General features: G+C 73.8%; 55 protein-coding genes (1 of these 55 cut by a window edge). 28 read left to right on the top strand and 27 right to left on the bottom strand.

Annotated features, from left to right (window positions below):
- Nucleotides 1-90 precede the first annotated feature (90 nt).
- On the bottom strand, nt 91-537 hold the full coding sequence (locus ABZ573_RS07685) for a DUF1772 domain-containing protein (RefSeq protein WP_151454546.1): 447 nt from the start codon (nt 535-537) through the stop codon (nt 91-93).
- A 90-nt stretch (nt 538-627) separates the two neighbouring features.
- On the opposite strand from ABZ573_RS07685, the gene ABZ573_RS07680 reads away from it, so the two are divergent.
- Complete coding sequence (locus ABZ573_RS07680) at nt 628-1,206, top strand: TetR/AcrR family transcriptional regulator (RefSeq protein ID WP_151454545.1); 579 nt, start codon at nt 628-630, stop codon at nt 1,204-1,206.
- A 273-nt stretch (nt 1,207-1,479) separates the two neighbouring features.
- Here the strand turns inward: ABZ573_RS07680 and proC are convergent, their stop codons facing one another.
- From proC to ABZ573_RS07660, 4 genes are all read right to left on the bottom strand, one after another.
- On the bottom strand, nt 1,480-2,298 hold the full coding sequence (proC, locus tag ABZ573_RS07675) for a pyrroline-5-carboxylate reductase (protein WP_358087561.1): 819 nt from the start codon (nt 2,296-2,298) through the stop codon (nt 1,480-1,482).
- Nucleotides 2,299-2,370: 72 nt separating this feature from the next.
- Nucleotides 2,371-3,399 (bottom strand): 6-phosphofructokinase, encoded by a 1,029-nt coding sequence (locus ABZ573_RS07670; protein ID WP_132236203.1) that lies wholly within the window; start codon nt 3,397-3,399, stop codon nt 2,371-2,373.
- A gap of 178 nt (nt 3,400-3,577) precedes the next feature.
- Complete coding sequence (locus ABZ573_RS07665; RefSeq protein ID WP_358116561.1) at nt 3,578-4,081, bottom strand: pyridoxamine 5'-phosphate oxidase family protein; 504 nt, start codon at nt 4,079-4,081, stop codon at nt 3,578-3,580.
- A 61-nt stretch (nt 4,082-4,142) separates the two neighbouring features.
- Nucleotides 4,143-4,640 (bottom strand): polyadenylate-specific 3'-exoribonuclease AS, encoded by a 498-nt coding sequence (locus ABZ573_RS07660; RefSeq protein ID WP_089003323.1) that lies wholly within the window; start codon nt 4,638-4,640, stop codon nt 4,143-4,145.
- Between the two features lie 251 nt (nt 4,641-4,891).
- On the opposite strand from ABZ573_RS07660, the gene ABZ573_RS07655 reads away from it, so the two are divergent.
- Complete coding sequence (locus ABZ573_RS07655; RefSeq protein WP_121400498.1) at nt 4,892-5,584, top strand: Crp/Fnr family transcriptional regulator; 693 nt, start codon at nt 4,892-4,894, stop codon at nt 5,582-5,584.
- A gap of 53 nt (nt 5,585-5,637) precedes the next feature.
- Here the strand turns inward: ABZ573_RS07655 and ABZ573_RS07650 are convergent, their stop codons facing one another.
- Nucleotides 5,638-5,847, bottom strand: a complete 210-nt coding sequence (locus tag ABZ573_RS07650; RefSeq protein WP_091629607.1) for a hypothetical protein — start codon at nt 5,845-5,847, stop codon at nt 5,638-5,640.
- A gap of 163 nt (nt 5,848-6,010) precedes the next feature.
- Between ABZ573_RS07650 and ABZ573_RS07645 the strand changes: the two genes are divergently transcribed.
- A complete protein-coding gene (locus ABZ573_RS07645) occupies nt 6,011-9,574 on the top strand; it encodes an adenylate/guanylate cyclase domain-containing protein (protein WP_358116558.1) in 3,564 nt (1,187 codons plus the stop codon).
- A 25-nt stretch (nt 9,575-9,599) separates the two neighbouring features.
- Here the strand turns inward: ABZ573_RS07645 and ABZ573_RS07640 are convergent, their stop codons facing one another.
- Nucleotides 9,600-10,307: a lysophospholipid acyltransferase family protein gene (locus ABZ573_RS07640; RefSeq protein WP_327029162.1), complete on the bottom strand. Its 708-nt coding sequence runs from the start codon at nt 10,305-10,307 to the stop codon at nt 9,600-9,602.
- A 277-nt stretch (nt 10,308-10,584) separates the two neighbouring features.
- Here ABZ573_RS07640 and ABZ573_RS07635 point away from each other — a divergent pair, with 277 nt between their 5' ends.
- The 4 genes from ABZ573_RS07635 to ABZ573_RS07620 all read left to right on the top strand — a co-directional run bounded on the left by ABZ573_RS07635 (nt 10,585) and on the right by ABZ573_RS07620 (nt 15,151).
- Nucleotides 10,585-11,769, top strand: a complete 1,185-nt coding sequence (locus ABZ573_RS07635) for a histidine kinase (RefSeq protein ID WP_225852180.1) — start codon at nt 10,585-10,587, stop codon at nt 11,767-11,769.
- Nucleotides 11,766-12,437, top strand: a complete 672-nt coding sequence (locus tag ABZ573_RS07630; RefSeq protein WP_151454539.1) for a response regulator transcription factor — start codon at nt 11,766-11,768, stop codon at nt 12,435-12,437. Before ABZ573_RS07635 ends, ABZ573_RS07630 begins: the two co-directional genes overlap by 4 nt.
- 262 nt (nt 12,438-12,699) lie before the next feature.
- Complete coding sequence (locus ABZ573_RS07625; protein WP_151454538.1) at nt 12,700-13,551, top strand: DUF308 domain-containing protein; 852 nt, start codon at nt 12,700-12,702, stop codon at nt 13,549-13,551.
- A 181-nt stretch (nt 13,552-13,732) separates the two neighbouring features.
- Entirely contained in the window at nt 13,733-15,151 is a 1,419-nt protein-coding gene (locus tag ABZ573_RS07620; RefSeq protein ID WP_358116553.1) for a trehalose-6-phosphate synthase, read from the top strand.
- A 70-nt stretch (nt 15,152-15,221) separates the two neighbouring features.
- Here the strand turns inward: ABZ573_RS07620 and ABZ573_RS07615 are convergent, their stop codons facing one another.
- The 6 genes from ABZ573_RS07615 to ABZ573_RS07590 form a co-directional block, all read right to left on the bottom strand.
- A complete protein-coding gene (locus ABZ573_RS07615; RefSeq protein ID WP_358116773.1) occupies nt 15,222-16,025 on the bottom strand; it encodes an alpha/beta fold hydrolase in 804 nt (267 codons plus the stop codon).
- Nucleotides 16,026-16,098: 73 nt separating this feature from the next.
- The gene (locus tag ABZ573_RS07610; protein WP_327029164.1) at nt 16,099-17,508 is read right to left on the bottom strand and encodes an NAD(P)-binding domain-containing protein; all 1,410 of its coding nucleotides are present in this window, start codon (nt 17,506-17,508) and stop codon (nt 16,099-16,101) included.
- Nucleotides 17,509-17,599: 91 nt separating this feature from the next.
- Nucleotides 17,600-18,307, bottom strand: a complete 708-nt coding sequence (locus ABZ573_RS07605; RefSeq protein WP_358116550.1) for an endonuclease/exonuclease/phosphatase family protein — start codon at nt 18,305-18,307, stop codon at nt 17,600-17,602.
- A 10-nt stretch (nt 18,308-18,317) separates the two neighbouring features.
- A complete protein-coding gene (locus ABZ573_RS07600) occupies nt 18,318-19,265 on the bottom strand; it encodes an ROK family glucokinase (protein WP_151454534.1) in 948 nt (315 codons plus the stop codon).
- Nucleotides 19,266-19,341: 76 nt separating this feature from the next.
- Nucleotides 19,342-19,986, bottom strand: coding sequence for a hypothetical protein (locus tag ABZ573_RS07595; RefSeq protein ID WP_358116547.1), 645 nt, complete (start codon nt 19,984-19,986; stop codon nt 19,342-19,344).
- Nucleotides 19,987-20,017: 31 nt separating this feature from the next.
- The gene (locus ABZ573_RS07590) at nt 20,018-20,473 is read right to left on the bottom strand and encodes an SRPBCC family protein (RefSeq protein WP_151454532.1); all 456 of its coding nucleotides are present in this window, start codon (nt 20,471-20,473) and stop codon (nt 20,018-20,020) included.
- 194 nt (nt 20,474-20,667) lie between these two features.
- Between ABZ573_RS07590 and ABZ573_RS07585 the strand changes: the two genes are divergently transcribed.
- The 5 genes from ABZ573_RS07585 to ABZ573_RS07565 all read left to right on the top strand — a co-directional run bounded on the left by ABZ573_RS07585 (nt 20,668) and on the right by ABZ573_RS07565 (nt 27,630).
- The gene (locus tag ABZ573_RS07585) at nt 20,668-22,470 is read left to right on the top strand and encodes an AMP-dependent synthetase/ligase (protein ID WP_358116544.1); all 1,803 of its coding nucleotides are present in this window, start codon (nt 20,668-20,670) and stop codon (nt 22,468-22,470) included.
- 14 nt (nt 22,471-22,484) lie between these two features.
- A complete protein-coding gene (locus tag ABZ573_RS07580; RefSeq protein WP_327029166.1) occupies nt 22,485-24,179 on the top strand; it encodes a GAF domain-containing sensor histidine kinase in 1,695 nt (564 codons plus the stop codon).
- Nucleotides 24,180-24,186: 7 nt separating this feature from the next.
- On the top strand, nt 24,187-24,855 hold the full coding sequence (locus tag ABZ573_RS07575; RefSeq protein ID WP_007072219.1) for a response regulator transcription factor: 669 nt from the start codon (nt 24,187-24,189) through the stop codon (nt 24,853-24,855).
- 194 nt (nt 24,856-25,049) lie between these two features.
- Entirely contained in the window at nt 25,050-25,859 is an 810-nt protein-coding gene (locus tag ABZ573_RS07570; protein ID WP_151454480.1) for an SAM-dependent methyltransferase, read from the top strand.
- 115 nt (nt 25,860-25,974) lie between these two features.
- Nucleotides 25,975-27,630, top strand: coding sequence for a bifunctional diguanylate cyclase/phosphodiesterase (locus ABZ573_RS07565; protein WP_151454499.1), 1,656 nt, complete (start codon nt 25,975-25,977; stop codon nt 27,628-27,630).
- 13 nt (nt 27,631-27,643) lie between these two features.
- Here ABZ573_RS07565 and ABZ573_RS07560 read toward each other — a convergent pair whose 3' ends face one another.
- Nucleotides 27,644-28,768, bottom strand: coding sequence for a glycosyltransferase family 4 protein (locus ABZ573_RS07560; RefSeq protein WP_132236171.1), 1,125 nt, complete (start codon nt 28,766-28,768; stop codon nt 27,644-27,646).
- Entirely contained in the window at nt 28,765-30,024 is a 1,260-nt protein-coding gene (locus tag ABZ573_RS07555; protein ID WP_151454481.1) for a M48 family metallopeptidase, read from the bottom strand. The genes ABZ573_RS07560 and ABZ573_RS07555 overlap by 4 nt, the downstream gene beginning before the upstream one ends.
- 235 nt (nt 30,025-30,259) lie before the next feature.
- On the opposite strand from ABZ573_RS07555, the gene ABZ573_RS07550 reads away from it, so the two are divergent.
- From ABZ573_RS07550 to ABZ573_RS07535, 4 genes are all read left to right on the top strand, one after another.
- Entirely contained in the window at nt 30,260-30,775 is a 516-nt protein-coding gene (locus ABZ573_RS07550; RefSeq protein WP_358116539.1) for a hypothetical protein, read from the top strand.
- 77 nt (nt 30,776-30,852) lie between these two features.
- Complete coding sequence (locus ABZ573_RS07545; RefSeq protein WP_358116536.1) at nt 30,853-31,698, top strand: DUF4097 family beta strand repeat-containing protein; 846 nt, start codon at nt 30,853-30,855, stop codon at nt 31,696-31,698.
- 79 nt (nt 31,699-31,777) lie between these two features.
- Nucleotides 31,778-32,734 carry an ATP-binding cassette domain-containing protein gene (locus tag ABZ573_RS07540; protein WP_151454484.1) on the top strand — a complete coding sequence of 319 codons (957 nt, stop codon included), beginning with the start codon at nt 31,778-31,780 and terminating at the stop codon, nt 32,732-32,734.
- Nucleotides 32,731-33,522 carry an ABC transporter permease gene (locus tag ABZ573_RS07535; protein ID WP_358116532.1) on the top strand — a complete coding sequence of 264 codons (792 nt, stop codon included), beginning with the start codon at nt 32,731-32,733 and terminating at the stop codon, nt 33,520-33,522. Before ABZ573_RS07540 ends, ABZ573_RS07535 begins: the two co-directional genes overlap by 4 nt.
- Before the next feature lie 75 nt (nt 33,523-33,597).
- Here the strand turns inward: ABZ573_RS07535 and ABZ573_RS07530 are convergent, their stop codons facing one another.
- Together ABZ573_RS07530 and ABZ573_RS07525 are read right to left on the bottom strand one after the other, a co-directional pair.
- Entirely contained in the window at nt 33,598-33,810 is a 213-nt protein-coding gene (locus ABZ573_RS07530) for a hypothetical protein (protein ID WP_151454486.1), read from the bottom strand.
- Nucleotides 33,811-33,954: 144 nt separating this feature from the next.
- Nucleotides 33,955-35,574, bottom strand: coding sequence for an NYN domain-containing protein (locus tag ABZ573_RS07525; RefSeq protein WP_358116529.1), 1,620 nt, complete (start codon nt 35,572-35,574; stop codon nt 33,955-33,957).
- A gap of 127 nt (nt 35,575-35,701) precedes the next feature.
- Here ABZ573_RS07525 and ABZ573_RS07520 point away from each other — a divergent pair, with 127 nt between their 5' ends.
- The 5 genes from ABZ573_RS07520 (at nt 35,702) to ABZ573_RS07500 (ending at nt 41,285) form a co-directional block, all read left to right on the top strand.
- Nucleotides 35,702-37,456: a DEDD exonuclease domain-containing protein gene (locus tag ABZ573_RS07520; RefSeq protein WP_151454488.1), complete on the top strand. Its 1,755-nt coding sequence runs from the start codon at nt 35,702-35,704 to the stop codon at nt 37,454-37,456.
- A 129-nt stretch (nt 37,457-37,585) separates the two neighbouring features.
- Nucleotides 37,586-39,373: an HD domain-containing protein gene (locus tag ABZ573_RS07515; RefSeq protein ID WP_151454500.1), complete on the top strand. Its 1,788-nt coding sequence runs from the start codon at nt 37,586-37,588 to the stop codon at nt 39,371-39,373.
- A 53-nt stretch (nt 39,374-39,426) separates the two neighbouring features.
- Nucleotides 39,427-39,969 (top strand): NUDIX domain-containing protein, encoded by a 543-nt coding sequence (locus ABZ573_RS07510; RefSeq protein WP_132236153.1) that lies wholly within the window; start codon nt 39,427-39,429, stop codon nt 39,967-39,969.
- A gap of 143 nt (nt 39,970-40,112) precedes the next feature.
- Nucleotides 40,113-40,961: a sugar phosphate nucleotidyltransferase gene (locus tag ABZ573_RS07505; RefSeq protein ID WP_151454501.1), complete on the top strand. Its 849-nt coding sequence runs from the start codon at nt 40,113-40,115 to the stop codon at nt 40,959-40,961.
- 36 nt (nt 40,962-40,997) lie between these two features.
- Nucleotides 40,998-41,285, top strand: coding sequence for an Lrp/AsnC ligand binding domain-containing protein (locus ABZ573_RS07500; protein ID WP_088999172.1), 288 nt, complete (start codon nt 40,998-41,000; stop codon nt 41,283-41,285).
- A 108-nt stretch (nt 41,286-41,393) separates the two neighbouring features.
- Here ABZ573_RS07500 and ABZ573_RS07495 read toward each other — a convergent pair whose 3' ends face one another.
- The 5 genes from ABZ573_RS07495 to ABZ573_RS07475 all read right to left on the bottom strand — a co-directional run bounded on the left by ABZ573_RS07495 (nt 41,394) and on the right by ABZ573_RS07475 (nt 46,535).
- Nucleotides 41,394-42,068, bottom strand: coding sequence for a DUF4142 domain-containing protein (locus ABZ573_RS07495; protein WP_151454489.1), 675 nt, complete (start codon nt 42,066-42,068; stop codon nt 41,394-41,396).
- A 177-nt stretch (nt 42,069-42,245) separates the two neighbouring features.
- Entirely contained in the window at nt 42,246-43,877 is a 1,632-nt protein-coding gene (locus tag ABZ573_RS07490) for a cytochrome bc complex cytochrome b subunit (protein WP_151454490.1), read from the bottom strand.
- Nucleotides 43,874-44,962 carry a Rieske 2Fe-2S domain-containing protein gene (locus tag ABZ573_RS07485; protein WP_151454491.1) on the bottom strand — a complete coding sequence of 363 codons (1,089 nt, stop codon included), beginning with the start codon at nt 44,960-44,962 and terminating at the stop codon, nt 43,874-43,876. Before ABZ573_RS07485 ends, ABZ573_RS07490 begins: the two co-directional genes overlap by 4 nt.
- A 67-nt stretch (nt 44,963-45,029) precedes the next feature.
- On the bottom strand, nt 45,030-45,863 hold the full coding sequence (locus ABZ573_RS07480) for a cytochrome c (protein WP_132236145.1): 834 nt from the start codon (nt 45,861-45,863) through the stop codon (nt 45,030-45,032).
- A 72-nt stretch (nt 45,864-45,935) separates the two neighbouring features.
- Complete coding sequence (locus ABZ573_RS07475; protein ID WP_151454492.1) at nt 45,936-46,535, bottom strand: heme-copper oxidase subunit III; 600 nt, start codon at nt 46,533-46,535, stop codon at nt 45,936-45,938.
- Nucleotides 46,536-46,643: 108 nt separating this feature from the next.
- Between ABZ573_RS07475 and ABZ573_RS07470 the strand changes: the two genes are divergently transcribed.
- From ABZ573_RS07470 to ABZ573_RS07455, 4 genes are all read left to right on the top strand, one after another.
- Nucleotides 46,644-47,588: a cytochrome c oxidase assembly protein gene (locus tag ABZ573_RS07470; protein WP_327029172.1), complete on the top strand. Its 945-nt coding sequence runs from the start codon at nt 46,644-46,646 to the stop codon at nt 47,586-47,588.
- A 185-nt stretch (nt 47,589-47,773) separates the two neighbouring features.
- On the top strand, nt 47,774-48,169 hold the full coding sequence (locus tag ABZ573_RS07465) for a hypothetical protein (RefSeq protein WP_132236139.1): 396 nt from the start codon (nt 47,774-47,776) through the stop codon (nt 48,167-48,169).
- A gap of 86 nt (nt 48,170-48,255) precedes the next feature.
- Nucleotides 48,256-49,302 carry an anthranilate phosphoribosyltransferase gene (gene trpD, locus ABZ573_RS07460; RefSeq protein WP_358116522.1) on the top strand — a complete coding sequence of 349 codons (1,047 nt, stop codon included), beginning with the start codon at nt 48,256-48,258 and terminating at the stop codon, nt 49,300-49,302.
- A gap of 146 nt (nt 49,303-49,448) precedes the next feature.
- Complete coding sequence (locus tag ABZ573_RS07455) at nt 49,449-49,652, top strand: hypothetical protein (RefSeq protein ID WP_151454495.1); 204 nt, start codon at nt 49,449-49,451, stop codon at nt 49,650-49,652.
- A gap of 153 nt (nt 49,653-49,805) precedes the next feature.
- On the opposite strand, the gene ABZ573_RS07450 is transcribed toward ABZ573_RS07455, so the two are convergent.
- Nucleotides 49,806-50,234 (bottom strand): cytochrome c oxidase subunit 4, encoded by a 429-nt coding sequence (locus ABZ573_RS07450; protein ID WP_357578187.1) that lies wholly within the window; start codon nt 50,232-50,234, stop codon nt 49,806-49,808.
- 10 nt (nt 50,235-50,244) lie between these two features.
- Entirely contained in the window at nt 50,245-51,216 is a 972-nt protein-coding gene (gene coxB / locus ABZ573_RS07445; protein ID WP_132236131.1) for a cytochrome c oxidase subunit II, read from the bottom strand.
- Nucleotides 51,217-51,405: 189 nt separating this feature from the next.
- On the opposite strand from coxB, the gene ABZ573_RS07440 reads away from it, so the two are divergent.
- Together ABZ573_RS07440 and ABZ573_RS07435 are read left to right on the top strand one after the other, a co-directional pair.
- On the top strand, nt 51,406-52,557 hold the full coding sequence (locus ABZ573_RS07440; protein ID WP_358116519.1) for an aminotransferase class V-fold PLP-dependent enzyme: 1,152 nt from the start codon (nt 51,406-51,408) through the stop codon (nt 52,555-52,557).
- The gene (locus ABZ573_RS07435) at nt 52,554-52,787 is read left to right on the top strand and encodes a sulfurtransferase TusA family protein (RefSeq protein WP_151456658.1); all 234 of its coding nucleotides are present in this window, start codon (nt 52,554-52,556) and stop codon (nt 52,785-52,787) included. The genes ABZ573_RS07440 and ABZ573_RS07435 overlap by 4 nt, the downstream gene beginning before the upstream one ends.
- A gap of 121 nt (nt 52,788-52,908) precedes the next feature.
- On the opposite strand, the gene ABZ573_RS07430 is transcribed toward ABZ573_RS07435, so the two are convergent.
- From ABZ573_RS07430 to ABZ573_RS07420, 3 genes are all read right to left on the bottom strand, one after another.
- Entirely contained in the window at nt 52,909-53,886 is a 978-nt protein-coding gene (locus ABZ573_RS07430; RefSeq protein WP_151456659.1) for a carbohydrate kinase family protein, read from the bottom strand.
- A gap of 170 nt (nt 53,887-54,056) precedes the next feature.
- Nucleotides 54,057-54,425: an iron-sulfur cluster insertion protein ErpA gene (gene erpA / locus ABZ573_RS07425; protein ID WP_091104634.1), complete on the bottom strand. Its 369-nt coding sequence runs from the start codon at nt 54,423-54,425 to the stop codon at nt 54,057-54,059.
- A gap of 163 nt (nt 54,426-54,588) precedes the next feature.
- Nucleotides 54,589-55,728, bottom strand: coding sequence for a glycerate kinase (locus ABZ573_RS07420; RefSeq protein WP_151456664.1), 1,140 nt, complete (start codon nt 55,726-55,728; stop codon nt 54,589-54,591).
- A 68-nt stretch (nt 55,729-55,796) separates the two neighbouring features.
- On the opposite strand from ABZ573_RS07420, the gene nadA reads away from it, so the two are divergent.
- Nucleotides 55,797-56,330, top strand: partial view of a quinolinate synthase NadA gene (gene nadA, locus ABZ573_RS07415; RefSeq protein WP_358116514.1) — the 5' portion only. 666 nt of this gene lie beyond the right edge of the window; only the first 534 of its 1,200 coding nucleotides appear in the window; it begins with the start codon at nt 55,797-55,799; its stop codon lies off the right edge, out of view.

The raw sequence follows: 56,330 nt of genomic DNA, 5'->3' as shown, positions 1-56,330 counted from the left end.
GCCGGTGGAGAGGTGGTTGCCGACCCTGGTCGAGAACGCCTGCCACTGGGCGAGGCCCTGCGCCAGCTCCGGCGGTGTCGGCCTGCGGGCTCAGGTGAGGGCGGCCACCAGCAGGGCGAAGGCGGCGATGATGACGGCGACGCGGACGTAGTGGAGGCGGTCCCAGCGGTTCATCTGCTGCTTCCAGTCTGCGGGCCGGTTGTCAGGGGTCCACGTCTTGCCCCGGTTGTTGATCGGGACGAGCAGCAGGATCGACATGATCACGCTGAGGATCAGCAGCGCGCCGGCGGTGACGACGAGGCCGTTGCCGTAGGAGCGCCATCCGGCGATGGCACAGACCGCGACGAGGACGAGCGAGGTGATGTACCAGACCGGCATCACGGCGCCGAGCATCCGGCCCCCGTGGGAGCGGCCGAGTTGGCCGCTGTCACCGGGAAGTGCGTTGAGGATCGGGTTGATGACGAAGGCGACGGAGAACTCCACCCCCACCATCAGGCCGACGACCACGATGGCGAAGACCTCGAGTGCGTTGAGCATGATGACCCTTCTGAGATCTAGTGCTGCTAGCTGATGAGTCAACGCTAGCACTGCTGTCGCTTGATTATCTAGCGATGCTAGGATCGAATCATGTCGGTACAGGAACGCAAGGAGCGCGAACGGGCGGCGCGCGAGCGCCTCATCGTGGCGACTGCCCGCGAACTCGCCGAGCAGCAGGGCTGGGACGCGGTCACGACCCGCCGGCTCGCCGAGCGCATCGAATACAGCCAGCCCGTCCTCTACAGCCACTTCCGCGGCAAACGCGAGATCATCGGCGCCGTCGCCCTCGACGGCGCCGCCGAGATGGCTGCGGCGCTGCGGGCCTCGACCTCCGCCGCGGACGGCCCGCGCGCCCGGGTCACCGCCCTCGCCCGCGCCTACCTCGACTTCGCCGCACGCAACCCGGCGGTCTACGACGCCATGTTCGAGCTCGACGGCGGCCTGGCCTTCGCGAGCGAGGACACCCCACTACCTCTTAAGGACGCCTTCGCCGCCCTGCTGGAAAGCCTCGGCGAGGTCGCCGGGGACGGCGTCCACCCGGCACTGTTCACAGAGGTGTTCTGGGCGGCCCTGCACGGGCTGGCCACCCTGACCCGAGCGGGACGGCTGCCGCCGGAGGACACCGAGCCGAGGGTGGAGCTGCTGGTGGACCGGCTCGCCGTGGTCTGACACACCATCCCGGCGGGCATTCAGCCGGGGCCCTCGGGCCCCCGCCGCTGCATGCCCACCGCATCGCTTCCGGTCACTCGCGCCCACACGGGCGCAGCCGCAGATCGCCGGGCCCACGCCTAGACGGGCACCCGCCCCGGAAGCTGCGATGCCCATTGATGACGACCCGATACGCGCCCTAACCGGGCCGGTCCGCTCCGCCCAGAATCGGCACCACGGGCCGGCTGCGCCACGGGCTCGGAGAGCCCCCGGAGGCGGCCGACGCCGAAGAAGTCAGTCGGCCTGGGCGGCCAGTTCGCGGGCTCGGTCGCGGGCCGCTTCCAGGGCGGCGAGCAGCGCCGCGCGTACGCCGTGCTTCTCCAGCTCGCGCACGGCGGAGATGGTGGTGCCGGCCGGCGAGGTGACCGCCTCACGCAGCTTCACCGGGTGCTCGCCGGAGTCGCGCAGCATCACGGCCGAGCCGATGGCGGTCTGCACGATCAGCTCGTGCGCGACCTGCCGGGGCAGGCCGAGCAGGATGCCGGCGTCGATCATCGCCTCGACCAGCAGGTAGAAGTACGCCGGCCCGGAGCCGGAGAGCGCGGTCACCGCGTCCTGCTGGGACTCGGGCACCCGGACGGTCGACCCCAGCGGCTTGAACATCTCCTCGGCCAGCGCCAGGTGCGTGCCGGTGGCGTGGGCGCCGGCGGAGATCGCCGTCATCGCCTGGTCGACCAGGGCCGGGGTGTTGGTCATCACCCGCACCACGGGCGTGCCCTCGGGCAGGCGGCGGTTGAAGAAGCTGGTCGGCAGGCCGGCGCAGAGGGAGATGACCAGCTTGTCGGCGGGCACCTTCGGCCCGATCTCCTCCAGCAGCGTCGCCGCGTCCTGCGGCTTGACCGAGACGGCGAGCACCTCCGCCTCGGCCACGGCGGTGAGGTTGTCGACCACCCGTACCCCGTAGCGGGCGGTCAGCTCCTCGGCGCGGGCGGGGCGGCGGGCGGTGGCGAGCAGCCGGTCCACCGGCCAGCCCGAGCGCAGCAGCCCGGAGAGCATCAGCTCGCCGATCTTGCCGGCCCCGATCACCGCGACCGTGTGCACCGAACCCGCCATCGCCGTCGTACCCCCTCGCCGTGAGCCGGCGTCGCGACGGGCCGGACGGCCCGCCGCGACGCCGGGGATGGATCAGCTGCCGAAGAAGACCTCGGCCTCGGCGTACCGCTCCAGCGGCACGGTCTTCAGCTCGCGGGTGGCCTCGGCCAGCGGAACGCGGACGATGTCCGTGCTCTGCATGGCGACCATCTTGCCCCAGTCGCCCTCGTGGACCGCGTCGATCGCCTGGAGGCCGAGCCGGGTGGCGAGCACCCGATCGAAGGCGCTCGGGGTGCCGCCGCGCTGGATGTGCCCGAGCACGACGGTGCGGGCCTCCTTGCCGGTCTTGGCCTCCAGCTGCTCGGCGAGCCACTGGCCGATGCCGCCGAGGCGGACGTGGCCGAACGCGTCGAGCTCCTGGTTGTGCAGGACCATCTGGCCGTCCAGCGGCTGGGCGCCCTCGGCGACCACGACGATCGGGGCGTACTGGTGCTGGAAACGCTTCTCGACGTAGCCGGCGACCTGCTCGACGTCGAACTGCCGCTCCGGCAGCAGGATCACGTTGGCGCCACCGGCCAGGCCGGCGTGCAGGGCGATCCAGCCGGCGTGCCGGCCCATCACCTCGACCACCAGGGTGCGGTGGTGGCTCTCGGCGGTGGTGTGCAGCCGGTCGATCGCCTCCATCGCGATGTTGACGGCGGTGTCGAAGCCGAAGGTGTAGTCGGTGGCGCCGAGGTCGTTGTCGATCGTCTTCGGCACGCCGATCACGTGGACCCCGAGCTCGTGCAGCTTGGTGGCCACGCCGAGGGTGTCCTCGCCGCCGATCGCGATGAGCGCGTCCACGCCCTGCGCGGCGAGGTTCTCCTTGATCCGCTCGACGCCGTTCTCGATCTTGAAGGGGTTCGTCCGGGACGAGCCGAGGATGGTGCCGCCGCGCGGCAGGATGCCGCGGACCTCCGCGATGCCCAGGGGGCGGGACAGGCCCTCCAACGGGCCCTTCCAGCCGTCCCGGAAACCCACGAACTCGTGGCCGTAGCTGGCGACGCCCTTGCGGACCACCGCCCGGATGACCGCGTTGAGACCTGGGCAGTCGCCGCCGCCGGTGAGCACGCCGATACGCATGATCGCTCATCCTCCTGGGAGCATCAGGTGAAGCCCGATTTGCCCCAGGATATGTGTCGAATCAAGACCATCGGCGCCGTTGCCGGCCCGGGGCGGGCCGTCAGTGCGCACTGTAGTCGCCGCAGGCGTACGCCGACACCGCGCCCCGGGCCGATCCCACCGGCGGGCGGCCTACCGGTCAGTAGCTGACCTCGTGGTTCTCCCCCACCTCCGGCGGCTTGCCGGTCACCGCCGCCTTCGCGTAACCGAACAGGTTCACCACCGTGCTCGACGGAGAGTCCCAGTACTCCGCGGATCCGGCGTGCACCTTGAGCAGGGTGAGTCCGGGGGTCGCCAGCCCGTCCGGGAACCAGGCCTTGAGCACCGGGTTCCACAGCTCCTCGGCCTTCGCCCGGTCGTACTCCTCCCGGGCCGTGCCCGCGACCGACACCCAGGAGTTGCGCCGGGAGTCGGAGAAGGAGACGTTGACCTCGGGGTTCACGCGGATCTGCCGGACCTTGGCGGAGTCGGCGTACGCGAAGAACCACAGATCGCCGTCGAACTCCGCCTCCTGCAACCCCATCGGGCGGCTCACCATCCGGCCGTCCACGGCGATCGTGGTCAGCATGCAGATGCGGGCCTCGCGGACCAGCTCGGTCACCCGGCGCCGGGCCTCGGCGGCGTTGGTCGGTTCGTTGGTCATTGGGACTCTCCCTCACATCGGCTCGACGTCGCACCGGTGCCCGGGACAGAACCGACCAAACCTACGAACCGGTCATCGCCCGCCACCGGGCCAGGTTGTGCCGGGCATCGACCAGCGCGTCGTGCCGTGCCGCGTCGGCGTCCGGCAGCGGCGGCCGGCCCCGGTCGTCCCAGAGCTGGCGCAGGTCCTTGGTGAACCGGGGGATCTCCCGGGGCAGCGCCGGCATGGCGCCCCACAGCTGGGCCAGGGCGACGTGGTCGTACGCGGCGTACCAGGCCCACAGCTCCAGTTGCTCGCCCGGGCGGTCGCGGACCGGCTCGACGAGGAAGTCGTACAGCTCGTCGCGGATGCGTTCGCGGGAACGCCAGGCGCGGTTCGCCGGGGAGGGCAGCTTGTCGAGCACGTTGCGGCGCACCCAGGGCACGGCCCGCGAGTCGTCGAACTCGGTCGAGACGGCGTAGAACTCGCGGCCGTACTCGTCGACGACGCCGATCGACACGAGGTCGACGAGCCGGCCGTCCTCGATGAACTCGCAGTCGTAGAAATAGCGGTAGACCATCGCCCGTCATCCTCGCCCACGCCCTCGGCGTCCCGACGACCGGGGCGGTCGGAACGCCCCCCACCACGCCGGTCGTCGCAGCTCGGGAGTGTCACGGAAGTGCTTCGAGGGGTGTACAGCAAGCGACCGGACCGTCATGATCTGATGTGTACCGCTACCGGACGCCGAACCGGTGTCAGTTCACCTCGTCGAGGGCCTTCAGGTTCACCCGGTGAGCGAGTTGTGGTCCTTGACCGGGGAGGGGTTGGACCGTGGAGATGCGCCTGCCGGAGCCTGGTGACGCGCTCACGGGTGTGGAGATGTTCGCCGGGCTGGAGCCGGAGGTCCGGCAGCGGGTGATCGCCGCGGCGGTCCCCCGCACATACCGCAAGGGCCAACTGCTCTTCGTCGAGAACGACCCCGGCGAGTCCCTCATCGTCCTGCGTCGGGGCGCGGTCGCGGTCTTCCGCACCGCGCCGACCGGCGAACGCGCCGTGCTGTCGGTCATCCGTCCGCCGGACGTGCTGGGCGAGGTCTCCCTGCTCGACGCCTCCACCCGCTCCGCCTCGGCCGAGGCGATCGAGGACTGCGCCGCGCTCGCGCTGTCCCGGGGCGCGTTCATGGAGCTGGTGCACTCCAACCCGCGCATCCTCGACGCGGTGATGCGCTCGCTCGGCGGGCTGATCCGCCGGCTGACCGAGCAGAACGCCGACCACGTCTTCCTGGACCTGCCCGGCCGGGTGGCCAAGACCCTGGTCCGGCTGGCCGGCGAGAGTCAGGCCCCGATGATCACCATCGAGCTCAACCAGAGCCAGCTCGCGGAGATGGCCGGTGGCTCGCGGCAGAGCGTCAACCAGGCGATCGGGTCGTTCGCCAACCGGGGTTGGCTGCGCACCGAGGGCCGGCGGATCGTGGTCACCGACGTCGCGGCGCTGCGCCGCCGTGCCGGCATGAGCGAGCGCTGAGGCGTACGCGAAAAAGGGCCGGAGCAGCCGCTCCGGCCCTTTCGTGCGGGGTGTCAGGGAGTGTTGCTGCCCGGCCCGACCCAGTTGGTGCTGCCCGGCCCGACCCACTCCGTGCCGTCCTTGCCGCCACCGGACTGCTCGCTGACGATCCCCTGCGCCTGGAGCGCGGCCAGCGTGGCGGCGTCCACGTCGACGGAGTCGCCCGCGAGGTGGCTGACCCCGCTGCCGTCGGTCCAGTCGCTCTGCAACATCACGTACACCATCGGGAATCCCCCTGTGGTCAATGGTCGACATTCAGCCGCCTGACTGTAACCGTAGGGCCGCCCGGTGGACTGTCCACAAGCCAACAGCCCGGTACCCGACAGCTGGGCGGACGGCGATACTGACACCGGAACGGTGCCGATCACGGCGCCGGCGGGATCGCGAGTGGAGGGCGTCATCGCCACGCAGTGTGACCGCTGTGGACGCACGGCTGCCGCGGGCGACCGCTTCTGCGGCGGCTGCGGCAACGAGCTGGGCGCGGTCTGTCCGCACTGCCTGCGCCCGCTCGCCCAGGACGTGGCGTTCTGCACCTCCTGCGGCGCCGCCCGGCCGGGCAGCGAGCGACAGCCGGCCCCGCAGGAGGACCGCCGCCGGGTCAGCGTGCTCTTCGTCGACCTGATCGACTTCACCCCGTACGTCGAGCGGGCCGACCCGGAGCTGGTCCGCGGCATGCAGACCGGGTTCTTCTCGGCCGCCCGTCGCGTCGTGGGGCAGTACGGCGGGGTGGTCGAGAAGTACATCGGCGACGCGGTGATGGCCCTGTTCGGCGCGCCCGTGGCGACCGAGACCGACGCGCTGCGCTGCGTGCGGGCCGGGCTGGAGCTGCAACGGGTGCTGACCCGCTTCGCCCCCACCGGCGCCGACGCGCTGCGCTTCCGGGTCGGGGTGGCCACCGGCGAGGCGCTGGTCGACGTCGCCGCCGCCCGCGACGGCGGCCAGGCGATCGTGGCCGGCGACGTGGTCAACACGGCCTCCCGGATGCAGTCGGTCGCGCCGCCGGGCGGGGTGCTGGTCTGCGGCGTGACGCACGCCCTCACCCGGGACGCGATCCGCTACTCGGAGCAGCCGCCGGTCACCCTGCGCGGGCGCTCCACGACGACCGAGGTGTGGCTGGCCCTGTCCCCGGTCCGCCGGCAGCCGACGGACCGGCAGCCGGACGTCACGCCGCTGATCGACCGCGAACACGAGCTGGGGATGCTGGTCAACGCCCTGCACCGGTCGCTGCGCGACCGCCGCCCGCAGGTGGTGACCGTCTTCGGCCGGGCCGGGCTGGGCAAGAGCCGGCTGGTCCGGGAGCTGTACCGGCATGTGGACCAGCTGGTCGACGAGCCGCTGACCTGGCGGATCGGGCGGTGCCCGCCGTTCGGCGAGAACGTGACGTTCGCGGCGCTGGCCGACATCGTCAAGTCCGAGGCCGGCATCCTGGACACCGACCCGGCGTCGAGCGCCGCCCAGCGGCTCGCCTCGGCCGTCGGCGAGCTGGTCGGCCCGGGCGAGCGGCAGCGCCTCGTCGACGCCCTGCGGCCCCTCGTCGGGCTGCCGGGGACCGCGCTGCCGGCCGAGGAGACCGGGTCGGCGTGGCGGCGTTTCCTGCTCGCCCTGGCCGCCCGACGGCCGACCGTGCTGGTCTTCGAGGACCTGCACTGGGCCGACGACGCGATGCTGCGCTTCGTGGAGCTGCTCGGCACCGCCGCCCGGGACGTCCCGCTGCTGCTGCTCTGCACCGCCCGGCCGGAACTCGTCGACCGGGACCCGAGCTGGGCGGGGACGATCACCGGCTCGGTGACCATCACCCTGCCCCCGCTGCGGGACACGGGCATCGCCGCGCTCTACGCCCACATGTTCGGCCGGGCGGCCTTCTCCGCCGACATGCTCAGCCCGCTGATCGAGGTGGCCGGCGGCAACCCGCTCTACGCCCACGAGTACGTCCGGATGCTGATCGAGCAGGGCGCGCTGCGCCAGTCCGTGCGGGGCTGGTCGATGGAGAAGCACCTCGACCTGCCGATGCCGGAGAGCGTGCACGCCGTCATCGCCAACCGCATCGACCTGCTCGACGCCAAGGAGCGCACGGTGCTGCTGGCCGCCGCCGTGGTCGGCGTGCAGTTCTGGCCGGGGGCCGTGGCCGCCGCGCTCGGGCAGCCCGTCGAGTCGGTGGAGCGCGCGCTGCGCCGGCTGGAGCAGCGGGACTTCGTGCACGAGCAGGCCGCCTCCACGATGGCCGGGCAGCCCGAGTACCGGTTCCGGCACGTGCTGGTGCGCGACGTCTGCTACCAGCGGCTGCCCCGCACCGAGCGGGTGGCGCGGCACGAGCGGACGGCGCAGTGGCTGGACATGCTCTCGCAGAGCCGGGACACCGACCTGGCGGAGGTGCTGGCCCACCACCGGTGGGCGGCCCACGAGATCGCCCGGTCGCTGGGCATGGAGATGGCCCGGTTCGCCGGCCCCGCCCGGGCCGCGCTGCACCGGGCGGCCCGCCGGGCGTACGCGCTGCACAGTCTCGACGTCGCGGCGAGCCACGCGGGCCGGGCGCTCGGGCTGGCCGACGACTCCGACCCGCTCGACCGGCTCCAGCTCGAGCTGCTCAGCACCGAGATCTCCTTCTACCGCGACGGCAACGTCTTCCTCTCCGGCGGCGGGCCCGAGCAGGTGCAGGCGCTCGCCGACCGGCTGCTGGCGCACGACGACGACGCCTGCGCGGCGCGCGCCTGGACGCTGCTCGGTCAGGCCGCGTGGCTGCGCGCCGACCGGGCCGCCGCGCTCGCCTGCCTGGACCGGGCCGTCGAGCTCTTCGACCCGCTGCCGGACAGCCCGCAGAAGGCGGACGCCTACGCCGAACTGGGCCGGCTGCACATGCTCAACTATGAGCGTGATCCGGCGGTCGCCGCAGCCGACCGGGCGGCGGAGATCGGTGAGCGGCTGAGGCTGACCGAGACCCGCACCAACGCCCGGATCACCTCGGCAATCGCCCGCTACCAGGCGGGTGACCGGTCCGGCCTGGACGACCTGCACGCGATCGTCGAGCTCAGCCGCGCCAACCAGCTGATCGCCCTGCCCCGGGCCATGCAGAACCTCGCCTACGCCGTCTGCGAGGAGGGCGACTGGCTGCGCTCGGACGCCCTGCTCTCCTCGTCGCCGACCCGCAAGGCCAGCGGGCAGACGCTGACCACGAGCTACTCGGCCGAGGCGATGCGCGCCTGGTTCGAGGGCGACTTCGACCGGCTGCTGGCCGCCGCCGAGGCCTTCGTGGACACCCCGACCGGCAGCTGGGACATGCAGGTCCGCGGCCTGCGTTCCTGCCTGCTGGTACTGCGCGGCGAGCGGGTGCCGCAGGCGCGCTCCCACTCGGACGACGACGCCGCCGCCACGTTCAGCGACGACGTGGCGGCTGCGATCGACGCCGCCCGGCGCAGCGGTTTCCACCGGCCGCACTGGACGATGCTGGGGATGGGCGCGCTCTGCCGGGCCCTGCAGGGACGCCGGCAGGAGGCGACGGCGCTGATCGACGAGCTGGCCGACTCCTGGTCGGTGGTGCCCGCCATCGCCAGCGGCGAGTGGATCCCGGCGGCCGGGTACGCGGCCAGCCTCGCCGGGCGGGAAGCGGCGGCACGGGTACGCGCGATGCTGGACCGGGTGGGTCACCGCACACCCTGGTCCGAGGCGGCGCGCCGGACGGTGGCCGGTGCGCTGGCCGCCGCTGACGGCGACCACCGGCGGGCCGCCGAGCTGCACCTGGCCGGCGCCGAGATCTACGCCGGCATCCCGGACGTGACGGACCGGATGCTGGCGTTGACCTTCGCGACGGTGGAGCTGGAGCGGGCCGGCGAGTCGACGGCGGGCCGCCCGGAGCTGGCCGAGCTGCGCGCCTTCGCGCTGCGCAACCACGCCCCCGTCCTGCTGGACCTGGCCCGCCCCCCGACGACCGCCGCCGACACCGCCCTGGCCTGCTGACCGGGCGAAGCGGGCGGGCGGCCCGTCAGGCGGGGACCGGCTCGCGGGGGACCGGGCCGGCGGGCGGGCTCTTGGCCTTCTGGGCGTACATGTCGACGTACTCGCGGCCGGAGAGCTCCATCAGCTCGTACATGATCTCGTCGGTCACCGCGCGCTCGACGTACCGGTCACCGGCCATCCTGGCGTAGCGCGAGAAGTCCAGCGGCGGGCCGAACCGGATCCGCACCCGGGCGATCTTGGGGATCAGCTTGCCGGGCGGCTGGATCTCGTCGGCGTTGAGCATCGCCGTCGGGATGACCAGGGCGCCGCTCTCCAGGGCCAGCCGGGCCACGCCGGTCTTGCCCCGGTAGAGCCGGCCGTCCGGCGAGCGGGTGCCCTCGGGATAGATGCCGGCGATGCCACCGGCGCGCAGTACCCGCAGCTGGGTGTCCAGGGCCGCCCTGGCCGCCCGGCCGCCCGAGCGGTCGACCGGGATGGTGCCGGAGCCGACGAAGAACATCTTCGTCAGCCAGCCCTTGACGCCCTTGCCGGTGAAGTACTCGGCCTTGGCGATGAACGTCACCCGCCGCTTCACGACCAGCGGCGTGAAGATCGAGTCGGAGAACGACAGGTGGTTGCTGGCGAGGATCACCGGCCCGGTGTCGGGCACGTGGTGCAGCCCCTCGACCTGCGGGCGGAAGACCAGCCTCAGCAGCGGGCCGAGGAGCACGTACTTCATCAGCCAGTACAGCACCGGCGTCCTTTCCAGAGGTGGTCGCGAGGCCGCCGCGTCGCCACGGGTCGTCGTGGGCATGAGCCTACGAACCCGATGCGTGCCGCCACAACGTGATCCGGCCCGCGTGGCGCGGAGCGTCCATTCCGGACAGCCGCAGCCGGGCGGCGGGCAGCCGGCGGGCGGGCGGTGTCGCCTGTCGACGTACCGCCGCCCGTCGCGGATACGGCGCGGGGCGACGGTCGGTCGGGACACCCGTCGGCCCCGCGCGAAGGCCTGCGGCACCTACGCTCGTGGTGTGCGGGTGGCCGGGGTGCGGCGGGGAGCGGGCAGGCTGGTCCGGCTGCCCCGGGCCGCCGTGCTGGACCTGCTCATCGGCGTCGCCGTCTCGGCCGTCGTGGCGGCGGCGATCACCGCGAACCTGGGCGGCGACCGGGGCCGCGACGTCCCCGCCTACCTGTTCGCCGTCGGGCTCGGCGCGCTCGTGCTCCTGCGCCGCCGCGCGCCGACCACCGTGCTGGTGGTGAGCGCCGCCGGCCTGGTCGCCTACTACGTGGCCGGCTACCCGCCGGTCGGGCTGGCCCTCCCCCTCGCCGCGGCGCTCTACTCGGCGGCCGAGGCCGGGCAACTGCGCTGGGCGGTGCTCGTGGGGCTCGGCCTGCTCGTCGTCTCCACCGCTTTCCGCACGGCGGACGGCGCGAGCGTCGCGTACCTCATCGGCTTCGAGCTGGCCTCCAGCGTCGCCATCATGGCCGCCGCGGTCGCCCTCGGCGACGGGGTCCGGTCCCGGCGGCTGCGGCGCCGGGAGCAACGGTGGCGGTTGCGGCAACTGGAACGCGACCACGCCCGGGAGGCGGCGCGCCGCGTCGAGGAGGAACGGCTCCGGATCGCCCGGGACCTGCACGACGTCATCGCCCACCACATCTCCGTCATCTCGCTGCACGCCGGCGTGGCCGACGAGGCCCTCGACGACGACCCGGCAACCGCCCGTGCCGCCCTGGGGCACGTCCGCTCGGCCACCACCCAGGTCGCCCGGGAGCTGCGCACCACCCTCGGTCTCCTGCGCGACCCGGCCGTGGCCGAGCCCCGGCAACCGGTGGCGGGGCTGGCCGGGCTGGACGCCCTGGCCGCCGGCGCGCGGGCCACCGGGCTGCGGATCGCCGTCCACCGGCAGGGCGAGCTGACCGGGCTGCCCGCCGCGGTCGACTCGACCGCCCACCGGCTGATCCAGGAGGCGCTGACCAACACCCTGCGCCACGCCGGCGCGAGCACCGTCGAGATCGACGTCGTCCGTGGCCACGGCACCCTCGCCGTCGCCGTCCGCGACGACGGCCGTGGGCAGCGCCAGGACACCCCGCGCGGGTACGGGCTCGGCGGCATGCGGGAGCGCACCGCCCTGCTCGGGGGCACCGTCACCGCCGGCAACCGACCCGGCGGCGGCTTCGAGGTACGCGCCGAACTACCCCTGGGAGGGACCACGTGATCCGGGTGGGACTCGTCGACGACCAGCACCTGGTCCGCGCGGGGCTGCGCGCGCTGCTGAACCGGGCGCCGGACATCGAGGTCGTCGGCGAGGCGGGCGACGGCGACGCGGCGTACCGGCTGGCGGTCACCGAGCGGCCGGACGTCCTGCTGATGGACGTCCGGATGCCGGGCACGGACGGCATCGAGGCCACCCGGCGGATCGTCGCCGACGAGCGGCTGACCGGCGTACGGGTCGTCGTGCTCACCACGTTCGACACCGACGAGTACGTCTTCGAGGCGATCCGGGCCGGCGCGTCCGGCTTCCTGCTCAAGGACACCGGCCCCGACGAGCTGCGGGGAGCGGTGCGGATCGTCCGGGCCGGGGAGGCGCTGCTCTCCCCCGCGGTGACGCGGCGGGTCATGGCGGCGGTGCGCGCCGGCGGGCGGGAGCCGGACCCGGCCCGGCTGGGCTCGTTGACCGCCCGGGAGCGGGAGGTGCTGGCCGAGGTCGCGGCCGGCCGGTCGAACGACGAGATCGGCGCGGTCCTGCACATCAGCCCGGCGACCGCCCGGACGTACGTGAGCCGGCTGCTGGCCAAGCTGCACGCCCGGGACCGCTCGCAGCTCGTCGTGGCGGCGTACGAGAGCGGCCTGGTGCGGCCGGGATCACCGCCCGGCCCGGGCTGACCGGCGGTCGGCGCGCTCGCCGGCACCGGCGGCCCCTCGGGCGGCACGGCGCCGCAGGCGGGCTCCGTTGAAAAACATTCAGCAAGAACGGACATAAATCCCCGGTCGCGACCTGCGGCAGGGCCTCTGACTTCGTACGCCGCGCCACAAGGCACTCCCGGAACGGGGTCCGGACGTGTCACGATTCAAGGCACGGCGTGCGGGTCGGCGCCGAGGGGGCTCAGGCGGCCGCGCCGCGGGCGCGTGATGAGGAGGATGTCCGGTGTCAGCGGGTGGGGCCCGCCGGGGACGGCGGGACAACGGGCTCGACGCGAGCGAGTACGCCATCGCCGGCGACGTGGATCCGCGCGTCGGTGAGCACCTGCTCGACGTCCTGGCCGCCGGTGGGATCGCCGCCTACCTCCAGCCCTCGGCCGACCTGAACCCGGTCACCCGCACCACCACCGTCCCGCCCCGCCCCGTCGACCGGCTCTACGTCGACCGGTCGCACCTGACGACCGCGCGGGACTACCTGACCCAGCTCGCGGACGAGACGGCCCCCGAGAAGCCCCGCGAGGACGAGCCGGACATCGAGGCCGAGTGGGCCCGTATCGTCGCCGGCTTCCACACCACCGCCCCCCGCGGTGGCGACAACCCGTGGCCCGCCGCCGAGGACGTGGACGACCCGCCCGGGCCCGCCGGCGGCCCGGTGACGCTCGGCACGCCCGACGAGCCCGCCGGGCCGACCGCCACCGACGTGCGACGGTTGCCGTACGCGGCCGACATCTCGGGCGTCTCCCTGTCGCGGGGCCGGCAGGACGAGCCGTCGCTGCTCGACGGGCTGGACACCTTCGGCGCGGACCTGCCCGACGACGAGGCGGAGGACGAGCGCTACACCCCGCCGCCGCCCCCGCCCCTGCCGCGCTTCTCGAAGTACACGGTGGTCGGGGTGCTGGCCATCGTGGTCGGCTTCGTGCTCTTCCTGTTCCCGTCGCTCTTCCCGGTGGCCGACCCGTCGGTGGTCAACCTGTTCGGGTTCACCGGCATCCTGGCCGGCTTCGTCTCGCTGATCTGGCGGCTGCGCCCCGGTGGCGACGACGACGAGCGCGACCCGGACGACGGCGCGGTGGTCTGACCGGCGACCCGTCCGCCGACTCTCCTGCCCGCATCCCGGGACGACGGACGCCCCGAGCCCGGTGCGCAACACTGGTGTAACTTACTGTCAGTAGGAATACCGCTGTCCGTCACATCCCTCGCTGACTGCCCGGTTGTTCCTCCGCTGCGGCGGTCACTCCCTGCTGATCGGAATGCCCGAGATGCGACAGAGTTCCCTCGTGGTGGTGGCCAACCGCCTGCCCATCGACGACAGTGTGGCGCCCGACGGTGCCTGCGAATGGCGCCGCAGTCCCGGCGGCCTGGTCAGCGCCCTCCATCCCCTCCTGCGACACACTCCGGCGACGTGGGTGGGGTGGGCCGGCGGCACCGGCCCGGCGCCGGCGCTGCCCGACGTGGACGGCGTCCGCATGCACACCGTTGCGCTGACCGCCGACGACCTGCGCGACCACTACGAGGGCTTCGCCAACGCCACCCTCTGGCCGCTTTACCACGACTCCGTGGAACAACCGGAGTACCACCGCAGCTGGTGGGAGGCGTACCAACGGGTCAACCAGCGGTTCGCCAAGGCCACGGCCGACGTGGCCGAGCCCGGCGCGGTGGTCTGGGTGCAGGACTACCACCTGCAACTGGTGCCCGGCCTGCTCCGGGAGCTGCGGCCGGACCTGCGGATCGGCTTCTTCCTGCATGTGCCGTTCCCACCGCCCGAGCTGTTCATGCAGCTCCCGCGCCGGGCCGAGTTGCTGCGCGGGATGCTCGGCGCCGACCTGATCGGCTTCCAGCGCTCCCAAGCCGCGCACAACTTCGCCCAACTGGTGGCGAAGGTGCTGGACGTCCCCGCCACCGACCGGCGGATCACCGTCGACGACCGGGTGGTCCGGATCGGCGCCTTCCCGGTCTCCATCGACACCGCCGAGATGGCCGCGCTGGCCGCCCGGCCCGACGTCGCCGACCGGGCCAGCCGGCTGCGCCGCGACCTCGGCAGTCCCGAGCAGGTGATCCTCAGCGTCGACCGGATGGACTACACCAAGGGCATCGAGCAGCGGCTCAAGGCGTACAGCGAGCTGATCGCCCACGGGCACGTCAAGGTGCGCGACACCGTGCTCGTGCAGGTGGCGGTGCCCAGCCGGGAACGGGTCGGGCAGTACCAGATCCTCCGCGAACGGGTGGAGCGCGAGGTCGGGCGGATCAACGGGGAGTTCGGCCGGGTCGGCGAGCCGGCGATCCACTACCTGACCCAGCCGTTCGACCGCGCCGAACTGGCCGCGCTCTACCGCGTCGCCGACGTGATGGCGGTGACCCCGCTGCGCGACGGGATGAACCTCGTCGCCAAGGAGTACGTCGCCGCCCGGGTGGACGACACGGGCGCGCTGCTGCTCAGCGAGTTCGCCGGCGCCGCCGCCGAGCTGCCGCAGGCGTACCTGGTCAACCCGCACGACCTGGAGGGGCTCAAGCAGGGGCTGCTCGCGGCGCTGCGGGCGGGCCCGGACGACCTCGGCGCGCGGATGCGGGCCATGCGGGCACACCTGCACCGGCACGACATCCGTGCGTGGGCCCGCTCCTACCTCTCCGCCCTCGACGACAGCGGCTCGCTGCTGACCCGACTGGGCGCCGCCGGCTGAGGCCGCCGGCCCGGCTCGGGGCGGTCAGGGTCGGCTGGTCGGTCACGTTCGGCCGGTCGGGCCGGGGCGGTCAGGGCCGGCCGGTCGGCGCGGGGTCCTTCTCCAGCCAGTCCAGGATCGCGTCGACCGGCTCCCGCCACCGGGCGTCGAGCATCATGTCGTGCCCCATGCCGGGGAAGAGCAGCGGGGCGGAACCGTACCGCCGGGCCGCCCGGGTCAGCGCCGTCGACGGCACGATCCGGTCGTCGGGGCTGCCCAGCACCAGCACCGGCGGGTCGCCCACCGCCGGCTCGGCGGCCCGCCCGGTCAGCAGCTGCCACTGGGCGCGCCGGCCGGCCCGCCCCAGCCGGCCCGTGTAGCCCCGGGCCTCCGCCTCGGGCAGCTCCCGGCTGAACAGCTGCCGGCGGTGCAGCCGCAGCGGCCCGCCGAACACCGCCGGCAGCGTGCCGACCGGGTTGCGGCGCAGCGCCGCCCCGAACGTCGCCCAGCCGCCGAACACCGGCGCGACCAGCACCGCGGCCCGGGCCGGGTAGCGGGCCAGCGCGTGGGCCACCACGAGCGCTCCGGCGCCGTGCCCCACCAGCACCGCCTGGCGCGGCAGGCCCGCTGCCACCTGGGTCACGTCGTGGGCGTACGCCCGCAGCGTCGCCTCCGGCGCCGGCCCGCTGTCGCCGTGCCCGCGCAGGCTCAGCGCGTACGCCGGGAAGCCCCGGGACGCGGCGTGGCCGAGCCAGTGCTCGGCGAACGCCCAGGCGCCGTGCCCGAAGCCCGGTACGAAGAGCAGCGGCGGACGTCCCTGTTCCACCTCGGGGGTCGCGCCGAGCACCTCACGCCGGACCGGGCGGACCGGGCGGGCCCACTCCCGCCCGCGCATGATCCGCACCTGACTCACTGTTCCGGCCTTTCGTTCGCGACTGCGGGGCTCCGCTGCGCTGCACTCCTCGCGCTCACCGGGAAGCCTCCAGGTCAAGCAGCGCGCGTTGGACCGCGCGCAGGTAGTCGGCGTGGCCCACCTCGAACCAGTGCCGGCTGCTGTCCTTGACGGGCCCGGCGTAGCGCTCCCCCGCCTTCGCCGACACCCGGGCGGCGAAGGCCGCCGCCCGGTCGGGGCGGGTCACGCGCAGCCGCAGCAGCCGGGCGAAGAGCACCGACTGCCAGTGCGACAGGGGGAAGATGCCCGAGTCCGGCTGCACCAGCCCGGCCACGGCCAGCGTGGGACGACCGGGGACGAAGGCGTTCAGCCAGAGCTTCGGGCGGCCCTCCCCCGCGTCGTCGCCGAGCACCTTCGGGTCGAGGAACTCGAAGCGCGGCAGGTACCCGGTGGCGAAGACGACCAGGTCCGGGTCGATCTCCCGGCCGTCGGAGAGCTCGACGGCGTACGGGTGGAAGCGGACGACGTCCGGCACCGGCGCGATCCCGCCGTGGCCTACGTAGTAGACGAGCTGGCTGTTGGCGATCGGGTGCGTCTCGTAGACCCGGTGGTCGGGCTTCGGCAGGCCGAACCGGGTCAGGTCGCCGACGGTCAGCCGCAGCGTCCAGTGGTAGAGCCACTGCCGCACCCGCAGTGGCACACGCAGCGCCAGCAGCGCGTCGTTGACCTGGTCGGCGGGGCGGCCGAGGACGTACTTCGGGGCGTACCAGTAGCCCCGGCGGGTCGAGTGCCAGCAGCGCGACGCCTGCTGGGCGGCCTCGACGGCGATGTCGCAGCCGGTGTTGCCGGCGCCCACCACCAGCACCCGCTTGCCGCGCAGTTGCGCCGGGTCCTTGTAGGACGAGGCGTGCATGACCTCGCCTCGGAACTCCTCCAGCCCCTCGTAGCGGGGCAGCTTCGGCGACCAGTTGTGGCCGTTGGCGATCACCACGGCCGCGTAGCGGGAGGTGCGTTCCGGGCCGTAGCCGCCGGTGCTGCGGGTGGTCACGTCCCAGCGGTCACCGGCCACGGGCTCCACCCGGACGACCTCGGTGCCGAACCAGATGTGCCCGCGCAGGTCGAAGTGGTCGGCGTACCGCTCGAAGTACGACAGCAGCCGGCTGTGGTGCGGGTAGTCCGGCCAGTCGTCCGGCATCGGGAAGTCGGGGAACTGGGTGAACGGCCGCGACGAGATCAGGTGCGTGCTCGCGTACACCGGGCTGCGGTCGTGCCGCCAGTTCCAGGCGCCGCCGACGCCGGTCTCCCGCTCGTAGCAGTCGACGCCGAAGCCGTGTTCCTTCAGGTTCTTGATCGCCGTCAGACCGCTGGCCCCCGCGCCGACGACGCAGACGGTGTCGCCCCGGTCGGAGACCGGCCGGCCGTCGCGGGTCAGGGCGAGAGTGCTCGCCTCCGGGTCGGGCCGGCCGTGGTCGGTGGAGGTGGACACCGGGATCTCCTTTTGTGCGGCACGAGTGCCGGGTCGCGCAGCATCCTCTCCACAACGGAGCGGGTTGTCCAGCCCCGGCCGCGACGGACGGTCAGTCGGCGGCCGGCAGCAGCAGGTCGACCAGGACCGGGAAGTGGTCGCTGGCGCGGCGGGTCTGCGGGGTGTCCACCACGTCGTAGTCGACCACGGTGATCCTCGGATCGACGAAGAGGGCGTCGATGCGCCGCCGGGGGTCCGCGCAGGAGTAGGTGAGCCGGTCGGCCCGGTCCATCGCCACGGCGGCGTCGGACAGCCCGCGCGCCACAGTGGCCCAGGCCGGCCCGTCCGGCCCTTCGTTCAGGTCGGCCGCGGCGACCACCGGGGTGGTCGCGGCGTCCAGCTCGCGCTTGAACAGCGCGGCCTGCGCGGGCCGCTCGGCCGGGTCGGTGGACAGGTGCGACCCGGCCAGGGTGAACCGGGCCGCACCGGCGACCACGCACTCGGCGTACGCGGCGCCGCGCAGGTGCCGGCCGGGGGTGAGCGGGAAGCGCTGGCAGCGGTCGGCCACCACCCGCACCCGCAGGCTGGTCAGCAGCAGGTTGCCGAGCGCGGGCAGCCCGCCGGCGGCCACCACCAGGCCGAAGGACTCCGCCAGCGCCGCCGACTTCTGCCGCCACCGGAACCGGCGCGGGCCCTCCTGCACGATCACCACGTCCGGCCTGGCGTCGCGGACCACCGCCGCCAGCGCGGCCGTGTCGTCGCGCTGGCTGTGGATGTTGTACGACACGACGCGCAGCGGCACGCCCGAACTCTGCGTCACGGTCACCGCCTCAGATCCGGCGGGCCAGGTCGGCGGCGCCGATGACGCCGGCGGTGTTGCCCAGCTCGGCCGGGCGGATCTCGGCGACGGGGAGGCGGCTGCGCTGGGCGAGCGCGTCGGCGAACGACCGGCGGGTCGGCCCGAGCAGCAGGTCCCCGGCCTCGATCACCCCGCCGCCGACGACGAGCACCTGCGGGTCGAGGATCTGCGCCATGTCGGCGAGGCTGGTGCCGAGCCACCGGCCGACCTGCGCGAACGCCTCGGTGGAGACCGGGTCGCCGGCCTGCGCGGCGGCGGTGACCATGGGTCCGGTGACCGCCTCGGCCTCGCCGCCGGCCAGTTCCAGCAGGCCGGTGGCGCGGTGCGGCTCCTGCCGGGCGGCGGCGCGGGCGAACCGGACCAGGGCGCTGCCGCTGGCGTACTGCTCGATGCAGCCGAGCCGGCCGCAGCCGCACTGGTGGCCGTCCGGCACCGTCAGCATGTGGCCCAGCTCGGCGGCGATGCCGTTGGCGCCCCGCAGCAGTTCCCCGCTGAGCACGATGCCGCCGCCGACGCCGGTGCCGATGGTGAACATGACCATCGAGTCGTCGGCCTCGCGGGCCGCGCCGTAGCGGAACTCCGCCCAGGCCGCCACGTTGCCGTCGTTCTCCACGATCACCGGCAGGCCGGTGGCGGCGCTGACGTAGTCGCGCAGCGGCTCGTCCCGCCAGGCCAGGTTCGGAGCGAACAGCACGGTCGAGCGGCTGGCGTCGATCCAGCCGGCCGCGCCGATGCCGACCGCCTCGATCGCGTGCCCGGAGGCCAGCTCGCGGACCAGTTCGATGATGACGTCGCGGGTCTTGGCGACGTCGTCGGCGGGGGTGTCCCGTCGGGCCTGCACGAGGACCGTGCCGGCGGCGTCCACGACACCACCGGCCACCTTCGTGCCACCGACGTCGACTCCGATGGTCAGCGTCACCGCCGCCACTCCCCTCTGCTGTGCTGCCCGCACCGGCGCCGGCGGACGACCGGCGCGTGGTCGGGATGTGCGTTGGTCAGGCCCCGTCGCCCGGGGGTTGTCCGCCCTCGTCCCCCGGTGCCCGGGACGTGGGGACCACGGGCCCGTCGGTGGACGTCCGGACGGTCCCCGGGGCGGCCTGCCCGGCGACGTCGACGGGCGGTACGGCGGCCGGGGCGGCCTCGTCCTCCGCCCGCGTGGCGGCGGACCAGACGTCCCGTTCCGGTGCCGGCTGAGAATCATGCCCGCTACGGGTGGCCTCGCGCCACACGTGGTCGTCCCCGCCACCCGGAGCCGGGGTGGCCGCCGGCCCGGCGGGGGCGTCGGCGTAGGGCTCGGGCGGGGTGAACGCGCGCAGCAGGCTGGCCACCCCGGCGGCCAGGTCGCCCGCGCCGGTGGCGAGGCGCTCGGCGAACTCGGGACTCGGATCGCGCAGGGCGGCGATGCCCCGGCAGACCGGGCAGACGCAGCATTCGGCCGCGCCGGTGGCGAAACCGCCCGCGGGCGGCCCGGCCGACGCACCCGGGCTACCGCTGTGACCGAGGACACTCGACACGATCCCACCGAGCGGACCCCACTGGCCCCCCTTCGAGCCGGCCGCGGCCAGCCGGGCGGCGGCCAGCGCCGTGGCGACCAGACGTTCGGCCTCTTCCCGGGCCGAACCCGGATCCGTTGCACCCATGGTCGGCTCCCCTACCCTGCCGCGGGACGCGTCACTGCGCCGCACCGGATGCTTCTACCCGGCGCTTGAGCTGCTTCAACGCGGTATCCATGATCATTTTTTCGGCCTTGCGGCGGAACATGCCGAGCATCCCGACGGAGAGCTCGACCTCCAGGGTGTAGGTCACCGTCGTGCTGCCGTCCTGGTTGCCGTCCAGGTCGTACGAGCCGCGCTGGAACTTCTGCATCTTCGAGGGCGCCACCAGGTGCCACTCGATCCGGGAGAGGTCCTCGGCGTACTCGTAGGCCAGCACGTACTCGTCGGCCAGCACACCGGCGTCGATCGTGAAGCGGACCTGGCTGGCGTAGCCGTCCTCGTACTCCTCGATCACCTCGACCCGCCGCATCGCCTCGGTCCACTCCGGGTAGCTCGGGAAGTCGCAGATGACCGCCGCCACCCGCTCCGGTGACGCGCCGACGACGATCGACTGGGTGGAGGTGTCCGCCATGCAGGGAGGCTACCCGGCACCGGCGGCGCCCACGCCGCGCCGCCCCCGGCACGCCGGATCGAAGCGTCCGGCGGCGACCGGCGGGCAGCCTGGGCGACCTGCCTTTTCGCCCCGGCCGCCGAGGCGGGTAGGTTTCGACGGAGCCGACCCGTGGTGGCGGCCCGCCCGGCCAGTGTGAGCACGAGGGAGTGCAGGTGCGCGAGTTCTCCGTCCCGCCGATCGTCACCATCGGCGACGCGGCCAACCTCACCGACCCGGTCTGGGACAACGCCGAGGTCGCCCCGGACGCGGTCCAGTTCGTCCGCCCCACCGGCGCGGGGGAAACCTGGGCCGACGTCACCTGCCGGCAGTTCCGCGACGAGGTCGTCGCCGCGGCCCGGGGCCTGGTCGCCGCCGGCGTCCAGCCCGGCGACCGGGTCGGCCTGATGAGCCGCACCCGCTACGAGTGGACGCTGCTGGACTACGCGATCTGGGCGGCCGGCGCGGTCACCGTGCCGATCTACGAGACCTCCAGCGCCGACCAGACCGCCTGGATCCTGTCCGACTCCGGCGCGGTGGCCTGCGTGGTGGAGAGCAGCGCGCACGCCACCCTGGTCGCCGGCGTCCAGGACCGGCTGCCCGAACTGCGGCACGTCTGGCAGATCGACCTCGACGCCGTGGCCGAACTGGCCCGGGCCGGCGAGGCGGTCGACCCGACGGAGATCGACCGGCGGCGGGCCGCCGTCCGCGCCGACGACCTCGCCACCGTCATCTACACCAGCGGCACCACCGGCCGTCCCAAGGGCTGCGTGCTGACCCACCGGAACATGTACGCCGACATCGCCAACGCCGTGCCGGTGCTGCCCAACCTGTTCCGGCCGGGCGCCTCGACCCTGCTCTTCCTCCCGCTGGCGCACGCCTTCGCCCGGCTCATCCAGATCGGCGTGGTGCAGGCGCGGGCCACGATGCGGCACTGCGCGGACACCAAGAACCTGGTCGGCGAGTTGCAGGAGTTCCGTCCCACCTTCGTGCTCTCGGTGCCCCGGGTGTTCGAGAAGGTCTACAACGGGGCCAAGCAGAAGGCCGAGGCCGACGGCAAGGGCAGGATCTTCGCCCGCGCGGAGCAGGTCGCCATCGCGTACAGCGAGGCGCTGGAGACCCCCGGCGGCCCCGGCCTGGCCCTGCGCGTCCAGCACGCGCTCTTCGACAAGCTGGTCTACCGCAAGCTGCGGGCGGCGCTCGGCGGCCGGTGCCGCGACGCCATCTCGGGCGGTGCCCCGCTCGGCGCGCGGCTCGGCCACTTCTTCCGCGGCATCGGCGTGAACGTGTGCGAGGGCTACGGCCTGACCGAGACCTCCCCCGCCGCCGCCGCGAACCTGCCCGACGCCACCCGGATCGGCTCGGTCGGCCGACCGCTGCCGGGAGTCACCATCCGGATCGACGACGACGGCGAGATCCTGATCGCCGGCGATCTGATCTTCAAGGGCTACTGGCGCAACGAGGAGGCCACCGCCGAGGCGCTCAGCGCGGACGGCTGGTTCCGCACCGGCGACCTGGGCCAGCTCGACGACGACGGCTTCCTGAGCATCACCGGCCGGAAGAAGGAGATCATCGTGACGGCCGGCGGCAAGAACGTCGCCCCGGCCGTGCTGGAGGACCAGGTCCGGGCCCACCCCCTGATCAGCCAGTGCGTGGTGGTCGGCGACCGGGCGCCGTTCATCGCCGCGCTGGTCACCGTCGACGAGGAGGCGCTGCCGCGCTGGCTCGCCTCGGCCGGCCTGCCCGCGGACACCCCCGTCGAGAAGCTGCGCGACCACGACGGGCTGCGCGCCGAGATCCAGGGCGCCGTCGACGCCGCGAACCAGGCGGTCTCCAAGGCCGAGGCGATCAAGGTGTTCCGGATCCTGCCCCGCGACTTCACCGAGGCGACGGGCGAGCTGACCCCGTCGCTGAAGGTCAAGCGGCAGGTGGTGCACAAGTCGTACGCGGCGGAGATCGCCGACATCTACCGGGCCTGACTACGATCCGTCACGTGCCCGCCTCGACGCCCCCCCGGCCCCAGCCGCAACCCCTCGCCGCCGCCGCGCGCGTGGTCATGCTGGCGCTCGTCGCCGTCCTGACCCTCTACGCCACGCACGACCCCGGCCAGCTCTGGTGGATCGCGCTGCTGGCGGTCGCCGGGCTGCCCGCCCTGCTGGCGCCCGAACACCGGCCCGTCGGCCCGCTCAGCCGGGTGGCCGAGGTGCTGGTGCTGGGGCTGGCCGCGAGCCAGGTCGCCGCCGTGGCCACCGTCGGTGGGGACGTCGGCGGGCTGGGCGCCTCGGCGGTGCTGCCCTACCTGGCGGTCCCGGTGACCGTCACCGCGCTGCGCCGCCGGTTCCGCGAGGGCGTCGCCCTGCTGGCCGTCGCGGCGGCCACCCTGCTGGTGGCGGGTGCCCTCACCGAGACCGACGGCCAGCGGCAGATCGGCGAACTCGGCTACCTGGTGATCTGCGCCCAGTGGCTGATCCTGGCCGGGCTCGGCCTCGCCGCCGCCAGCGGCCTGCACCGGGTCATGCAGGTCCGCAACGAGGGCAAGCCCCAGCCGTACGCCGAGGCGACCCGGCTGCTCACCCAGCTGCGTACCGTGGCCCGGCAGCTGCCCGGGGCCACCCTGGACCCGGGCGGCATCTCCGAGCACCTGCTGGAGGAGCTGCGCACCGTGGCCCGGGCGGACCGGGCGGCCGTGCTGTCGGCCAGCGGCGGCGGCCGGCTGGTGGTGCTCGCCCAGGTGGGCGTGGAACGGGTCGACTGGGAGACGACGCTGGACGCGGACTCGGCCATCGCCGACGCGTGGGCCAGCCAGCAGCCGCACACCGCCGCCCGCTCGCAGGCCCGGTCGCACCGCGGCGGCGACGTGTCCGCCCTGATCGTGCCGCTGGTGGCCGGGGTGCGCACCGTCGGGCTGGTGGTGCTGGAGGCGGACGCGGCGCAGGCGTACCCGCCCGGCGTGGTGTCCCGGGTGACCGGGCTGACCCGCCCGGCCGCGCTGCGGCTGGAGGCGGCGCTGCTCTTCGACGAGGTCCGCTCGCTGGCCACCAACGAGGAACGGCAGCGGCTGGCCCGGGAGATCCACGACGGGGTGGCGCAGGAACTGGTCATGGTCGGCTACGGCATCGACAACGCCCTGGCGTACGTCGACGAGGACCCGCAGGAGACCGCCGAGGCGCTGCGCACGCTGCGCGGCGAGGTGACCCGGGTGATCACCGAGCTGCGGCTGAGCCTCTTCGAGCTGCGCAGCGAGGTGGACCGGCACGGCGGCCTGGCCGCCGCGATCGCCGAGTACGCCCGCACGGTCGGCGCCTCCGGTGGGCTGCGGGTGCACCTGTCCCTGGACGAGTCCACCGCGCGGCTGCCCGCCGCCACCGAGGCCGAGTTGCTGCGCATCGCCCAGGAGGCGGTCACCAACGCGCGCAAGCACGCGGGCGCGTCGAATCTCTGGGTCACCTGCGAGGTCGACCCCCCGTACGCGCAAATTGAAGTGTCGGATGACGGTCAGGGGATCGCTGACCAGCGGTCCGACGGGCACTACGGTCTTGCGATCATGGCCGAGAGGGCGGAACGTATCCGGGGCCGGTTGGAGATCAGGCCGCGGCAACCGAGCGGCACGACCGTGGCGGTGGTGCTCGGCTCCTCGCCCCGGCGCGATAACGTGCGCGGTAGCGCAGCGGCAGTAGAAGGGGAGTAACCCGAGGATGACCACAAGTCCGACACCGGCCACCCGTACCAAGGTCCTCCTTGTCGACGATCACGACCTGATCCGCAAGGGCCTGCGGCACGCGTTCGAGCGCGACCGGCAGTTCGAGGTCGTCGGGGAGGCCGCCACGGCGGCGGAAGGGGTGCGCCAGGCGGGTGCGCTGCAGCCGGACGTGGTGATCATGGACCTGCGGCTGCCCGACGGCAGCGGTCTGGAGGCCACCCGGGCGCTGCGCAAGTCGAGCGCCTCGATGGGCATCGTCGTGCTCACCATGTACGCCGGCGACGACCAGCTCTTCGGTGCCCTGGAGGCCGGGGCCAGCGCCTTCGTGCCCAAGACCGCGCCGGCGGACGAGGTGGTCGCCGCAGCCCGGCACGCCGCCTCCTCCCCCAGCGCCTTCACGGCCGCCGACCTGGCCGAGGCGATGAAGCGCCGGCTGGCCCCGTCCGGGCCGCAGCTCTCCCCGCGCGAGGGGCAGGTGCTGCGGCTGCTCGCCGACGGGATGAGCGTGGCGGGCATCGCCAAGCAGCTCTTCGTCAGCGAGTCCACCGCCAAGACCCACATCTCGAAGCTCTACGAGAAGCTGGGCGCGGCGAACCGGGCCCAGGCGCTGATGACCGCGCTGCGGCTCGGTCTGCTCGAGGCGCCGGACGCCCCGAAGTTCTGACCCGCTCCCGCCGGGAGCCCGACGACGTACCACCGACGGGTCCGCGACCGCCGAAGGGCGGCGCGGACCCGTCGTCGTCGCATCGAGCGGCGGCGTCGAAGGGCTCGCGGCGCGCTATGGTCTCCCGGGCGGTCAGCCGGCAGAATACCGGCGCGGGCAACGGTGTCCCGCACACCGACAGGAGGGGTGAACGCATGCAGCGGCCGGACTGGGCACCCGACGAGATCGACATCGAACGCCCCAGCGTGGCCCGCATGTACGACTACTACCTCGGCGGCTCGCACAACTTCGCGGTCGACCGGGCGGCGGCCCAGGCGATGGTGGCGGCGGTGCCGGAGGCCCCGCTGATGGCGCAGGCGAACCGGGCGTTCCTCCGCCGGGCGGTGCAGTTCCTCCTCGACGCCGGCGTCCGGCAGTTCCTGGACATCGGCTCGGGCATCCCGACCGTCGGTAACGTGCACGAGATCGCCCAGCGCGACGCCCCCGACGCCCGCGTGGTCTACGTCGACGTGGATCCGGTGGCGGTGGCCCACAGCCGGGAGATCCTGGAGGGCAACGACCGCGCCGTCGTGGTGCAGGAGGACCTGCGCCGTCCCGAGCGCATCGTCGCCCACCCCGACGTCCGCCGGCTGCTCGACTTCGACCAGCCGATCGCCGTGATGATCGTGGCGGTGCTGCACTTCGTGCCCGACGACGACCGGCCGGCCGAACTGCTGCGGACGCTGCGCGAGGCGCTGGCGCCGGGCAGCTACCTGGTGCTGTCGCAGACCAGCGGCGACGGCCGTGGCGACGACGAGCTGGCCGACGCCGAACGGGTCTACCGGCGGACCGACAATCCGCTGTGGATCCGCAGCCGCGGCGAACTCACCGCCCTCTTCGACGGCTTCGAGCTGGTCGACCCCGGCGTGGTCTGGGTGCCGCAGTGGCGCCCGGATTCCCCCGACAGCGCCGAGGACGCCGAGCGGGCGGCCTTCATCGGCGGCGTCGGGCGACTCGGTGGCTGAGCCGCCCGGGGTGACCACCGTCGCCCCGACCGGCACCACCGTGCGGCACCCGTCCTGCCCGGGCACCTTCGCCCGGGCATGGGCCAAGGCCGTCTCCGGCACCAGTTACCTGCCGATGACCCAGGCCCAACTGGAGGCGCTGCTGCAACGCCTCACCGAGGAACTCGCGGCGGCGCTGCTGGCCGAGCCGATCGACCTGCGGGTCGGCCACCGGGTGGGCACCGAACTGGTGGCCGCCCACATCGCCTCGGCCGAGGCGCTGGGTCGTACGGTCGAGGTCGTCCAGCTCCGACTGGCCCGCGACCTCGGCCTGGTCGAGGAGGAGGTCGAGGACCGGCTGGCCCGGCTGCTGGCCGCCGTGACCACCGGTTACGCCCGCGCGATGCGGGACCGGACGCTGGACGAGCAGGAGACGATCCGCCGGGCCGCGATGACCGCCCGGGCGGAGGCCGAGCGGGCGTTGCGCAGCAGCGAGGCGCGCTTCCGCCACCAGGCCACCCACGACCCGCTGACCGACCTGCCCAACCGCACGCTGTTGACGGAGCGCCTCAGCGCGGCCATCGACTCGCCCGCCGGGGGCTCGGCGCGCCTCGGCGTCTGCTTCCTCGACCTCGACCGCTTCAAGGTGGTCAACGACTCGCACGGGCACCAGGTCGGCGACGGGCTGCTGGTGGCCGTGGCGGACCGGCTCCGCCTGGCCCTCGACGGGCACCTGGTCGCCCGGCTCGGCGGGGACGAGTTCGTCGTCCTGGTCGAGGGCACCACCGGCACCGACGACGCCGTCGCCGTCGCCGAGGCCGCCCTCGCGGCGGTACGCGAGCCGGTGCTGGTGGACGGGCACGAGCTGAGCGTCTCGGCGAGCATCGGCATCGTCGAGCGGGAGGTCGCCGGCACCTCCCCCGGTGACCTGATGCGGGCGGCCGACAGCACGCTGCACTGGGCGAAGGCTGCCGGTGGCGCCCGCTGGGCGCTCTACGACGCCGACCGGGACCGCCAGGACCTGGCCCGGTACGCGCTCTCCGCGGCCATCCCCGCGGCGCTGGAGCGGGGCGAGTTCTACCTCGACTTCCAGCCGCTGACCTCGCTGCGCGACGGTCGGGTCCTCGGCATGGAGGCCCTGGTGCGCTGGCGGCACCCGGAGCTGGGCGTCCTGCGGCCCGACAGCTTCATCGGGCTGGCCGAGGAGACCGGGCTGATCGTCCCGCTCGGCGGCTGGGTGCTGGCCGAGGCGTGCCGGCAGGCCGAGAGCTGGGCCGTCGGCACCGGGCCCGCCCCGTTCGTCAGCGTCAACCTGGCGGTGCGGCAGGTACGCCGCGCCGGCCTGGTCCAGGAGGTGCGCGCGCTGCTGCGGCACACCGGGCTGTCGCCGGAGCGGCTCCAGTTGGAGATCACCGAGAGCACCATGATGAGCACCGCCGAGGAGCCGGTCCGGGCGCTGCGGGTGCTCGCCGACCTCGGCGTCCGGATCGCCATCGACGACTTCGGCACCGGCTACTGCAACCTGGCGTACCTGCGGAACCTGCCGGTGACCGAGCTGAAGGTGGCCGGGGAGTTCGTGGCCGGGCTGCGGGCGCCGGAGGCCCGGGCCGACGAGCGGATCCTCGCCTCGCTCGTCTCGCTGGCGCACGCGCTGGATCTGACCGTCACCGCCGAGGGCGTGGAGACCGCCGGGCAGGCGGAGCGGCTGCGGGCGATCGACTGCGACGCCGGCCAGGGCTGGCACTTCGGCCGCCCGGACTCCGCCGAGCGCGTCCTGGCCCGCCTGCGCTGAGACCGCGGCGCCGTCAGCCGGCGAGCAGGGCGGCCATCCGCTGCGCCTGCGCCTCCCAGCGCCACTCCCGCTCCACCCACGCGCGACCGGCCGCGCCGAACTGGCGGGCCAGGTCCCGGTCGGCGAGCAGCGTGGCCACCCGGTCGGCGAGCTGGGCGACGTCGCGGCCACGGACCACGAAACCGGTCTCGCCCTCGCGGACCGCGTCCGGCGCGCCACCGGAGTCGCCGGCGACCACCGGCAGGCCGGTCGCGGAGGCCTCCAGGTAGACGATCCCGAGCCCCTCGACGTCCAGACCCCGGTTGCGGGTGCGGCAGGGCATGGCGTAGACGTCGCCGGCGGCGTAGTGGGCCGGCAGCTCGGCCGACGGCACCGAGCCGGTGAAGACCACGTCCCGATCGACGCCCGTCTGGCGGGCCAGCTTCTCCAACGTGGCCCGGTAGGGCCCGCCTCCGACCACGAGCAGCGCGGCGTCGGGCACCCGGCGGCGGATCTCGGGCATCGCCCGGATCAGCATGTCCTGCCCCTTGCGCGGCACCAGCCGGGACACGCAGACCACCACCGGGCGGTCGGCCAGCCCGAGCCGGAGCCGGACCGGTTCGCCGTCGACCGACGGGTGGTAGGCGTCCACGTCCACCCCGGGGGCGAGCCGGTGGAGCTCGGTCACCCCGTGCAGCGCCCGCTCCAGCCGCACCCGGGTGTACTCGCCCAGGTAGGTCGTCACGTCGACGCCGCGCCCGATTCGCCGCAACGCGGCCCGGGCGGCCGGCAGCGCGGCCCAGCCGACCTCGTGCCCGTGGGTCAGCGCCACCGCCCGGCGGATGCCCGTCCGGCGGCGCAGGCCCGCGGCGAGCAGCCCGAGGGGGGCCGCCGCGCCGAACCACACCGTGTCGCAGTCGTACGCGCGCGCCAGGCGGGCGGCCCGGCGGGCCACGAGCGGCGTGGGCAGCAGCACCCGGGTGCGGTCCCGGACCACCTCGAACGGCTGGTCGGCGTCGAACTTCTCCGCGCCCCGCCACGTCGAGGCGTAGACGACCACCGAGCCGGCGGGCTGGCGCACCGCGAGGTTGTGCACGAAGGACTGGATCCCGCCGGGGCGCGGCGGGAAGTCGTTGGTGATCAGCAGCGTACGGCTCATCGGCCGGCCTCCCTGGCGTGGGCGCGGGCGGCGGCCATCCGCTCGACCGTGGACGGGTGCGTGGCGGAGTAGAGGTACTCCCAGCGTGGCGGATCGGGGTCGGCGAGGTTGATGCCGGCGAGCCGCCGCTGCATCGCCTCGAAGGCGGCCGGGTCGCCGGTCAACGCGAGCGCGTGCGCGTCGGCGCGCGCCTCCACCCGCCGCGACATCAGCGCCTGCGCCGGCGCGGAGACCAGCCCGGCCACCGTCACCAGGGCCACCAGCAGGGGGAACGCGCGCGGCTGGGCGACCGAGTCGACGCCGGCCAGCCGCAGCAGCGGGCCGGCGGAGCCGAGCAGGTAGAGCGCGACCACCGCGGCGGCGGCGCCCAGCGCACCGGTCAGCGTGCCGACCGCGACGTCCCGGTCCTTGGCGTGCCCCAGCTCGTGGGCCACCACTGCGGTCACCTCGGCCGGCGTCGCCTCGCGCAGCAGCGTGTCGTAGACCACCACCCGCCGGGTCGGCCCGAGCCCGGAGACGTACGCGTTGACCGCCCGGGTGCGGCGCGAGGCGTCGGCGACCAGCACGTCGCGCACCGGGACCCCGTCCCGGGCCGCCAGCTGCGTCAGCTCGGTGCGCAGCGGGCCCTGTTCCATCGGGGTGAACCTGTTGAAGACCGGTTCCACGAGCACCGGCAGCACGAAGGAGAGCAGCACCACCAGGGTCGCCGCGCCGGCCGCGCCGAACGCCCACCACCAGCGCGGCGACAGCCGGACGACGGTGTAGAAGCCGAGCAGCGCCACCGCTCCGATGACGGCGCTGACGGCGTACGACTTGAGCAGGTCGGCGGTCCAGCCGCTCCAGCCGTTGGTGCTCAGTCCGTAGCGGGTGAGCACGGCCTGCCGCCAGGCGGCGAACGGGAGGGTCACCAGGTCGGCGACGAGCACCACGGCGAGCCCGCCGAGGACGGCCTGGGCGGCCCAGTGGTCGCCGAACGGGCGCCCGGCCAGCTCGACGAGCCGGCTGCCCAGCGGGGTCAGGCCGAGCAGCAGGGCCACCAGCAGGCCGATCGCGATGGCGACCCAGCCGGCGGGGCGCAGCGCGGAGCGGAACTCCCGGCTGCGGGCCACCTGCTCGGCGGGGAGGTCGCCCAGCGCGGCGAGTTGGTCGGCCCGGGGGGCCGGCGGCCGGTGCCACGGGATCAGCAGCGCCGCCGCGACGAGGAGGGCGAGGGTCAGCCCGGCGAGGGTGAGCAGCGCCCAGCCGCGCGGGGTCACCGCAGCCGTCCTGGCGCCGCGTCGTCGCGAGCAGTGCGCATCCGTACCCGCGTCATGCCGCCGCTCCCTCCGCCGTGACCGCCCATCCTATTGCCCGCCGCGCCGCCGCCCGCGCGGCCCGGCAGGCCACGTCCCGGCGGCGGATCCACCTCCTGACGTCACCGACGTGCCATCATGACGCCATCCGAAGTCATTACGGCTTGCCATGACGTCATCTTGATGCCATAGTGACGTCATGGACCTGACGTCGTATGTCGACAACCTCCGGCAGGAACTGGCCGGCGTCGCCGAACTCGGCGGCGCCGAGGCCCGCGCACTCGCCGAGCGACTGGCGGGGCCGCTCGACTCGGCGCTCCGGCTGGCGCTCCTGGACGCGCTGACCGCGGCGGCGGCCGAGATCACCCGCGACCTGGCCCCCGGGTCGGTCGAGCTGCGCCTGCGCGGGCGGGAGCCGAGCTTCGTCGTGACGCCACCACCGGCCGGCCCGGAGTTGCCGGGCGAGGCCGGGGCCCCCGAGCCGGCCGTCCCGCCGTCGGCGGACGCCGAGGAGGGCGCCACCTCGCGGATCAGCTTCCGCCTCTCCGAACACCTCAAGAGCCGCATCGAGGAGGCGGCCGCCCGCGACGGCCTCTCGGTCAACGCCTGGCTGGTCCGGGCGGCCACGGCCGCCGTGGCGTCCAGCGGGGCGGGCCGGCAGCCGCAGCGACGCGCTCCGTTCAGCGGGGAGCGCTACACCGGCTGGGCCCGCTGAGCCGCCCGCCGGTCCGCCGCACGCCTCCGACCAACCGTCCCGCTCCGGGACGTCCACCCGCCAGAAGGGACTGCGCCGTGCCCACATTCGACACCCCGACCCCCATCTCGGCCACCGTCGACCTCGTCGTCGGTGACGTCCAGCTCACCGCCACCGACCGCACCGACACGCACGTCGAGGTCCGCCCGAGCAACGCCGCCACCGAAGCCGACGTACGGGCCGCCGAACAGACCCGGGTGGAGTACGCCGACGGCCGGCTCGTCGTCAGGTCGCCCCGGCAGCGCGGGTTCGGGCTGTTCGGCAAGCCCGGCTCGGTCGACGTGACGATCGGGTTGCCCACCGGCTCGCACCTGCACGGCGACGCCTCCGTGGCGGCGTTCCGCGGCAGCGGCCGGCTCGGCAGCTGCCGGGTCCGGATCGCGACCGGCGACATCCAGCTGGAGAAGACCGCCGACGTCGACCTCGACACCTCGGCCGGCGGCGTCCGCGTCGGGCAGGTGGCCGGTGCGGCCCGGATCAGCACCGGGTCAGGACGGATCCAGGTGCAGCAGGTCGACGGCGACGCCGTGGTCAAGAACTCCAACGGCGACAGCTGGCTCGGCACGGTCACTGGCGAGGTGCGGGTGAAGGCCGCCAACGGCGAGACCACCGTGGACCGGGCGCACGGTCCGGTCACCGCCACGGCCGCCAACGGCGACATCCGCATCGGCGAGGTCTCGGCGGGCACGGTGTCGGTCCGCACCGCGACCGGCGGGCTCGACATCGGCGTCCGCTCCGGCACCGCTGCCCTGCTCGACCTGCACACCCAGCTCGGCCGCGTGGACAACCACCTCGAGGCGTACGAACCGCCCGGCGAGCCCGAGGGCGCCGTGCGGGTGACCGCCCGGACCTCCTTCGGCGACATCGTGATCCGCCGCTGCTGAACCACCGCTCCGCCCGCCCGACCGGCCCCGACGGCCGGCCCGCCCCGACCGGCCCGACGGCCGGCGTGAAGGAGAAGACATGCCACCCAGCTCGGCCCCGGCGGCCATCACGGTCACCGCCCTCCGGAAGTCCTTCGGCGACCACGTGGTGCTCGACGGGATCGACCTCACCGTCGCCGCAGGGACGATCTTCGCCCTGCTCGGCCCCAACGGCGCCGGCAAGACCACCACCGTGCAGATCCTGTCCACCCTGATCCGCGCCGACTCCGGCGAGGCGCGGGTGGCCGGTCACGACGTCACGCGGGAGCCCGACGCGGTACGCGCCGCGATCGGCGTGACCGGCCAGTTCTCCGCCGTCGACGGACTGCTCACCGGCGAGGAGAACCTGCGGCTCATGGCCGACCTGCACCACCTGCCCCGGGCGGAGGGACGGCAGCGCGCGCGGGGCCTGCTCAGGATGTTCGACCTGGTCGAGGCGGCCGGCAAGCCCGCCGGCAGCTACTCCGGCGGGATGCGCCGGCGACTCGACCTGGCCATGGGTCTGGTCGGCCGCCCCCGCGTCGTCTTCCTCGACGAGCCCACCACGGGGCTCGACCCGCGCAGCCGGCAGGCCATGTGGCAGATCGTCCGGGATCTGGTGGCGGACGGCGTCACCATCCTCCTCACCACCCAGTACCTGGAGGAGGCGGACCAGCTCGCCGACCGGATCGCCGTGCTCGACCACGGCCGCCTGGTGGCGGAGGGCAGCCCGGCGGAGCTCAAGCGGCTCGTCCCCGGCGGGCACGTCAGCCTGCGTTTCGCCGACCGGGCCGCGTTCGACACGGCCGTCCGGGTGCTGCCCGGGCAGTCCCGCGACGCCGCCGAGCTCACCCTGCACGTGCCCGGCGACGGCGGGGTCCGGTCGCTGCGGGACCTGCTCGACCTGTTGGACAGCGAGTCGATCGCCGTGGAGTCGCTGTCGGTGCACACGCCCGATCTCGACGACGTCTTCCTGGCCCTCACCGGCCAGCCCGAGAAGGTGGGAACCCCCCGATGAGCACTGTGACGTACGCCGTCCGCGACTCCGGCACGATGCTGCGCCGCAACCTGCGCCGCTGGGTGCGCTACCCGTCGATGACGGTGCTGCTCGTCGGCATGCCCGTCATGCTGCTGCTGTTGTTCGTCTACGTCTTCGGCGGCACCCTCGGCGCGGGGCTGGGCGGCGGTGCGGGCGACCGGGGCGACTACGTCAACTACGTCACCCCGGGGATCCTGCTGATGACCGCCGGCCTGGCGGCCACCGGGACGGCGGTGTCGGTCGCGATGGACATGACCGAGGGCATCATCGCCCGCTTCCGGACCATGGCGATCGCCCGGGCGTCGGTGCTGACCGGCCATGTGCTGGCCAGCCTGGCGCAGAGCATGCTCGGCCTGGCGATGGTCACCGGGGTCGCCCTGCTGATCGGATTCCGGCCCACGACGAGCGCGCTGGCCTGGCTGGCGGCCGCCGGCGTGCTGGTCATGACCGCCTTCGCCTTCATCTGGCTCTCGGTCGCGCTGGGGCTGGTCTCCAAGAGCGTCGAGACGGCGAGCAACCTCCCCATGCCGCTGACCTACCTGCCCTTCATCGGCAGCGGGTTCGTGCCCACCGACTCGATGCCCGACGGGCTGCGGCAGTTCGCCGAGTATCAGCCCTTCACCCCCATCATCGAGACCCTGCGTGGCCTGTTGACCGGCGGGCCGGTGGGGACGAACGCCGCGCTCGCGGCGGCCTGGTGCGCCGCCATCGCGCTGGTCGGCTATCTCTGGTCGAAGAAGCTGTTCAACCGGGACCCGTCCCGCTGACCGTCGTCACCGACGCCCGTTCCCCGAGCCACCGGCCCGGGGAACGGGCGTAGTCGGGGCACCGGCCGTGGCCCGTCACGCGACGCGGCGGCGTCGGGTGCGCCGCCCGGCCGGCCCGGGAGCGGGCAGGACCTCCACCTCGAACCCGGCCCGGGCGAACACCTCGATGGCCCGGGCCTCCGCGCCGTCCAGCCCGGCGGCCGGGGACGAATCGTCGAGCAGGGCGGTCACCAGGCAGTCGCCGCAGCCGGTCCCCCGGATACCGCACCCCGCGCAGTCGATGAGCATCTCGCCTCCTGATGCGCTGCGGTGACCGGGCGCGGCGTCACCGTCGCCGCCCGAGCACCGTCCGTCACCACGACGGTAGGCAGGGGGTACGACAGAAAAGGGACAACCGGTCGCGGACGGCCCGAAAGCGATCAAGCACCCCGATCAGGAACGGGCCAGGCGGCGCAGCAGCGAGTCGGCACCGAGCGGGTACGCCCCGTGCCGGCGTACGCCGTCGGCGACCTCCCGGTCGGAGGAGACCACGACCACCGGCCGTCCCGGCGGCTCGGCGCGGACCAGGCGCCGGATCAGCTCGTCGGCGGTCTCCCCCTTGCGGGAGAAGAGCACCCGTACGCCGCGCGGCGCCGGCGGCAGGCCGTGCATCCGTTCGGCGCCGTCGAAGACCACCGTGACCTCGTCGCCGGTCTGCGCGGCGATCCCGCCCAGGCCGGTGATCAGCCGCTTGCGCTGCTGTTCCAGGGACATCTCGCCGAAGCCGCGCTTGGTCACGTTGTAGCCGTCGACGACGAGGTGCGCCCGGGGCAGGGCGAGCAGCTGGTCGAGGCGGGCCGGGTCGTCGGTGTCCCGGGCGCGCGTCGCGGCGCCGGCCGCCGGGGCGGCGGTCTGGTCGGCGAAGGCCTCGGCGACGAAGTCCGCGGGCAGCTTGTCGACCGGGTCGAGCGCCAGCTCGCGGCGCAGCCCGACGGCGGCCTGCCCGATGGTCTCCAGCAGCAGCCAGAGCCGGGCGTCGTCGACCGAGCGGGCCTCCTTGGCGCTGGCCCGGGCGACCCCCGCCGCCGCCTCCGCCTCGGCCAGCCGGGCCCGCACCCGGCGCAGCTCGGCGTCGGCGTCCGCCGTCGCGCGGGCGGCCCGCCCCCGCTCGGTGGCGAGCAGCTCGGTGGCCTTGCGCTCGCGGGCCTGCGTCTCGCGCAGCGACCGGGTCAGCTGCCGGCTCTCCTCGCGCAGCTGGCCGAGCTCCTCGCGGACCCGGGCCAGCTCGTCGCGGAGCTTCTCCGCCTCGACCCGGGCCACCGCCCGGTCGTGCTCGGCGCGGGTGGCCCGCTGCTCGGCCTCGCGGACCAGCTCGGCGACCACCGCGCTGTCGGCCTCGGCGCGGACCGCCGCGCCGCTGGCCTCGATCAGCTCCCGCCAGCCCCGGGGGCGGGCCAGGTAGGCCAGCGCGGCCACCTCGACCGGGTCGGCGGCGGCCGGCGCGGTGCCCTCCAGCACGGCGGCGCCCAGGTCGCCGGTGTCGGCGAGGACCCGGGCGGTGATCCGTTGGCGGAACAGCGGGTCCGCGGTGAGCTGGGCGGCGATGGCCGGGGCGCCGAGCCGGGCCCGGCGGTTGGGGGCGAACTTGGCGACCCGGCGCAGCGGGACCGGCACCTCGTCGGCGGGCAGCCCGGGCAGCACCGTCGCGGTGAGCGCCACGATGCGCTGCCTGACCGCCTCGGGCAGCACGGGCTCCGGCTCGGGCGCCGCCGCCTCAGGCTCGGCAGCCTCAGACTCGGACGCCTCAGACTCGGCAGCCTCAGACTCGGGCGCCGACGCAGACGCCTCAGGCTCGGACGCCGACGCCGCAGGCGCAGGTGCCTCAGGCTCGGAAGCCGACGCCGCAGGCTCGGGCGCTGCAAAATCGGACGCCTCGGACTCGGGCGCCGAAGCCGCGGCGGCCGCGGCGCCGGGCGGGGTGGTCCCGGCGGGGGTGCCCTCACCGGGGTCGCGCGCAGCGTCGACCGGATCCTCCTGCCGGAGGTGGTCGTCGTGCGGCTCGGTGAGGGGCATGTGGCAAGTCTCCCACCGCGACCGGGCCCACCGCCCGGTGAGTGAGCCGATCTCTCATCCTAGACCGGTGGTGACGTCTGATGCCGTTGGGACGGGAGTGTCGGACCGGACCGTTAGCGTGCCGCCGATGGCACAGACCGAGTACGTCCAGGAGCCGCTGGCCGGTTTCGACCCCGGCGCGGGCGGGGTCGACCCGGCGCTGCCGCTGTACGCGACGACGTTCGTGGTGGTCGACCTGGAGACCACCGGCGGCGCGCCGGACGGCGGCGGGATCACCGAGATCGGCGCGGTCAAGGTGCGCGGCGGCGAGGAGCTGGGCGTGCTGGCCACCCTGGTCAACCCCGGCGTGCCCATCCCCCCGTTCATCACCGTGCTCACCGGCATCACCCAGGCCATGCTGGTGCCGGCCCCGCCGATCGAGCAGGTGCTGCCGAGCTTCCTGGAGTTCATCACCGACGCCGTGCTGGTCGCCCACAACGCCCCCTACGACGTGGGCTTCCTCAAGGCCGCGTGCGCGAAGCACGGCTACCGCTGGCCCAACCCGCGGGTCCTCGACACCGCCGCGCTGGCCCGTCGGGTGCTCACCCGCGACGAGGTGCCCAACCGCAAGCTCGGCACCCTCGCGGCCTACTTCCGCACCGCCACCCAGCCGACCCACCGGGCCCTCGACGACGCCAAGGCCACAGTCGACGTGCTGCACGGGCTGATCGCCCGGCTGGGCGGGCACCGGGTCGACACCGTCGGCGACGCCATCGAGTTCGCCCGGGCGGTCACCCCCACCCAGCGGCGCAAGCGGCACCTGGCCGAGGGCCTGCCCAAGGCGCCGGGGGTCTACATCTTCCGGGCCGCCGACGACCGGCCGCTCTACGTCGGCACCTCCGGCGACATCGCCACCCGGGTGCGCAGCTACTTCACGGCGGCGGAGAAGCGGGCCCGCATCTCCGAGATGCTCGCCGCCGCGGAGCGGGTGGAGGCGGTGGAGTGCGCCCACTCGCTGGAGGCGGAGGTCCGCGAGCTGCGGCTCATCGGGGCGCACGCCCCGCCGTACAACCGGCGGTCGAAGTTCCCGGAGCGGGTGCTCTGGCTGAAGCTGACCGACGGGCCGTACCCCCGGCTGTCGGTGGTCCGGGCCATCTCCCCCGGCGACGCCGCCTACCTCGGGCCGTTCAGCTCCCGTCGGGCGGCGGAGCTGGCCGCCGCCGGTTTCCACGACGCCGTGCCGCTGCGCCAGTGCACCCACCGGCTCTCGCTGCGCACGGTCACGCCGGCCTGCGCGCTGGCCGAGCTGGGTCGCTGCCCGGCGCCCTGCGAGCACCGGATCTCCCCCGAGGAGTACGACGCCCGCGCGGTCGCGCCGTTCCGCACCGCCACCGCCAGCGACCCGCAGCGGGTGGTCGACGCCCTGCTCGCCCGGATCGACACGCTCTCGGACGCCCAGCGCTACGAGGAGGCGGCGGTGGCCCGGTCCCGGCTGGCGGCGGTGCTGCGGGCGACCGTGCGGATGCAACGGCTGACGGCGCTGACCGGGATCGCCGAGCTGGCCGCCGCGCGTCCGGCGGCCCGCGGCGGCTGGGAGCTGGCGCTGGTGCGGCACGGCCGGCTGGCCGGGGCGGGGGTCTCACCCCCCGGCGTCCACCCCCGACCGACGATCGCCGCGATCCGGGCGACCGCCGAGACCGTCCCGCCCGGCCACGGCCCGGTCCCGCGTGCCTCGGCCGAGGAGACCGAACGCATCCTGTCCTGGTTGGAGCGACCGGAGACCAGGCTGGTGGAGATGTCGTCCGGGTGGGCGTCCCCGGTGGCCGGTGCGGCCCGCTTCCGCGACCTGCTGCGCAAGGCCGAGAACGCCGCTTCCCACCAAAGCTCGACCGAACGCCCATGACCAAGTGACCGATCGGACTACCTCCACTCCCTTAGGCTGTTAGAGAAGTGCAGTCCTGCCCGTTTCGTGGGCCTGCTCCCGGTTGCCGGGTGTCGGCGGCCGCGGAGCCGGGGTGAGGAGGTGTCCCACGTGGACGTCGACGCCGGACGCGGCGCCGCCCTGGGGGGCGCGCTTCCGACCCAACCGGGCGAGCTGCCGCTGGCCCGCCGGCTGCGCTCGCTGCTGAGCTGGCCCACCGCCGACACCGACCCGGTCAGCCAACTCGTCCGGACCCACCGGACGATCCATCCCGGCACCGAGCCCTCCGTGCTGCGCCGGGCCTACACCATCGCGGAGAACATGCACCGCGGGCAGTTCCGCAAGAGCGGCGAGCCCTACATCACGCACCCGCTGGCGGTCGCCCAGATCTGCGCCGAGATCGGCATGGACGCCATCACCCTGGTCGCCGCGCTGCTGCACGACACCGTGGAGGACACCCGCTACACCCTCCAGGCGCTCGCCGAGGACTTCGGGCCGGAGGTGGCGCATCTGGTCGACGGGGTGACCAAGTTCGACAAGGCCTTCTACGGCAAGGCCGCCGAAGCCGAGACGATCCGCAAGATGATCATCGCGGCCGGCAAGGACGTCCGGGTCCTGATCATCAAGTTGGCCGACCGGCTGCACAACATGCGCACCCTGGGCGTCCGGTCCGCGGCGTCCCGGGAGCGGATCGCCCGCAAGACGCAGGAGGTGCTGGTCCCGCTCTGCGACCGGCTCGGCATCCAGACGCTCAAGCGCGAACTCGACGACGTGGTGCTGCTGCACCTGGAGCCCGACGAGCACGCCCGGATCGCCCGGCACGTGCACGACCGGCCCGGCTGGGACGCGTACCTCGACGAGGTGGTCACCCACGCGAAGTCGGCCCTGCGCCGCAGCCGGGTGGACGCGGCGGTGACCCCCCGCTCCCGGCACCTCTACTCGATCTGGAAGGACACCGTGGCCGGTGGCCACAGCGCCCCCTTCGACCTGCCCCGCATCGTGATCGTGGTGGACGGCCCGGCGACCGACTGCTATGCGGCGCTCGGCGCGGTCCACGGCGTGTGGCGGCCGGTCCCCGGCCGGTTCAAGGACTTCATCGCCTCCCCCAAGAACAACCTCTACCGCTCGCTGCACACCACCGTCTGCGGGCCCAGGAACCGCACCGTGGAGGTGCTGATCCGCACCGTGGAGATGCACCGCTCGGCGGAGTACGGGGTCGCCGCCGACTTCCGTTTCCCGCGTTCCGGCGGCGGCACGGCCCGGGCGGAGCAGCTCGACTGGCTGCGTCGGGTGCTCGACTGGGAGCAGGACGCGGCCGACCCGGCCCAGTTCCTCGAGTCGCTGCGTTGCGACCTCGCCGAGGCGCAGATCCAGGTCTTCGCCGACGGGCGACAGGTCGTGCTGCCCGCCGGGGCGACCCCGGTGGACCTCGCGTACGAGTTGGGCACCGCGCGGGGCGACCACTGCCTCGCGGCGCGGATCAACGGCCGGCTGGCCCCGCTCTCCTCCGAACTGGACGAAGGCGACGTGGTGGAGATCTTCACCGAGACCGACGCGGCGAACGGCTTCGACGCCGACGCCGCCCCGCGTGGCCCCCGCCGGGAGTGGCTCGGCTTCGTCAAGTCGCCGCAGGCGCAGATGCAGATCAGCCGGTGGTTCGCCGAGCACACCGAGCCCGGCATCTCCATCACCGACAAGGTCCGCCTCGGCCGGGCCACCATCGGGCTGGCCCTGCGCAAGCACGACCGGGGCCTCGCCAGCGACCTGCCGCTGCTGCGGCTGTCGGAGGAGTTGGGCTACCCCGACCTGGAGACGCTGCTGGTCGCGGTCTTCGACCGGGTGATCGAACCGGACACGGTCGTACGCCAGCTCATCGACCTGGTGGACCACCGGCAGTGACCGCCCCGGGCCCGGGTGGTCCGAACGCTCCTCGCGGCCACTAGCCTGGACGCATGATCCCCCGCTCGCGCGCCACCGGTCGAGCCGTCGCCTACCAGGTCTTCTACCGGCTGCCACTGCCGGTACGCCGCCGCCTGGTCCGGCTGGCCGTGCCGAAGTACATCGTCGGCGCGGTCACCCTGGTCCGGGACAGCGAGGCGGAGGGCGCGGGCCGGCTGCTGCTGCTGCGTCAGCCGCCCGGTAGGGGCTGGGGGCTGCCGGCCGGCCTGTTGCAGAAGGGCGAGGCGCCGGTGGTGGGCGCCGCCCGGGAGCTGCACGAGGAGTCCGGCATCCGGCTGTCGCCCCGGCAGTTGAGCCCCGCCGTGCCGAACGCCGTGGTGCACGCCAAGGGCTGGGTGGACGTCGTGTTCACCGCCGAGGTACCGGCGTCGAGCACCGAGTTGAAGGTCGACGGGGCCGAGGTCTACGAGGCCGCCTGGCACCCGCTGGACGACCTGCCCAAGCTGACCTGGCCGACGGCCCGGCTGCTCGCGTACTACGACATCGGGCCGCTGGCCGGGCAGTTCCCGCCACCGGTGCCCGACAAGAAGCCGTGACCGCAGCCCCCGGCGAGCGCGGCCCGGCAGCCGCCACCGAGGCCGGTCGTAGCCCGGCAACCGCCACCGGAACCGGCCGCGTCCCGGACCCCACCGCCAGGACCGGCCACGGCCCGGCAGTCGCCCGGGCTGAGGTCTGCGCGGTGGTGCTCGCCGCCGGCGAGGGCACCCGGCTGCGGCCGCTGACCGAGCGGCTGCCCAAGGCGCTCTGCCCGGTCGGCAACGTGCCGCTGCTCGACCGGGCGCTGCACCGGCTGGCCGGGCTCGGCCTGGTCGGGCCCGACCGGGTCGCCGTCAACGCCTGCTACCTCGGCGACCAGGTCGTCGACCACGTCGGGGACCGCGCCCACCTCTCGGTCGAGCCGGGCGACCCGCTCGGCACCGCCGGCGGCGTGGCGAACCTGCGGGACTGGATCGCCGGGCGCGGGGTGCTGGTCGGCAACGCCGACGCCTACCTCGCCGACCCGGCCCGTCCCCCGGGCCCCGACATCGCCGCGCTGCTGCACGACTGGGACGGCGACTCCGTACGCCTGCTCGGCCAGCCCGCCCCTGACCCGGCGGCACCGGGCACCTTCGACGGCCACGTCTTCACCGGTTTCTCGCTGCTGCCGTGGCGGCTGGTGCGGGGCCTGCCGGTCGGGTTCGGCGACCTCGTCCGGGCGCTCTGGCGGCCGGCGGAGGCGGCCGGCGCGCTGACCGTCGTGCCGTACCCCGGCACCTTCTACGACACCGGCACCCCGGCCGACTACCTGGCGGCCAACCTGCACGCGGCCGGCGGCGGCAACCTGGTGGACCCGACGGCCACGGTGACGGGCCGCTGCCGCTCGGCGGTGGTCGGCGCGGGCGCCGTCGTGCACGGCGACGTGGAGCGGGCAGTCGTCTGGCCCGGCGCCACCGTCGGCCCCGGCGAGCACCTGCGCGACGCGGTACGCGCCGGCACCGCCCTCACCGTCCCCGGCACACCGCCGTCCCCGGGCCGGGGAAGCCTCTAGCATGGGCGACGACGCCGACGAACGGAGAAATGTCCCGTGATCACCGCGATCGTGCTGATCGACTGCGCCACCGACTCGATCCCCGAGGTGGCCGAGAACCTGGCCAACCTGCCCGGCGTCAGCGAGGTCTACTCGGTGGCGGGCCACGTCGACCTGATCGCGATGGTCCGGGTCCGGGAGTTCGAGCAGATCGCGCAGGTGATCGCCGGCAGCATCTCCAAGGTGCCCGGGGTGCTCAACACCGAGTCGCACATCGCCTTCCGGGCGTACTCCCAGCACGATCTGGAGGAGGCCTTCGCGATCGGCCTCGCGAACGCCGACTGACGCGGACGCCGGGCGCCGCCGGCGGAGCGAGGCAGGTGGCGGCCGGGGCGGTACGCCGAACGGCCGGCCCACCCCTGGGGATGGACCGGCCGTCGTGGCGCGCGGACGTCAGCTCTGCGTGGGAGCCGGCGCCTCCTCGGTGCCACCCGGAGCCGGCGACTCGGTGGTGCCGCCCGGAGCCGGGGTCTCGGTGGTGCCGCCCGGAGCCGGCGTCGTGCCGCCCGGGCTCGGGGTACCGCTGGCGCTGGTCTGCGGCACCGGGATGCCCAGCTGCTCCGCCAGCTGCACCAGCGCGTCGTAGTGCGCCTGCAGCGTCGGCAGGGCGGTCTGGGCCAGCTGGACCACCGACTGCTCGGAGCCCTGCGAGATCTCCGTCTGGGTGGCCTGGATGGCCTGGACGTGGCCGGCCAGCTCGCTGGTCACCCAGAGCCGGTCGAACTCCTCGCCGCTGGCGTTGTTCAGCTGGTCGATGACGGACTGCTGATCCGCGGTGGGCTCACTCGGCAACTCCACGCCCAGCTGCGACGCGGTCTGCTGCACCGTCTGGTCGAGCTGGGTGTGGTCCGTCTTGAGCCGGGCGCCCAGGTCCTTGACCCCCTGGCTCTGGCCCTTCTGCTGGGCCAGGTCACCCGCGGTGATCTCGAACAGATTCACCTGGTGCACGGCCTGCAGGTACTGGGTGTCCTGCTGTGACGGCTGCACCGCGGCCTGTGCCGCCGCGGCCGGCGCGATCCCCACCAGCACCAGCGCGGCCAGCAGGCCGAGGCGTTTGATACCCAACATGCTTCCCCCCCTTGAGACGTTGGATCGCACGGATACCCGGCTGACCGGGGTTATTCCTGCGATCCCCCGTCGGGGAGGCGACCGACCGACACGCCCGTGTCGGACCGTCGGGGGGCGGAAACGGACGTGGCGCCCGCCGGAGGACTCCGGTGGGCGCCACGTCGAGGTGTCGCGGGGTCAGCGGCGGCTCTCGCCGCTGCCGATCTCCTCCCGTTCCGGTCGGGGCTCGACCGGCGGGTGCCCCGGCGAGACCGGCGCCTCGGCCGGCTTCTCGATCGGGTAGAAGAAGCCCCGGATGGCCGGGCCGAGGGCACCGAGCCGGTTCATCTTCTTCGGCACGACCCAGCCGGCGTACGGCAGCGCGCCGTGGCCGTCGCCGTGCCCGTCGGCCGCCACGAGCGGCTGGTGCACCTCTTCGAACCGGCCGTCCGGCAGGCGCCGGATGATGCCGGTCTCGACACCGTGGGCGAGCACCTCCCGGTCGTGCTGCTGGAGACCCAGGCAGATCCGGTAGGTGACGTAGTACGCCAGCGGCGGCAGCACCAGCAGGCCGATGCGGCCGGCCCAGGTCATCGCGTTCAGGCTGATCTGGAACTTGTCGGCGATGACGTCGTTGGCGCCGGAGAGGGTCAGCACGACGAAGAACGCCAGCGCCATGGCGCCCAGGCCGGTCCGGGCCGGCACGTCCCGGGGACGCTGGAGCAGGTTGTGGCTCCTGGTGTCCTTGAGGCGCCGGGCCTCCAGGAACGGGTAGAGCGTCGACAGGCCGACCAGGATGCCCGGCAGCACGACCGTCGGCCAGAACAGCGGCGGGATCACGTACCCGTCGCCGATCGGGATGTTGATCTCCCAGTTGGGCATCAGGCGGGTCGAGCCGTCGAGGAACATGACGTACCAGTCGGGCTGGCTGGCGGCCGAGACCACCCACGCCTCGTACGGGCCGAACAGCCAGATCGGGTTGATCTGGAACAGGCCGCCCATCAGCGCGATCACGCCGAAGACGACCATGAAGAAGCCGCCCTGCTTGATCGCGTAGCGGGGGAACATCCGCTCGCCGACCACGTTGCCGTTGGTCCGGCCGGGGCCGGGCCACTGGGTGTGCTTCTGCTTGAAGACCAGGCCCAGGTGGGCGCCGATCAGCGCGAGCAGCAGGCCCGGGACGAGCAGCACGTGGGCGATGTAGAACCGGCTGATGATGATCGTGCCCGGGAACTCCCCGCCGAAGACCGACGAGGTGACCCAGGAGCCGATCACCGGGATGGAGAGCATGATCGCCGAGGCGATCCGCAGGCCGGTGCCGGAGAGGCCGTCATCCGGCAGCGAGTAGCCGGTGAAGCCGGCGAGGAAGCCGACCCAGAACAGCAGCGAGCCGATGATCCAGTTGGTCTCACGCGGCTTGCGGAACGCGCCGGTGAAGAAGACCCGGAGCATGTGCACCACGATGGCGGCCATGAACAGCAGCGCCGACCAGTGGTGCATCTGCCGCATGATCAGGCCACCGCGGACGTCGAACGAGATGTCCAGGCTGGAGGCGTACGCGGCCGACATCGGCGTGCCCCGCAGCGGGGCGTAGCTGCCGTTGTAGACGACCTCGGTCATCGCCGGCTCGTAGAAGAAGGTCAGGAAGACGCCGGTCAGCAGCAGGACGACGAACGAGAACAGCGCGATCTCGCCGAGCAGGAACGACCAGTGGTCCGGGAAGACCTTGTTCAGCAGCCGGCGCAGCGGGGTGGCCACCTGGAAGCGGTCGTCCACCCCCCGGGCGACGTTCCCCGGGACTGCTGCCTTGTCAAACTTGCGCCGCTTCACGGCCGCTCCCAGAAGTCGGGCCCGACGGTCTCGGTGTAGTCGGACTTGGCCACGAAGTAGCCCTCGGAGTCCACCTCGATCGGCAGCTGCGGCAGCCGTCGGCTGGCCGGGCCGAAGATGGGCCGGGCGTTGTCGGTGATCAGGAACTGCGACTGGTGGCACGGGCAGAGCAGGCGGTTGGTCTGCTGCTCGTACAGGCTCGCCGGGCAACCGGCGTGCGTGCAGATCTTGGAGAACGCGGCGTAGTTGCCCCACATGTAGTCGCCGTGCTGCTCACGCTCGTTGGCCTGGCGCGACTTCTGCGCGTCGGAGTCCCGCAGGTGGATCAGCAGGGTCGGCGAGTCCGCGTGCAGGTTGCTCACGCCGTGGTCGATGCCGGGGAAGACGGTGATCTGGCCGCCCGCGCTGACGTCCGCCGGGCGGACCGGCCGGCCGTCCTCGCGGACCAGGCGGATCTTCTCGCCGCTCTCGGTCGGGGCGAAGCCCGTCCTGAACATCTGGTTGTTCTTGTGCGGCTGGGAGATCAGGCCGCCGACCAGGGGCGCCGCGGCGACCGCGCCGACCGGCGCGAGACCGGCCAGCAGCGAGATGCCGAGCAGCGGCCGGCGCTTCACGCCCAGCTCGTCGGCCATGTAGAGCATGGTCTGGCCGGTGATGATCCGGTCGTCGGAGGCGACGGCGCCCTCGTGCCGGTCCTGGATCGAGACCTCCTTCGGCAGCAGCTTCTTGCCCCAGGTCAGGATGCCGAAGCCGATGCCGAGCAGGGCCACGCCGAGGGTGACGCCGAGCAGGGGCGTGTACCACTTGTCGCCGCCGCTGCCCGGGGAGTACTCCCACGGCCACCAGATGTAGATCACCAGGAACGCGGTCGCCGCCAGGCCGGTCAGCAGGAAGAACGACGCGACCGTACGGGTCAGCCGGCGCTCGGCCTTGCTGCCCGGCGCCACCTGCGGCTCGTAGTGGACGATCTCGATGTCGTCCCGGCGCGCGCCCTCCCGGACGATGTCGAACTGGCTGAGCCCGGGGGTGTTCACGTCGAGCGGCTCCCGGCCCTGCTGGGCCTGGTGCTCGGTGTGCGTGGTCATGCCGTCACCTCGCTACGGGCGGTGCCGCGCTGCGGCACCACGGCACTGAATCGGATGAGCCGCCCGGTCACGACTTGCCCGCAATCCACAGGCTCGCGAAGACGAGCGCGACGATGCCCACCAGGAAGATCGCCAGGCCCTCGGTGGACGGCCCGTACCGACCGAGGTTGAAGCCGCCCGGGTCCTGGTCGTGCTTCAGGGTCTCCTGGATGTAGGCGATGAGGTCCGCCTTCTGGTCCGGGGAGATCTGGTTGTCGCCGAAGACCGGCATGTTCTGCGGGCCGCTCAGCATGGCGGCGTAGATCTGCCGGTCGGTGGCCGGGCGCAGGCTCGGCGCGTACTTGCCGGAGGACAGGGCGCCGCCGCCGCCGCCGAAGGCGTGGCACTGCGCGCAGTTGATCCGGAACAGCTCGCCGCCGGCGGCGACGTTCCCGTCGGCGTGCAGGTTGTCACCGTCGGGCACCACCGGGCCGCCGCCGAGTTCTTGGACGTACTGCGCGAGCTGGCGGGTCTCCTCGTCGGTGAAGAGCTCAGGCTTGCGCTGGGCCTGGGCCTCCTGCCGGGCCATCGGCATGCGGCCGGAGCCGACCTGGAACTCGACCGAGGCCGCGCCGACGCCGATCAGGCTCGGCCCGCGCCCCTCGACGCCCTGCGCGTTGCGACCGTGACAGGTCACACAGCTCACGTCGAACAGCGCCTTGCCCTCCGCGGCGGCACCGGTGAGCGGGGTGTCCTGCGCCTGCACGCCGGGGGCGAAGACGGTGTAGGCGCCGCCGGCCAGCATCAGCGCGGCGAACAGCCGGACCGCGGCACCCAGCCGGCGGCGGCCCCTGCTGCGCGCCGCGGGCCGCTCGCGCAGCCGCGCGAGCAGACCGCGTCGGCGGTCGTTGTCAGAAGTCATGACCTGTGTCCTTAACCGGTTGGACCTTGTCTCAGGGGACGGAGCAGCGGCGCGGTTCGTGACGCGCCAAGATCACTGAAGCCAGTAGATCATGGCGTAGAGCCCGATCCACACGACGTCGACGAAGTGCCAGTAGTAGGACACGACGATCGCCGACGTGGCCTGCGCCGGTGTGAACCGGCCCATGGTGGTGCGGATCATGAAGATGACGAAGGCGACCAGACCGCCGGCCACGTGCAGGCCGTGGAAGCCGGTGGTCAGGTAGAACATCGACCCGTAACCGTCTTCGTTGATCTTGATGCCCGCGTGCACCAGCTCGCGGTACTCGTTGAGCTGGCCGAGGACGAAGATCAGGCCCATCACGAAGGTGATCGTGAACCAGCGCCGCAGCGCGTGGACGTCACCCTTCTCGGCGGCGAACACCCCGAGCTGGCAGGTCACCGAGGACAACACCAGGATCACCGTGAAGGTGGTCGCGTAGGGGATGTTGAGGTGCTCGGTGTGCTTCGCCCACTGCTCCGGCGCCGCCGCGCGGATGGAGAAGTACATCGCGAACAGCGCCGCGAAGAACATGAGTTCGCTGGAGAGCCACACGATCGTCCCGACGCTGACCATGTTGGGTCGGGTCAGGGAGTGGATCCGGCTCTTGTCAATGGCTGGGGCCGCAGTCACGCGGTCATTATTGCCCTTGACCGGGGCCGCCGATCAGCGGGGGGCCAAACCCGTGGCATCCACAGCCCGATCGGGGCAGTCCGGTTCGCCTGACCTAGGCTGAAAAGCGTGCTGCACGCCGATCCGATCTCCGCCGCAGCCGCCGTCGCCGCGCCGGCGGCGAGCGCGGCCACCCCGCCACCGTTCACCGTGACCTCGGTGTTCACCGAGACCAGGCTGGACAGCTGGCTCGCCGTCGGCCTGGTGCTGGCCGCCGGCGTCTACCTCTACGGGGTGCACCGGCTGCGGATCCGGGGCGACCGGTGGCCGGTAGCCAGGACGGTCTTCTTCCTCGGCCCCGGCCTCGGCGGCATCGCGGCGGTCACCGTCAGCGGCCTGCACGCGTACGACACGGCACTGCTGTCGGTGCACATGGTCCAGCACATGGTGCTCTCCATGATCTCGCCGATCTTCCTCGCGCTGGGCGCGCCGGTGACGCTGGCCCTGCGCACCCTGCCGCCGCGACCGCGCAAGCGGCTGCTGGCGGTCGTGCACAGCCGGATCGCCCGGATCTACAGCTTCCCCCTGGTGGCGTTCGCCATCTTCGTGGTGAACCCGTTCGCGCTCTACTTCACCGACCTGTACCGCTACACCCTCGAGAACGTGTGGGCGCACGAGGTCGTGCACGCGCACTTCATCATGACCGGCTGCGTGTTCTTCTGGCCGCTGCTCGGGCTCGACCCGCTGCCGGGCCGCTGGCCGTACCCGGCCCGGGCGCTGCTGATGCTGCTCTCCGTGCCGTTCCACACCGTGCTCGGCCTCACCATCATGCAGAGCAGCACGCTCTTCGGGGGCGACTGGTACCCGTCGCTCGGGCTCACCTGGTCGGACCCGTGGCAGGACCAGGTGGTCGCCGGCGGCATCCTCTGGGCCGGCGGCGAGTTCGTCAGCGTGACCATGCTGGCCGTGCTGGTCGTGCAGTGGATGCGGCACGCCGAGCGGGAGGCCCGCCGCGTCGACCGCGACCTGGACCGCCAGGAGGCCCGTCAGCGCGCCGCGGAGTCCACGGCCTGAGCCGGGCCGGCCGGTACGCCCCGGCGCCGCCGCCGGGCGGACGTCGCACACCTCACACCGACCGGTACGATCAGCGGGCGGCCACGAGGTGGGAGCCAGTCCGACCGACGAGCGCGCAGCGAACGAATCATCAAGCTCAGTGTGATGGTGCCGCACGACGGCACGGAGCGAAGCGGAGTGCCGGCATGAGCGATCGTCTTTGCACCGTCCTGCTCTACAGCGACGACCCGGAGGTCCGCGACCGGATGCGGCTCGCCGTCGGGCCACGCCCCGCGCCCGGCCTGCGGGTCGAGTTCGTCGAGGCGTCCGACTACGCGGAGTGCGTCCGGCTCGTCGACGACTACGAGATCGACCTGCTGGTGCTCGACGGCGAGGCGAGCCCGGGCGGCGGCATCGGCATCGCCCGGCAGATCAAGGACGACCGGGCCGACGCCCCCCCGACCTGTGTGGTGATCGCCCGCGCCGCCGACCGGTGGCTCGCGGCGTACGCCGAGGTCGACGCCACCCTGGTGCACCCGCTCGACCCGGTGACCACCGGCACCACGGTGGCCGAGCTGCTGCGGACGCACGCACCCGCCTGACGTCCCCCGCTCCGGCCCGCCACGGCGCCGGGCCGACCGGTGCCGGTTCCATCCCACCCGCATCTCGCACGCTCGGGAGGCCCGCCTTGGGCGATCGGACCTGGCCGCACCTGCTCAACGCGCTGCTGCGCGGCGAGGAACTCGCCACCGCCGACACCGCCTGGGCGATGGGCGAGATCATGGCCGGCTCGGCCGCCCCGGCGCAGATGGCGGGCTTCGTCGTCGCGCTGCGCGCCAAGGGTGAGACCTCGGCCGAGCTGGCCGGTCTGGTGGAGGCGATGCTCGGCCGGGCGGTCCCGGTCGAGCTGCCCGACGAGCTGCGCGCCACCGCCCTCGACGTGGTCGGCACCGGCGGTGACCTCGCGCACACCGTCAACATCTCGACCATGGCCTCGCTGGTGGTGGCCGGCGCCGGTGTCCGGGTGGTCAAGCACGGCAACCGGGCGGCCTCCTCCTCCTGCGGCACCGCCGACGTGCTGGAGTTCCTCGGCGTGCCGCTCGACCTGGGTCCCGAGGGGGTGGCCCGGTGCGTCGCCGAGGCCGGCATGGGCTTCTGCTTCGCGGCCCGGTTCCACCCCGGGATGCGGCACACCGGCCCGGTACGCCGGGAGCTGGGCGTGCCCACGGTGTTCAACTTCCTCGGCCCGCTGACCAACCCGGCGCGGCCCCGCGCCGGAGCGGTCGGCTGCTTCGACGCCCGGATGGCCCCGGTGATGGCCGGCGTCTTCGCCGCCCGGGGCGACTCCGTGCTGGTGATGCGCGGCGAGGACGGGCTGGACGAGTTCACCACCGCCGCGCCGACCCGCGTCTGGGCGGCCCAGGGCGGCGTCGTCAGGGAGTCGCTGCTGGACGCCGCCGACCTCGGCGTACCCCGGGCCACCCTGGCCGACCTGCGCGGCGGTGACGCCGCCTTCAACGCCGACGTGGTCCGTCGGCTGCTGGCCGGCGAGACCGGCCCGGTGCGCGACGCGGTCCTGGTCAACGCGGCGGCGGCGCTGGCCACGCAGGGCCCGCTCGACGGCGACCTCACCACGGCCCTGCGGGCCGGGATCGACCGGGCCGCCGAGTCCGTCGACTCCGGGGCCGCCGCCCGCGTCCTCGACCGCTGGATCGAGGTCGCGCGCGCCCTCTGAGCCCCGGGCCTCGCCGAAGGTTGTCGGACCCCCGTGGGAAACTACAGCTGAGTAGTTCCCACATTCGTCCTGCGCCGTCGAGCGCGGCGATCCCCGTCGGGCGTGTGCGACACGCCCCCGCGGGACCGGAGCGAGAGGAGACGCCCGTGTCGGAGCGCGAGCTCTACTGCGACACCTGTGAGGGCGTCGAGCCGTTCGAGGCGCCGCCGTGCGCCGACGGCCACGGCGCCGACTGCCCCGAACTGGTCTGCACGGGCTGCGGCGCGGCCGTGCTCGTCACCACCTTCACGTTCCGCCTGGCGCGTCCGAGCGGCCGGCACCGCCCGGCGAGCCGCCGCCGCGCCGCCTGAAACCGCCGCCACCGCTGAGCGGGCGTCGGGCCCCCGCGGTGTCCGCTCAGCGCCGCTGCCGACCACGTCCCGCGCCCGCGCCACCCGTTCCACGCCGAAGGCCCGCCTCCCCGGGGAGGCGGGCCTTCGGGACGTTCGCGGGTGACCGACCGATCAGTGCTCGGCGGTGCGCCGGGTGCCGCTGTAGTACTCGAACAGCAGGCCGCAGACGGAGAACGTGACCGCCAGCATGCCGAGGCCGAGCAGCCAGAACTGCCAGAACGCGAGGCCGAAACCGGCCATCCCGACGGCGATCGCCAGGCCGAACGGCCAGTAGCTGCCCGGGCTGAAGAAGCCGATCTCGCCCGCGCCGTCGGCGATCTCGCCGTCCGGCCGGTCCTCCGGCCGAAGGTCGATCCGGCGGGAGACAAACCAGAAGAAGCCGCCGCACATCGTGCAGAGCAGGAAGCTCAGCAGCAGGGCGACCGTGCCGACCCACTCGACCTGGCCGCCGGAGTCGGCGGCGGTCCACCCGCCGTAGAGGACGGTGGCGAAGAGCAGGAACCCGGCGATGACCAGGAAGATGCGCCACTCGGTCTTCATGCCCGATCCCTCAGCTTCCCGCGCCGGCCGGCGCGTCGTCCGGGTTGAAGTTGGCCTCGGTGCGACGGGTCTCGAACGGCTTCGTGGTCTTCGCGTACGGGTCCTCGCCGATGGCCGTCAGCGCCTCCTGCGTGGACCTGCCGTCCCGCTTGGCCGCCAGGAACTGCTCGTACTTCTCCGGGGAGACGACCCGCAGCTCGAAGTTCATGAAGGCGTGGTAGCTGCCGCAGAGCTCCGCGCAGCGGCCGACGTAGGCGCCCTCGGACTCCAGCTTCGAGACCTCGAAGACGTTGCGGATCTTCCCCGGCATGACGTCGCGCTTGAACAGCAGCTCCGGCACCCAGAACGAGTGGATGACGTCGCGGCTGGTCTCCTCGAACCGGATGGACCGGTCGGTCGGCAGCACCAGGATCGGGATGACCTCGCTGGTGCCGAGCACGGAGGCGACCGTGTTGGCGTCCTGGCCCTGACCGTCGCGGTAGTTGAACTGCCAGTTCCACTTGAACGCGACCACCTCGACCGTGACGTCGGGGTTCTTGGTCGTCCGCACCACGTCGGTCTGCACGACCGCCGTGTAGTAGAACAGCACGGAGACGATCAGGATCGGCGCGATGGTGTAGAGGAACTCCATCGGCATGTTGTAACGGGTCTGCACCGGCAGCTCGTTGCCCCGCTTGCGGTAGCGCACGACGCACCAGAAGATCAGGCCCCACACGAAGACGCCGACCGCGAGCGCCGCGATGCACGAGGCGATCCACAGGTCGTACATCCGGTGCGACTCGGGCGTGATGCCGCCCTGCGGCCAGCCGAAGCCGCCGAACGCCGCGCCGACGTCGCAGCCCGTGAGCAGGACCAGCAGCGCCGCTCCGCCGAGGCCGAGCCCGGCGATCCGACCGGCACCACGTCCCCGGCGCCCACCGGCTCCTGGGGAAGCGCTGTGCCGTACGGCCGACGGCCGTACCTCCGAACTCCTTGCGACCACCTGGTCCTGCCTCCCTAGCGCGCCGCGGTGTCTTGTCCCTGCCCTCCGCCTGCGGAGCGACAGCACCAGCGGCAAAGGCGTCACCGACGGTCGCAGATTACTCGACCATGACGGGCTGGACCGTGTTGGGGTCGCTGTCGGCCCCCATCGGGGGGATCTTGGGCATACCGGCGCGATACGTTGGCTCGCGTGAGCGCATCCCCGGTCTACCTGGACGCGGCCACCGCCGCGCCGCTGCATCCGGTCGCCCGACAGGCGCTGCTGGCCGCCCTCGACGACGGCTGGGCCGACCCCGGCCGGCTCTACACGCAGGCCCGCCGCGCCCGTCAACTCCTCGACGCCGCCCGCGAGGCCTGCGCGCAGACGCTCGGCGTCCGCGCCGACGAGCTGTCCTTCACCCCCAGCGGTACGACGGCCGCGCACTCCGCCGTGCTGGGGGGCCTGACCGGCCGGCGTCGGGTGGGCGCCGGCCTGGTGCACTCCGCGATCGAGCACTCGGCGGTGCTGCACGCCGCCGAGAAGCACGTCGCGGCGGGCGGCACGGCCACGTCCGTACCGGTGGACCGGCTCGGCCGGCTCGACCTGGACCGCTGGGCGGCGGCGGTCCGGGCGCCGGGGGTGGCGCTGGCCGCGCTGATCGCCGCCAGCCACGAGGTCGGCACGCTCCAGCCGGTGGCCGGGGCCGCGCGGGAGTGCGCCGAGGCCGGGGTGCCGCTGTACGTGGACGCCGCCCAGGTGGTGGGCCGGGCCCCGGTGCCGGCGGGCTGGTCGGTGCTGACCGCCAGCGCGCACAAGTGGGGCGGGCCGCCCGGGGTGGGGTTGCTGGTCGTGCGCAAGGGCACCCGCTGGGAGTCGCCCTGGCCGGCCGACGAGCGGGAGGCCGGGCGTACGCCGGGCACGCTCAACCTGCCGGCGGTGGTGGCGGCGGCGGCGAGCCTGCGCGCGGCGGCGGCCGACGCGGCGGCCGAGGCGGCCCGGCTGGCGCCGCTGGTGGCCCGGATCCGGGACCGGGTGGCGGCCGAGGTGCCCGACGTGGAAGTGGTGGGTGACCCCGACCACCGCCTGCCGCACCTGGTGACCTTCTCCTGCCTCTACGTCGACGGCGAGGCCCTGCTGCACGCGCTCGACCGGCGCGGGTTCGCCGTCTCCTCGGGCTCCTCGTGCACGTCGTCGACGCTGCGGCCGTCGCACGTGCTGGAGGCGATGGGGGTGCTCTCGCACGGCAACGTCCGGGTCTCGCTGCACCGGGAGACGACGGAGGCCGACGTCGAGAGGTTCCTCACCGAACTGCCCGGCGTCGTGGCGCGACTGCGCGCCGAAGCCGGGGTGGTGGGGCTGTGACGGCGCCGGCGGAGATCCTCGACTGCCGCGGTCAGCGCTGCCCGCTGCCGGTGATCGCGGCGGCCCGGCGGTTGCCCGAGCTGCCCGTCGGCACGGTGGTGCGGGTGCTCGCCGACGACCCGGCCGCGGCGGTGGACATCCCGGCCTGGTGCCGGATGCGCGGCCACGAGTTCCTCGGCACGGTCACCGGCCCGGACGGCCCCGCCTTCGACGTCCGCCGCCGCCACTGACCCGGGTGGCGTGGGGGCCCGACCCGCACCACGCCGCCGTTCCCGCCGATGCCGGCGGGCCGCCGGGGGTGTTCCTCACCACTCCCGGCGGCCCGGCGACGCGACCAGCGCCGGTGTCACGTCACGGCACGAGGTGCGGGCGGACGTCCTCGGCGGCGACGTCGCCGTACGACTCGGCCAGGCGCTTGACGAACAGGTCGCGGCGGACCTCGTACTCCTGGGTGCCGACGGTCTCCAGCACCAGCGTGGCGAGCAGGGAGCCGACCTGGGCAGCCCGCTCCAGCCCGAGCCCCCACGAGAGGGCGGTGAAGAAGCCGGCCCGGAACCCGTCGCCGACGCCGGTCGGGTCGACCGCCTGGGTCTCCCGCGCGATCGGCACGTGGATCGGGTCGAAGTCCCGCCCGGCGATCTCCACCCCGTCCTTGCCCAGCGTCGTGACCCGCACCTTGACCCGGTCGAGCAGCTGCGCGTCGGTCAGCCCGGCCTTGCTCTGCAGCAGCGACTTCTCGTAGTCGTTGGTCATCAGGTACTCGGCGCCCTCGATCAGCCCGACGACGTCCTCGCCGTCCATGCGGGCGAGCTGCTGGGACGGGTCGGCGGCGAACCGGTAGCCGCGCTCCCGGCACTCGGCGGAGTGCCGCAGCATCGCCTCCGGGTCGTTCGCGCCGACCAGGACCAGGTCCAGCCCGTCGAGGCGGCGGGCCACCGGCGCCAGCTCGATGTTGCGCGCCTCGCTCATCGCCCCGGCGTAGAACGAGGCGATCTGGCACATGTCGGTGTCCGTGGTGCAGACGAACCGGGCGGTGTGCGCCACCTCGCTGATGTGCACCGAGTCGCAGTCGACGCCGTGCCGCTCCAGCCAGGAGCGGTAGTCGGCGAAGTCCGCGCCGACCGCGCCGACCAGGACCGGGCGCAGGCCGAGCTGCCCCATGCCGAAGGCGATGTTGGCCGCCACCCCACCACGCCGCAGCACCAGGTCGTCCACCAGGAAGGAGAGCGAGACCTTGTGCAACTGGTCGGCGATGAACTGGTCGGCGAAGCGACCGGGGAAGCTCATCAGATGGTCGGTGGCGATCGAGCCGGTCACGGCGATCTTCATGTCAACCCTCGGGGTCGGGAGCAGGGCGCCGGTCAGCCTACCGGCCCGGCCCCCTCAGGATGACCGGTCGGTCGGCCCCGGGTCATCTTCCCGACGGCTCGTTTCCGACCGGAAGACGACGGCGGGGCCGCCCCGGAGGACGGCCCCGCCGTGGTCAGCGGAGGTCTGGCTCAGCTGAACGAGTCACCGCAGGCGCAGGAGTTGCCCGCGTTGGGGTTGTCGATGGTGAAGCCCTGGGCGTCGATCCGGTCGGCGAAGTCGATGGTGGCGCCGGCCAGGTAGGGGGCGCTCATCCGGTCGACGACGACCTCGACACCGTCGAAGTCGGTGACGACGTCACCGTCGAGCGACCGCTCGTCGAAGAAGAGCTGGTACCGCAGGCCGGAGCAGCCACCCGGCTGCACGGCGACCCGGAGCCGCAGGTCGTCGCGGCCCTCCTGCTCGATCAGGGCCTTGACCTTCTGCGCCGCGACGTCGGTGAGGACGACGGACGTGGGGGCCTTGGCCTCGGTCGACTCGGTCTGCGCTGGCGTGGTCACGTGAAATCTCCCTGCGCGGTTGGGTCCGGACGCACTGGCCAACATCTCCTGTCGCCCAGCCATTCCCGGTGTGGTCCAGATCCGATGGTACGCCGCCACGGCCGGCCCCACCCGTCCGGCGTGACCAGGGCCGCCGCCCGGAGCGCCTCCGCACCGGCCGTGGTCAGCGGCTCCACTGCCGGGCGAGCCGGGTGCCGAGCGCCCGCAGCCCCTCGGCCGGGCGCTCCATCGCGGCGGCCAGCCCGCCGCGTTCCTCGCCCCCGAAGTGCTCCACCAGGCTGTACGCGTCGGTCACCCCGGCCGCCCCGGCCTCCCGCCGCCCGGTGCTCACCCGGCCCGCGACCACCACGCAGGGCACGCCCCGGTCCCGGGCGGCGCCGGCCACCCCGGCAACCACCTTGCCGCGCAGCGACTGGTGGTCGAACGAGCCCTCCCCGGTGATCACCAGGTCGACCTCGTCGAGGGTGACGTCCAGCCCGATCGCCCGGGTGACCAGGCCGATGCCCGACTCGCAGTGCCCGCCCAGCGCCAGGACGGCCGCGCCCAGCCCGCCGGCCGCGCCGCCGCCGGGCAGCGCGCCCAGCCGTTCGGGGCAGCCGGGCAGGTCCCGCTCCAGCACGGCGGCGAAACGCTCCAGCGCGGCGTCGAGCAGCAGCACGTCGGCCCGGTCGGCGCCCTTCTGCGGGCCGAACACGTTGCTGGCCCCGTGCAGCCCGAGCAGCGGGTTGTCCACGTCGGTGGCGGCCACCAGGCGGGCGTCGCGCAGCCGGGGCGCGCCGTCGAGGGCGTCCGCCGCGCCGAGCGCGCCCCCGCCGTACGGCAGTGCCTGGCCGGTGGCGTCCAGCGGGGTCACGCCGAGCGCGGTGAGCATGCCCGCGCCGCCGTCGTTGGTGCCGGAGCCGCCCAGCCCGATCACGACCGTCCGGGCCCCGGCCTCCAGGGCGGCGGCCACCAGCACCCCCAGCCCGTACGAGGAGGTGGTCTTCGGGTCCCGCTCGGCCGCGTCGAGCAGGTGCAGCCCGCACGCCTGGGCGCTCTCCAGCCAGGCGGTCGCACCGCCGTCGGTGAGCAGGATCTCACCGGTCGTCGGGCGGCCCAGCGGGTCGACGGTCGGCACCGGAATCCGGCGTCCGCCGAGGGCGTCGGAGAGCACGTCGATGAAGCCCGGCCCACCGTCCGACAGGGGCCGCACGAGCAGGTCGTCGCCGGGGGCGACCTCCCGCCAGCCGGTGGCCACGGCATCGGCGACCTGCGGGGCCGGCAGGGTGCCGGCGAACTTGTCCGGACAGAGCAGCACGCGCATGTCGAGCAGTGTGGCAGCACACACCGCTGGAGGCTGCGCCGAGGCCGCACTGTGGGACCATGGGGCACGTGACTTCGACCTGGGTGGAACCCTCCAACACCGCGACGGCACTGCTGCTGCTCGGCCGGGGCAGCGACCCCGCCACGGAGCGCGGCGTCGAGTGTCCGGGTGACCTGCCGGCGCCCAGCGACCCGGACCTGGTGGCCCGGGCGACGGCGGCGAAGGCGGCGCTGGGCAGCAAGGTCTTCGTGCTGGGGCACCACTACCAGCGCGACGAGGTGATCCAGTTCGCCGACGTGACCGGTGACTCGTTCAAGCTGGCCCGCGAGGCGGCGGCCCGGCCCGACGCGGAGTACATCGTCTTCTGCGGCGTGCACTTCATGGCCGAGAGCGCCGACATCCTCACCTCGGACGCGCAGAAGGTCATCCTGCCCGACCTGGCCGCCGGCTGCTCGATGGCGGACATGGCGGTGCTGTCGCAGGTCGAGACCGCCTGGGACGTGCTCACCGAACTGGGCATCGCGGCGGAGACCGTCCCGGTGACGTACATGAACTCCTCGGCGGACATCAAGGGCTTCGTCGGCCGCAACGGCGGCGTGGTC

This window comes from Micromonospora sp. NPDC007220 (assembly GCF_040634035.1).
In the GTDB taxonomy this organism is placed as follows: domain Bacteria; phylum Actinomycetota; class Actinomycetes; order Mycobacteriales; family Micromonosporaceae; genus Micromonospora; species Micromonospora reichwaldensis.
The sequence above is the reverse complement of the archived record's forward strand: the minus strand, read 5'-3'. Positions and strand labels throughout refer to the sequence as shown.

Bases quoted from the DNA above. Each gene is read 5' to 3' on its own strand.
- ABZ573_RS07670 (WP_132236203.1), bottom strand. From the start codon at position 3,399: ATGCGTATCGGCGTGCTCACCGGCGGCGGCGACTGCCCAGGTCTCAAC.
- ABZ573_RS07590 (WP_151454532.1), bottom strand. From the start codon at position 20,473: ATGGCGGACACCTCCACCCAGTCGATCGTCGTCGGCGCGTCACCGGAG.
- ABZ573_RS07685 (WP_151454546.1), bottom strand. From the start codon at position 537: ATGCTCAACGCACTCGAGGTCTTCGCCATCGTGGTCGTCGGCCTGATG.
- ABZ573_RS07620 (WP_358116553.1), top strand. From the start codon at position 13,733: ATGCGACAGAGTTCCCTCGTGGTGGTGGCCAACCGCCTGCCCATCGAC.
- ABZ573_RS07485 (WP_151454491.1), bottom strand. From the start codon at position 44,962: ATGACCACGCACACCGAGCACCAGGCCCAGCAGGGCCGGGAGCCGCTC.
- ABZ573_RS07560 (WP_132236171.1), bottom strand. From the start codon at position 28,768: ATGAGCCGTACGCTGCTGATCACCAACGACTTCCCGCCGCGCCCCGGC.
- ABZ573_RS07665 (WP_358116561.1), bottom strand. From the start codon at position 4,081: ATGACCAACGAACCGACCAACGCCGCCGAGGCCCGGCGCCGGGTGACC.
- ABZ573_RS07615 (WP_358116773.1), bottom strand. From the start codon at position 16,025: ATGCGCGGGCGGGAGTGGGCCCGCCCGGTCCGCCCGGTCCGGCGTGAG.
- ABZ573_RS07520 (WP_151454488.1), top strand. From the start codon at position 35,702: ATGGCACAGACCGAGTACGTCCAGGAGCCGCTGGCCGGTTTCGACCCC.
- ABZ573_RS07530 (WP_151454486.1), bottom strand. From the start codon at position 33,810: ATGCTCATCGACTGCGCGGGGTGCGGTATCCGGGGGACCGGCTGCGGC.
- ABZ573_RS07510 (WP_132236153.1), top strand. From the start codon at position 39,427: ATGATCCCCCGCTCGCGCGCCACCGGTCGAGCCGTCGCCTACCAGGTC.
- ABZ573_RS07450 (WP_357578187.1), bottom strand. From the start codon at position 50,234: ATGAAGACCGAGTGGCGCATCTTCCTGGTCATCGCCGGGTTCCTGCTC.
- ABZ573_RS07660 (WP_089003323.1), bottom strand. From the start codon at position 4,640: ATGGTCTACCGCTATTTCTACGACTGCGAGTTCATCGAGGACGGCCGG.
- ABZ573_RS07650 (WP_091629607.1), bottom strand. From the start codon at position 5,847: ATGGTGTACGTGATGTTGCAGAGCGACTGGACCGACGGCAGCGGGGTC.
- ABZ573_RS07680 (WP_151454545.1), top strand. From the start codon at position 628: ATGTCGGTACAGGAACGCAAGGAGCGCGAACGGGCGGCGCGCGAGCGC.
- ABZ573_RS07480 (WP_132236145.1), bottom strand. From the start codon at position 45,863: ATGACTTCTGACAACGACCGCCGACGCGGTCTGCTCGCGCGGCTGCGC.
- ABZ573_RS07550 (WP_358116539.1), top strand. From the start codon at position 30,260: ATGGACCTGACGTCGTATGTCGACAACCTCCGGCAGGAACTGGCCGGC.
- proC (WP_358087561.1), bottom strand. From the start codon at position 2,298: ATGGCGGGTTCGGTGCACACGGTCGCGGTGATCGGGGCCGGCAAGATC.
- ABZ573_RS07420 (WP_151456664.1), bottom strand. From the start codon at position 55,728: ATGCGCGTGCTGCTCTGTCCGGACAAGTTCGCCGGCACCCTGCCGGCC.
- ABZ573_RS07570 (WP_151454480.1), top strand. From the start codon at position 25,050: ATGCAGCGGCCGGACTGGGCACCCGACGAGATCGACATCGAACGCCCC.
- ABZ573_RS07495 (WP_151454489.1), bottom strand. From the start codon at position 42,068: ATGTTGGGTATCAAACGCCTCGGCCTGCTGGCCGCGCTGGTGCTGGTG.
- ABZ573_RS07465 (WP_132236139.1), top strand. From the start codon at position 47,774: ATGAGCGATCGTCTTTGCACCGTCCTGCTCTACAGCGACGACCCGGAG.
- ABZ573_RS07565 (WP_151454499.1), top strand. From the start codon at position 25,975: ATGACCCAGGCCCAACTGGAGGCGCTGCTGCAACGCCTCACCGAGGAA.
- ABZ573_RS07540 (WP_151454484.1), top strand. From the start codon at position 31,778: ATGCCACCCAGCTCGGCCCCGGCGGCCATCACGGTCACCGCCCTCCGG.
- ABZ573_RS07525 (WP_358116529.1), bottom strand. From the start codon at position 35,574: ATGCCCCTCACCGAGCCGCACGACGACCACCTCCGGCAGGAGGATCCG.
- ABZ573_RS07430 (WP_151456659.1), bottom strand. From the start codon at position 53,886: ATGAAGATCGCCGTGACCGGCTCGATCGCCACCGACCATCTGATGAGC.
- ABZ573_RS07595 (WP_358116547.1), bottom strand. From the start codon at position 19,986: ATGGGTGCAACGGATCCGGGTTCGGCCCGGGAAGAGGCCGAACGTCTG.
- ABZ573_RS07575 (WP_007072219.1), top strand. From the start codon at position 24,187: ATGACCACAAGTCCGACACCGGCCACCCGTACCAAGGTCCTCCTTGTC.
- ABZ573_RS07535 (WP_358116532.1), top strand. From the start codon at position 32,731: ATGAGCACTGTGACGTACGCCGTCCGCGACTCCGGCACGATGCTGCGC.